56 protein-coding genes and 1 pseudogene (1 of these 57 running past the window's edge) are annotated in these 57,671 nt (G+C 66.2%); 25 read left to right on the top strand and 32 right to left on the bottom strand.

What is annotated here, in order from left to right; all coding sequences use genetic code 11:
* The 13 genes from AU188_RS17355 to AU188_RS17290 all read left to right on the top strand — a co-directional run.
* On the top strand, positions 1-67 hold the final stretch of the coding sequence (locus AU188_RS17355) for a hypothetical protein (RefSeq protein WP_059164922.1). 149 nt of this gene lie to the left of the window's left edge; the window shows 67 of its 216 coding nt (coding positions 150-216); its start codon lies off the left edge, out of view; the stop codon is at positions 65-67.
* A 6-nt stretch (positions 68-73) separates the two neighbouring features.
* Positions 74-1,042, top strand: a complete 969-nt coding sequence (locus tag AU188_RS17350; RefSeq protein WP_156426732.1) for a hypothetical protein — start codon at positions 74-76, stop codon at positions 1,040-1,042.
* 77 nt (positions 1,043-1,119) lie between these two features.
* Positions 1,120-2,502 carry an ABC1 kinase family protein gene (locus tag AU188_RS17345; RefSeq protein ID WP_059164920.1) on the top strand — a complete coding sequence of 461 codons (1,383 nt, stop codon included), beginning with the start codon at positions 1,120-1,122 and terminating at the stop codon, positions 2,500-2,502.
* Positions 2,503-3,070: 568 nt separating this feature from the next.
* A complete protein-coding gene (locus tag AU188_RS17335) occupies positions 3,071-3,889 on the top strand; it encodes an MlaE family ABC transporter permease (RefSeq protein ID WP_286137550.1) in 819 nt (272 codons plus the stop codon).
* Entirely contained in the window at positions 3,889-4,755 is an 867-nt protein-coding gene (locus tag AU188_RS17330; protein ID WP_059099159.1) for an MlaE family ABC transporter permease, read from the top strand. The genes AU188_RS17335 and AU188_RS17330 overlap by 1 nt, the downstream gene beginning before the upstream one ends.
* Before the next feature lie 3 nt (positions 4,756-4,758).
* The gene (locus tag AU188_RS17325; protein ID WP_059164918.1) at positions 4,759-5,811 is read left to right on the top strand and encodes an MlaD family protein; all 1,053 of its coding nucleotides are present in this window, start codon (positions 4,759-4,761) and stop codon (positions 5,809-5,811) included.
* Positions 5,812-5,813: 2 nt separating this feature from the next.
* Entirely contained in the window at positions 5,814-6,824 is a 1,011-nt protein-coding gene (locus tag AU188_RS17320) for an MlaD family protein (RefSeq protein ID WP_059099161.1), read from the top strand.
* Complete coding sequence (locus AU188_RS17315) at positions 6,821-7,834, top strand: MlaD family protein (RefSeq protein ID WP_059165025.1); 1,014 nt, start codon at positions 6,821-6,823, stop codon at positions 7,832-7,834. Before AU188_RS17320 ends, AU188_RS17315 begins: the two co-directional genes overlap by 4 nt.
* A gap of 1 nt (position 7,835) precedes the next feature.
* Positions 7,836-9,002, top strand: a complete 1,167-nt coding sequence (locus AU188_RS17310; RefSeq protein ID WP_059164917.1) for an MlaD family protein — start codon at positions 7,836-7,838, stop codon at positions 9,000-9,002.
* Complete coding sequence (locus AU188_RS17305; protein WP_059164916.1) at positions 8,999-10,042, top strand: MlaD family protein; 1,044 nt, start codon at positions 8,999-9,001, stop codon at positions 10,040-10,042. Before AU188_RS17310 ends, AU188_RS17305 begins: the two co-directional genes overlap by 4 nt.
* The gene (locus AU188_RS17300) at positions 10,039-11,007 is read left to right on the top strand and encodes an MlaD family protein (protein WP_059164915.1); all 969 of its coding nucleotides are present in this window, start codon (positions 10,039-10,041) and stop codon (positions 11,005-11,007) included. Before AU188_RS17305 ends, AU188_RS17300 begins: the two co-directional genes overlap by 4 nt.
* Before the next feature lie 39 nt (positions 11,008-11,046).
* Entirely contained in the window at positions 11,047-11,781 is a 735-nt protein-coding gene (locus AU188_RS17295; RefSeq protein WP_082686677.1) for a PsbP-related protein, read from the top strand.
* A gap of 4 nt (positions 11,782-11,785) precedes the next feature.
* Positions 11,786-12,562 (top strand): hypothetical protein, encoded by a 777-nt coding sequence (locus tag AU188_RS17290; protein WP_059164913.1) that lies wholly within the window; start codon positions 11,786-11,788, stop codon positions 12,560-12,562.
* A gap of 9 nt (positions 12,563-12,571) precedes the next feature.
* Here the strand turns inward: AU188_RS17290 and AU188_RS17285 are convergent, their stop codons facing one another.
* The 8 genes from AU188_RS17285 to AU188_RS17250 all read right to left on the bottom strand — a co-directional run bounded on the left by AU188_RS17285 (position 12,572) and on the right by AU188_RS17250 (position 21,491).
* Positions 12,572-14,377, bottom strand: a complete 1,806-nt coding sequence (locus AU188_RS17285) for an SDR family oxidoreductase (RefSeq protein WP_059164912.1) — start codon at positions 14,375-14,377, stop codon at positions 12,572-12,574.
* Between the two features lie 9 nt (positions 14,378-14,386).
* Positions 14,387-15,343: an SAM-dependent methyltransferase gene (locus tag AU188_RS17280; protein WP_059164911.1), complete on the bottom strand. Its 957-nt coding sequence runs from the start codon at positions 15,341-15,343 to the stop codon at positions 14,387-14,389.
* A 129-nt stretch (positions 15,344-15,472) separates the two neighbouring features.
* A complete protein-coding gene (gene regX, locus AU188_RS17275; protein ID WP_059099169.1) occupies positions 15,473-16,159 on the bottom strand; it encodes a two-component sensory transduction protein RegX in 687 nt (228 codons plus the stop codon).
* Complete coding sequence (locus AU188_RS17270) at positions 16,156-17,340, bottom strand: sensor histidine kinase (RefSeq protein ID WP_059164910.1); 1,185 nt, start codon at positions 17,338-17,340, stop codon at positions 16,156-16,158. Before AU188_RS17270 ends, regX begins: the two co-directional genes overlap by 4 nt.
* 130 nt (positions 17,341-17,470) lie before the next feature.
* Entirely contained in the window at positions 17,471-18,220 is a 750-nt protein-coding gene (locus AU188_RS17265) for a phosphoglyceromutase (protein ID WP_059164909.1), read from the bottom strand.
* Between the two features lie 108 nt (positions 18,221-18,328).
* On the bottom strand, positions 18,329-18,841 hold the full coding sequence (locus tag AU188_RS17260; RefSeq protein ID WP_059164908.1) for a type III secretion system chaperone family protein: 513 nt from the start codon (positions 18,839-18,841) through the stop codon (positions 18,329-18,331).
* On the bottom strand, positions 18,838-20,166 hold the full coding sequence (gene mshA, locus AU188_RS17255) for a D-inositol-3-phosphate glycosyltransferase (protein ID WP_059164907.1): 1,329 nt from the start codon (positions 20,164-20,166) through the stop codon (positions 18,838-18,840). The genes AU188_RS17260 and mshA overlap by 4 nt, the downstream gene beginning before the upstream one ends.
* Positions 20,167-20,201: 35 nt before the next feature.
* The gene (locus tag AU188_RS17250) at positions 20,202-21,491 is read right to left on the bottom strand and encodes an ROK family protein (RefSeq protein WP_059164906.1); all 1,290 of its coding nucleotides are present in this window, start codon (positions 21,489-21,491) and stop codon (positions 20,202-20,204) included.
* Positions 21,492-21,672: 181 nt separating this feature from the next.
* On the opposite strand from AU188_RS17250, the gene AU188_RS17245 reads away from it, so the two are divergent.
* Entirely contained in the window at positions 21,673-22,440 is a 768-nt protein-coding gene (locus tag AU188_RS17245; RefSeq protein WP_059164905.1) for an SDR family oxidoreductase, read from the top strand.
* 81 nt (positions 22,441-22,521) lie between these two features.
* Here the strand turns inward: AU188_RS17245 and AU188_RS17240 are convergent, their stop codons facing one another.
* Both AU188_RS17240 and AU188_RS17235 read right to left on the bottom strand, forming a co-directional pair.
* Complete coding sequence (locus AU188_RS17240; RefSeq protein WP_059164904.1) at positions 22,522-23,802, bottom strand: L,D-transpeptidase; 1,281 nt, start codon at positions 23,800-23,802, stop codon at positions 22,522-22,524.
* Positions 23,803-23,817: 15 nt separating this feature from the next.
* Positions 23,818-24,885 (bottom strand): UDP-N-acetylmuramate dehydrogenase, encoded by a 1,068-nt coding sequence (locus tag AU188_RS17235; RefSeq protein ID WP_059164903.1) that lies wholly within the window; start codon positions 24,883-24,885, stop codon positions 23,818-23,820.
* 26 nt (positions 24,886-24,911) lie between these two features.
* Here AU188_RS17235 and AU188_RS17230 point away from each other — a divergent pair, with 26 nt between their 5' ends.
* The 4 genes from AU188_RS17230 to AU188_RS17215 are packed head-to-tail and all read left to right on the top strand — an operon-like array spanning position 24,912 to position 28,044.
* Entirely contained in the window at positions 24,912-25,418 is a 507-nt protein-coding gene (locus AU188_RS17230) for a DUF2505 domain-containing protein (protein WP_059164902.1), read from the top strand.
* Between the two features lie 55 nt (positions 25,419-25,473).
* A complete protein-coding gene (locus AU188_RS17225) occupies positions 25,474-26,256 on the top strand; it encodes a class I SAM-dependent methyltransferase (protein ID WP_059164901.1) in 783 nt (260 codons plus the stop codon).
* Between the two features lie 49 nt (positions 26,257-26,305).
* The gene (locus AU188_RS17220; protein ID WP_059164900.1) at positions 26,306-27,133 is read left to right on the top strand and encodes a carbon-nitrogen hydrolase family protein; all 828 of its coding nucleotides are present in this window, start codon (positions 26,306-26,308) and stop codon (positions 27,131-27,133) included.
* Entirely contained in the window at positions 27,130-28,044 is a 915-nt protein-coding gene (locus AU188_RS17215; RefSeq protein ID WP_059164899.1) for an LmeA family phospholipid-binding protein, read from the top strand. Before AU188_RS17220 ends, AU188_RS17215 begins: the two co-directional genes overlap by 4 nt.
* A 3-nt stretch (positions 28,045-28,047) precedes the next feature.
* Here the strand turns inward: AU188_RS17215 and AU188_RS17210 are convergent, their stop codons facing one another.
* The 8 genes and pseudogenes from AU188_RS17210 to AU188_RS17170 all read right to left on the bottom strand — a co-directional run bounded on the left by AU188_RS17210 (position 28,048) and on the right by AU188_RS17170 (position 35,564).
* Positions 28,048-29,565 (bottom strand): zinc ribbon domain-containing protein, encoded by a 1,518-nt coding sequence (locus AU188_RS17210; protein WP_286137534.1) that lies wholly within the window; start codon positions 29,563-29,565, stop codon positions 28,048-28,050.
* Complete coding sequence (locus AU188_RS17205) at positions 29,562-31,190, bottom strand: S53 family peptidase (RefSeq protein ID WP_059164897.1); 1,629 nt, start codon at positions 31,188-31,190, stop codon at positions 29,562-29,564. Before AU188_RS17205 ends, AU188_RS17210 begins: the two co-directional genes overlap by 4 nt.
* A gap of 348 nt (positions 31,191-31,538) precedes the next feature.
* Positions 31,539-32,231 (bottom strand): deoxyribose-phosphate aldolase, encoded by a 693-nt coding sequence (gene deoC / locus AU188_RS17195; RefSeq protein ID WP_059164895.1) that lies wholly within the window; start codon positions 32,229-32,231, stop codon positions 31,539-31,541.
* The gene (locus AU188_RS17190) at positions 32,231-32,659 is read right to left on the bottom strand and encodes a DUF2599 domain-containing protein (RefSeq protein WP_082686675.1); all 429 of its coding nucleotides are present in this window, start codon (positions 32,657-32,659) and stop codon (positions 32,231-32,233) included. Before AU188_RS17190 ends, deoC begins: the two co-directional genes overlap by 1 nt.
* Positions 32,659-32,943 (bottom strand): DUF2516 family protein, encoded by a 285-nt coding sequence (locus AU188_RS17185; RefSeq protein WP_059164894.1) that lies wholly within the window; start codon positions 32,941-32,943, stop codon positions 32,659-32,661. The genes AU188_RS17190 and AU188_RS17185 overlap by 1 nt, the downstream gene beginning before the upstream one ends.
* A gap of 93 nt (positions 32,944-33,036) precedes the next feature.
* Positions 33,037-33,123, bottom strand: a pseudogene (locus tag AU188_RS26060) (heparin-binding hemagglutinin); the annotation flags it as partial.
* A gap of 584 nt (positions 33,124-33,707) precedes the next feature.
* Positions 33,708-34,136, bottom strand: a complete 429-nt coding sequence (locus tag AU188_RS17175) for a helix-turn-helix domain-containing protein (RefSeq protein WP_059164893.1) — start codon at positions 34,134-34,136, stop codon at positions 33,708-33,710.
* Between the two features lie 90 nt (positions 34,137-34,226).
* The gene (locus AU188_RS17170) at positions 34,227-35,564 is read right to left on the bottom strand and encodes a DUF445 domain-containing protein (RefSeq protein ID WP_082686674.1); all 1,338 of its coding nucleotides are present in this window, start codon (positions 35,562-35,564) and stop codon (positions 34,227-34,229) included.
* Between the two features lie 103 nt (positions 35,565-35,667).
* Between AU188_RS17170 and AU188_RS17165 the strand changes: the two genes are divergently transcribed.
* Both AU188_RS17165 and AU188_RS17160 read left to right on the top strand, forming a co-directional pair.
* Positions 35,668-36,375 carry a TetR/AcrR family transcriptional regulator gene (locus AU188_RS17165; protein WP_059164892.1) on the top strand — a complete coding sequence of 236 codons (708 nt, stop codon included), beginning with the start codon at positions 35,668-35,670 and terminating at the stop codon, positions 36,373-36,375.
* Positions 36,372-37,217, top strand: coding sequence for a polyphosphate kinase 2 family protein (locus AU188_RS17160; RefSeq protein WP_059164891.1), 846 nt, complete (start codon positions 36,372-36,374; stop codon positions 37,215-37,217). The genes AU188_RS17165 and AU188_RS17160 overlap by 4 nt, the downstream gene beginning before the upstream one ends.
* Before the next feature lie 511 nt (positions 37,218-37,728).
* Here AU188_RS17160 and AU188_RS17155 read toward each other — a convergent pair.
* The 3 genes from AU188_RS17155 to AU188_RS17145 all read right to left on the bottom strand — a co-directional run bounded on the left by AU188_RS17155 (position 37,729) and on the right by AU188_RS17145 (position 40,981).
* Positions 37,729-38,583: a 3-hydroxybutyryl-CoA dehydrogenase gene (locus tag AU188_RS17155; RefSeq protein ID WP_059164890.1), complete on the bottom strand. Its 855-nt coding sequence runs from the start codon at positions 38,581-38,583 to the stop codon at positions 37,729-37,731.
* Between the two features lie 67 nt (positions 38,584-38,650).
* Positions 38,651-39,937, bottom strand: coding sequence for an isocitrate lyase (aceA, locus tag AU188_RS17150; protein ID WP_059164889.1), 1,287 nt, complete (start codon positions 39,935-39,937; stop codon positions 38,651-38,653).
* A gap of 267 nt (positions 39,938-40,204) precedes the next feature.
* Positions 40,205-40,981 (bottom strand): acyl-[acyl-carrier-protein] thioesterase, encoded by a 777-nt coding sequence (locus tag AU188_RS17145; protein ID WP_059165022.1) that lies wholly within the window; start codon positions 40,979-40,981, stop codon positions 40,205-40,207.
* 125 nt (positions 40,982-41,106) lie between these two features.
* Between AU188_RS17145 and ramB the strand changes: the two genes are divergently transcribed.
* Positions 41,107-42,534, top strand: a complete 1,428-nt coding sequence (ramB, locus tag AU188_RS17140) for an acetate metabolism transcriptional regulator RamB (RefSeq protein WP_059164888.1) — start codon at positions 41,107-41,109, stop codon at positions 42,532-42,534.
* A 10-nt stretch (positions 42,535-42,544) separates the two neighbouring features.
* The gene (locus AU188_RS17135; protein ID WP_059165021.1) at positions 42,545-43,096 is read left to right on the top strand and encodes a carboxymuconolactone decarboxylase family protein; all 552 of its coding nucleotides are present in this window, start codon (positions 42,545-42,547) and stop codon (positions 43,094-43,096) included.
* A gap of 36 nt (positions 43,097-43,132) precedes the next feature.
* Here AU188_RS17135 and AU188_RS17130 read toward each other — a convergent pair whose 3' ends face one another.
* The 4 genes from AU188_RS17130 to AU188_RS17115 are packed head-to-tail and all read right to left on the bottom strand — an operon-like array spanning position 43,133 to position 48,119.
* Positions 43,133-43,402 (bottom strand): hypothetical protein, encoded by a 270-nt coding sequence (locus AU188_RS17130; protein ID WP_059164887.1) that lies wholly within the window; start codon positions 43,400-43,402, stop codon positions 43,133-43,135.
* On the bottom strand, positions 43,399-44,793 hold the full coding sequence (gene lpdA, locus AU188_RS17125; RefSeq protein ID WP_059164886.1) for a dihydrolipoyl dehydrogenase: 1,395 nt from the start codon (positions 44,791-44,793) through the stop codon (positions 43,399-43,401). The genes AU188_RS17130 and lpdA overlap by 4 nt, the downstream gene beginning before the upstream one ends.
* Positions 44,794-44,802: 9 nt before the next feature.
* A complete protein-coding gene (locus AU188_RS17120; RefSeq protein ID WP_059164885.1) occupies positions 44,803-47,715 on the bottom strand; it encodes an MMPL/RND family transporter in 2,913 nt (970 codons plus the stop codon).
* Positions 47,712-48,119 (bottom strand): MmpS family transport accessory protein, encoded by a 408-nt coding sequence (locus AU188_RS17115; RefSeq protein ID WP_502687622.1) that lies wholly within the window; start codon positions 48,117-48,119, stop codon positions 47,712-47,714. The genes AU188_RS17120 and AU188_RS17115 overlap by 4 nt, the downstream gene beginning before the upstream one ends.
* Before the next feature lie 200 nt (positions 48,120-48,319).
* On the opposite strand from AU188_RS17115, the gene AU188_RS17110 reads away from it, so the two are divergent.
* Positions 48,320-48,994, top strand: coding sequence for a TetR/AcrR family transcriptional regulator (locus AU188_RS17110; RefSeq protein WP_059164884.1), 675 nt, complete (start codon positions 48,320-48,322; stop codon positions 48,992-48,994).
* An 18-nt stretch (positions 48,995-49,012) separates the two neighbouring features.
* Here AU188_RS17110 and AU188_RS17105 read toward each other — a convergent pair whose 3' ends face one another.
* The 4 genes from AU188_RS17105 to adh are packed head-to-tail and all read right to left on the bottom strand — an operon-like array spanning position 49,013 to position 51,886.
* Positions 49,013-49,492 (bottom strand): hypothetical protein, encoded by a 480-nt coding sequence (locus tag AU188_RS17105; protein WP_059164883.1) that lies wholly within the window; start codon positions 49,490-49,492, stop codon positions 49,013-49,015.
* Positions 49,485-49,763 carry a putative holin gene (locus AU188_RS17100; RefSeq protein ID WP_059165019.1) on the bottom strand — a complete coding sequence of 93 codons (279 nt, stop codon included), beginning with the start codon at positions 49,761-49,763 and terminating at the stop codon, positions 49,485-49,487. The genes AU188_RS17105 and AU188_RS17100 overlap by 8 nt, the downstream gene beginning before the upstream one ends.
* A 36-nt stretch (positions 49,764-49,799) precedes the next feature.
* Positions 49,800-50,363, bottom strand: a complete 564-nt coding sequence (locus tag AU188_RS17095) for a DUF779 domain-containing protein (protein ID WP_082686673.1) — start codon at positions 50,361-50,363, stop codon at positions 49,800-49,802.
* A complete protein-coding gene (gene adh / locus AU188_RS17090) occupies positions 50,363-51,886 on the bottom strand; it encodes an aldehyde dehydrogenase (RefSeq protein WP_059165017.1) in 1,524 nt (507 codons plus the stop codon). The genes AU188_RS17095 and adh overlap by 1 nt, the downstream gene beginning before the upstream one ends.
* A 115-nt stretch (positions 51,887-52,001) precedes the next feature.
* Between adh and AU188_RS17085 the strand changes: the two genes are divergently transcribed.
* Together AU188_RS17085 and AU188_RS17080 are read left to right on the top strand one after the other, a co-directional pair.
* Positions 52,002-52,844, top strand: a complete 843-nt coding sequence (locus AU188_RS17085; protein WP_082686672.1) for a class I SAM-dependent methyltransferase — start codon at positions 52,002-52,004, stop codon at positions 52,842-52,844.
* A complete protein-coding gene (locus AU188_RS17080) occupies positions 52,841-54,838 on the top strand; it encodes a prolyl oligopeptidase family serine peptidase (RefSeq protein ID WP_172799535.1) in 1,998 nt (665 codons plus the stop codon). The genes AU188_RS17085 and AU188_RS17080 overlap by 4 nt, the downstream gene beginning before the upstream one ends.
* On the opposite strand, the gene AU188_RS17075 is transcribed toward AU188_RS17080, so the two are convergent.
* The 3 genes from AU188_RS17075 to AU188_RS17065 all read right to left on the bottom strand — a co-directional run.
* Positions 54,831-56,084: a Dyp-type peroxidase gene (locus AU188_RS17075; protein WP_059164880.1), complete on the bottom strand. Its 1,254-nt coding sequence runs from the start codon at positions 56,082-56,084 to the stop codon at positions 54,831-54,833. The two genes, AU188_RS17080 and AU188_RS17075, sit on opposite strands and share 8 nt — an antisense overlap.
* Positions 56,081-57,007, bottom strand: coding sequence for an EfeM/EfeO family lipoprotein (locus tag AU188_RS17070; RefSeq protein ID WP_059164879.1), 927 nt, complete (start codon positions 57,005-57,007; stop codon positions 56,081-56,083). The genes AU188_RS17075 and AU188_RS17070 overlap by 4 nt, the downstream gene beginning before the upstream one ends.
* A 181-nt stretch (positions 57,008-57,188) precedes the next feature.
* The coding region (locus AU188_RS17065) for an HNH endonuclease signature motif containing protein (protein WP_156426731.1) at positions 57,189-57,671 on the bottom strand (483 nt) is incomplete at its 5' end.

Genomic DNA, 57,671 nt, shown 5'->3' with positions numbered 1-57,671 from the left:
CGATGTTCTCAACGGTCTTCCTCGACTCATCCGCCCCGCAGCCCGCAAGATTCTGTTCGGGAAGTGAGACATCGTGGCCGACTTGGTGACTCGAGCACAAATCGCGCTTCTTGCAGATCTACTGGAGGCTGACCCCGCGGCGTTGGCCAGCCTGGAGCACCTCGGAGCCGACGGCGTCCGCGCCTTGAGGTGTGCGATGTCCGATGCGCTTTTCGACTCGCTGGCTTCAGTTTTCGCACGGGTGAGCAAGCTGGCGCCACTTGTTCCAAATGCCGTCGTCATTGCCGTCGCTCACAAGGCCGTACCTCCGGAAGTCGCCGGCCGCGCCGGTGGGGCCCTCGGTTTGGCACACGAAGACCGGGCTGTCGGTGTGCTGTCCGGGATGAAGCCGGCATACCTGGCCGACGCCGCCCCCTACGTCGACCCGCGGATCATCCCCCACTTCGCGCCCAAGTTACCGTCGCGGCTCCTGATTCCCGCCGCGAAGGAGTTGCTCCGTCGTCGCGAGTACCTCACGGCATCGCGGTTCGTCGAGTATGCCACCGAACAGCACATCGTCGACTTCGAGAAGGCCATCGACGATGACGAGGGGTTGGTCCGGACGGGCGCGCTGGTATGGGACACGGATGTGCTCAATGCCATTGTGCGCGTGGCTGGTCCCACCCGACTCGTCCGGATGACGAAGGCAGCGAGAGCCGGTTCGACGCAGTTCGCCCTGACGATGCTCTCGGTGCTGGCCCGCATCCAGCCCGAACTCGCTTCTCCCGCCGTCGAAGAATTCCTTGGCAATCCCGACATCGAGGCCGTGTCACGATTGGTCAGCATCGCCGAGGGGGAAGGCGCACTGGCCGAACTGCTCGACCTGGCCGCCGTCCTCACCGATGACGGGCTGCGCAACCTCGCGTCCGCGCCGATCCTTGAAGACGAATCCTTCGCAGGGCGTTTCAGCGATGCGGCGGACACAGCCGATCGTCGAAAGACGTGGAAGCGAATCGAACACGCCCTCGAAGCTGTGCGGGAACCGGTGAAGGTCGTCGATTGACACCACGGTCATCGGCCCCCCAAGATCGTCACAGGCGGCAAAGAGGCCGTCCGACGACTCCGACGGAAGCGGGTGCCGTGACTGGTGCCGTCCCCAAGGCCCGAATATCCCGAGGCGGAAAGCTCGGGCGACTCGCCGCCGAACAGGCGGTGCGAAGCGCGGGCACGCGGCTGTCGATGATCGGCCGCTCCCAACGAGCCAAGAGCATTCTCGCCGAGCGGGCGACAATTGAGTCGGCGGATCAATTGGTCACCGTGCTCGGTGGCATGAAGGGCGCAGCGATGAAGCTGGGCCAGATGCTGTCAGTCCTCGATCTCGATCTGGTCCCTGAATCGCATCGCGAGCGGTTTCGCGAGAAGCTCGCCGCGCTCCGTGATCACGCGCCGATCGTCCCGTTCGCATCGATGCGGAAAGTCATCGAGACGGATATCGGCCCGCTGAGGCGGATATTCGCCGATTTCAACGACGAGGCCATCGCCGCCGCGTCCGTCGGACAGGTCTATCGTGCCAAGCTGCGCGATGGCCGCGACGTCGCGGTCAAAGTGCAGTACCCCGGCATTGACACGGCCATCAAGGCCGATATGCGAAACCTCGCGCTGTTCGCCAAAATCGGCAAGACAGTGTGGCCGACGTTGGGCGCCAACGGCTTCCTCGAAGAGATCTCGCGAAATCTGGTGAACGAGCTGGATTACCTCCAAGAGGCCCGCACCCAGCACTACGTCGCCCAGAAGTATCGCGGCCATCCGCTCATCCATATCCCCGACAGTGTTCTCGAATTCAGCAGAGAACGCGTCCTGATCACCGAGTACGTCGACGGGACATCGTTCGAGGATCTGCGAAAACTTCCCGCCGAGGAACGCAACGACGTGGGCGAGCTGCTTTACCGCTTCTACATCGGTTCGCTGTTCCAGCACAACGAGTTCTGCGGCGATCCACACCCGGGAAACGTCATGCAGACGGCCGACGGAAAGGTCGTGTTCATCGACTTCGGGCTCTTCAATCGGATGGACCCCACCAACGTCGACTTCGAGCGCGTACTCCTGCGCGCCGCGGTGGAAGGACGAGCCAACGACATCTATCACCTGCTGATCGGCCGGGGCATCGTCGACGCCGATGCGGACATCACCCCACAGGAGTGCCTCGACTATCTGTGGGCGGCCGGTGAGTGGCACCTCGTCGACGACGAGATCACGGTGACGCCCGAGTTGGCCACCGGAGCGCTGGTAGTCGCGATCGACCCACGGGGGTCCGACCACTTCACCGGCATCAAGCGACAGTTGCTGCCGCCGGAGCACATCTTCTCGCGACGAGCCGACTTCTTCACCTTCGGCGCCCTCGGTCAGCTCGTCGCGACCAACAACTGGCATCGCATCGCGCGCGAGTGGATCTACGACGACCCGCCGGCGACCGACATCGGGCGGGCGATCGCCGACTGGGAGAACCGCCCCGGCAAGGAGTAAGCCTGTCGCGCGCTCTATTGACGTCACCGACAGCAAACATGAATGTCCGCGGATCTTTCCGACAATTTCGGTAGCGTTGCTATTTGGATAGTTGTATTATTCAGAATCTCATGGACTGCCGACCGCCGATTTCCCACCCGCACCGGAGTGCAGACTCGCACCACGGACGGCGCAGCGCCGCCAACCCGCCAGGCCGGCATCTGTCCAGGAAAACGAGCGCTTTTCCTAGCGGGAGGCGCGCCCAGGACCGGTGGATTGGAGCGGATCCGCCGGCTGAATTCCTGAGAGTGCTCCGGAATCCCTTGACCGAGCCGATTGTGACCGAGCACACTGATCGCCGGATTCTAGATAGCGAGGCTATCCGGAAAAGCCAGGGGCACGTAGACATCTTCGACACTCTGCGAGCAAGCGTGGCAGCTGTCATCGTCGTCGACGGGGACCGGTTGACGGGGCATGTGAACGAGGGGGTGAGCACGTGACGCAGATCGACGTCGCGCCACCGCCTTCCGCCGAGTCAACCGACGTCGATGCGAGTGGCGAGGACGGCGGCCCTAAGGTCGGCCGCCAACTGTCGACGGCTTTGGCCACGCCAGTGCGTTACGGGACGAGCCAGATCGACAAGTCGCTCAAGACTCTGGGGCGCTTTCTCGAACTCGGCGCGCAGGCCTTCTATTACCTCATCACCGACCTGATCCGATTGCGCCACCCGTGGCGCGAGACCATCGGTCAGGCCTGGTTCATTGTCAGCGTCACGGCGATACCCGCACTCCTGGTGTCGATCCCGTTCGGCGTCATCGTCGCCGTTCAGGTCGGGAGCATCATCCAGCAAGTCGGTGCGACCGCCATCTCGGGCGCCGCCGGAGGTCTGGGCGTGATCCGCCAGGGCGCGCCGATCGTCGCGGCACTGCTGCTGGGCGGTGCTGCGGGCTCGGCGGTGACCACCGACCTCGGCGCGCGCACCATCCGCGACGAGGTCGACGCGTTGCGGGTGATGGGTATCGACCCGGTTCGCCGGCTGATCACGCCGCGGTTGGCCGCAATACTGCTCGTGGCGCCGTTCCTGTGTGTCTTCATCATCTTCATGGGTCTTGGCGCCGGCTACTTCATCAACGTCGCGTTCCAATCAGGAACGCCCGGAAGCTATCTGGCATCATTCGCCGCATTCGCCAACGTGGCCGATGTCGTGGTCGCGCTGATCAAGACCTGGATCTTCGGCGCGGTGACGATCCTCGTCGCGTGTCAGCGGGGGCTCGAGACCAGAGGCGGAGCTCGCGGAGTGGCCGATGCGGTCAACGCCGCCGTGGTCGTCGGCGTCGTCGCCGTCTTCGTGATGAACCTGGTCATCACGCAGCTGGTGACCATGATCCTGCCGACGAGGGTGGGCTGATGGCCACCCCGTCGAAATTCCTTCCCTTCGGGGCGGCGGCCCGCCTACCCCTGCGAATCGGGGGCGGGACGATGTCGCTGGCCGAACGACTCGGCCATCAGGCCACGTTCCTCGGCCTCGTCCTTGGCGCCGTGCCGAGGACGCTGAAGAACTATCGTCGCCAAACCGGCGCACTGCTTGTCGACATGACGTGGGGCAACGGCTCGATCATCGTCGGCGGCGGCACGATCGGTGTGCTGGTGTTCATGGGTGTCGCGATCGGGGCTTCGGTCGGCATCGAAGGGTTCGCCGCGCTCGACATGGTCGGCATGGGCCCGTTGACGGGCTTCGTCTCCGCCTACGCCAACACCCGCGAAATGGCACCGATGATCGCCGCGATCGGATTCGCCGCGCAGGCGGGGTGCCGGATGACCGCCGAGATCGGCTCGATGCGGATCTCTGAGGAGATCGATGCGTTGGAAGCCCAAGGCATCCGGTCGATTCCGTTTGTGGTGACAACCCGCGTCATTGCGGGCTTCATCACCATCGTTCCGCTTTACGTGGTCACGCTCTTGCTCAGCTACCTGTCCTGCGCACTGGTGGTCAACGTCCTGCACGGCCAGTCGTCGGGCACCTATTACCACTACTTCAACTCATTCATTCAACCGTCGGACGTCTTGTTCTCGGTCCTCAAGGCCATCATCTTCGTCACCGTCATCATCGCCATTCACGGGTATCAGGGCTACTACGCCACCGGTGGGCCGGAAGGCGTCGGCGCCTCGTCGGGCCGTGCCATCCGCGCCAGCCTCATCTCCATCGTCATTCTCGACATGATCCTCACCCTCATCTTCTGGGGGCGCGACCCTGGCGTTCGGATCTCGGGGTAGCCCATGCCGATCTTCCACGACGAGTCCGGACGAGCAGCCAGCCCAACGAAACTGCGGCTGCGGGGCCTGGTCGTGTTCGCCGCCCTGGCCGTGGCCACCACGCTGCTGGTCCAGCTCGCCTCTGGGAAGTACGAGCCCGCGTTCAACCTCACCGTTGTCGCCAACTCGATCGGTGAGGGCCTCACGCCCGGCGCAGAGGTGAAATTCCGGGGCCTCACAATCGGTTCGGTGAAGAAGCTGGAGGCGATCGGCTACAACAGGCAGAAGCTGACCCTCGTGCTCGACCCACGACAGGCCGCCGCGTTGAAATCGGATACCGGAGCCCAATTCACCTCATCGAACGTATTCGGCACGGCCGCAGTCGAACTCGTGAGTAGCGGACGCGGTGGTCGGCTCGCACCCGGTCGGACCTTGATGATCGGCGACAACGCGCGGTCCTCGTCGATCACCGGGCTGCTGCGCGAGGGGACCAAGCTCACATCGGTGCTGGATTCACCCGCGGTCGACCGGATCATCGAGACGCTGCGCAAGCACGCCGACCTCGTCGAACCTTCCGCTCGGTCCGTTTTCGACACCGCCAAGATCCTCGTCGACGCACAGACCGTACCGATCTCACAGTCGCTGTCGGTCATCGCGTCGTTCGTCAACGGCGTCAACGACTTGGTTCCGCTCGCCGGGCTGCTGAACCAGCTCCTGGACGAGTTGACGTTCCTTGTCCAGCCGGGGGGCACCGACCGGACGAACACGATCCTCGTTCAGGTCAGTGGCCTGTTGAACTTCGTCGCCGATCTGTTCAACAAGAACAATCACTGGGTCGTACCGATGGCCAACGGCATCGTCAACGTCGCCGCACCTACCACCTACGCGCTGGGCAGCCTGGCACCGGCCTACGATCGCCTATCGGGGCTGATCGACCGGACCAGTGCAGCTTTCCCCATCATCGACGGCAAGGTCCGGCTGCGCATCGATGTGCTCCTGGACGCGATGCCCGGCCTGGCCGCTGCCCTGCCCGCCGAGCAGCCAGCACCACCGACACCTGTGGCGCCGGGGGGCTGACGGTGAACAAGACCGCACGATCCGCGCTCGCGTTGACAGTGTTTGCCGCGATCGCCTTGGTGTGCGCGCTCATCGTCGTCACCGCGCTGCGCAACCCCGTCGAGGGCGCGGAGTCCACCTACACCGCGACATTCAGCGACGTATCCGGCCTCTACGTCGGCGACGACGTCCGGATCTCCGGCGTCCAGGTCGGCAAGGTCAAGACCATCCGACTGAACGGCCGCAACGCCGACGTGGAGTTCACTGTGGTGGCCAGTCAACCCGTGTACAGCGAGACCGTAGCTGCCGTCCGCTACCAGAACCTCGTCGGGCAGCGGTATCTGGAACTGGCCCAACCCGATGCCCCGGGCGCCCTGCTACCGGCGGGCTCCACCATCCCGATCGGCTCGACAATCCCGTCGTTCGATGTGGCCAAGCTGTTCAACGGTTTTCGGCCCATCTTCCGTACCTTGGACCCGGCAGAGTTCAACCAGCTCGGTGAGAACCTGCTGCGGCTCATCCAAGGCGACGAATCCGGTATCGGGCCCGTACTGCGCGACCTCGATGAGGTCTCCAAATTCGCCGCCGATCGCCAAGCGGTCTTCATCACCCTGATCCGCAATCTCGGAGAAATCTCGGTCGACCTCGGCGGCAAATCGAAGCAACTGTTCGACCTGATCACGACGCTCAACGGTGTTCTGATCCGACTGACGGCCAAGGCCGAGGGATTCCGTCAAGGCATCGACGAAGCGGTGCCGACACTGCGCAACGTGATCCAGATTCTGCAATACACCGAGCGCACGTTCGACGGTATGACCGTCCCGTTCTACGACCTGACCGCTCGGATGTTCCCCCAGACGCCGACCATCATCGCCGGGCTGTCGCTGGTGCCGTCCCTGATTCAGGGCCTGCGCAACCAACTCATCGAAGACAGGCCCGCTGTACCGCGTTTCACGTGTTCCAACGGCGAGGTGACCTTGCCAGGCATCGGCATCGTCTCCTTCGCCGAACAAAACCTGGTGGTGTGCCGATGAGGCTCTTCCGCCGCAACCGCCCCGCCCTGCTCGACGAGCACGCCGCCGGCGCCCGCAGCCGTCGGATCGGTGTCATCGGCAGCCTCCTCATCGCGGTGTCGCTGGTCGCAGCCGGTGCGCTCTATGTCAACCCCCTCGGGCAGCGCAGCTATACCGCGCACTTTGAAAGCTCGGGTGGGGCGCGGCCCGGCGACGAGATCCGCATCGCGGGAATACCCGTCGGCAAGGTCACCTCAATCGGTCTGGACGGCACCGTGGTCAAGATGACCTTCGAAGTGACGAAGTCACTCGTGATCGGCTCGGACTCCACGCTGGAGGTCAAGCTACTCACTCCGCTGGGCGGGCATTACGTGGCGCTCGACCCCAAGGGTATTCATCCGTTGGGCGACAAGGTGATTCCTCCGCAACAGACGGCGACCCCGTTCGAGATCAACGACATCATCCAGGAGGCGACACCCCTGATTCAGGAGGTCGACGGTGACGTCATCCACGACACGTTCAGCGAGGTCGCCAACGCGGCGAACAAGTACCCCGACGCGTTGCGGGATGTCCTCCAGACCGCGAACACCCTGACGACGTCGCTGAGCCAGGTCACCGCGGATTACCACCGCGGACTCGACTTCCTCAACGAGTACTCCAGCGCTTTCGTCGCCGGCCGACAACAACTGGTCGTCATGGCGCAGCAGTTCGCGCTCGTGGGCGCCCGACTCACCACGAAGTCCGTAGAGATCGTCGAATTCTTCAGCCTGCTATCCGAACTCGCGCGCCTCGTCGACCGGTTGATGGTGTTCTACCACGATGAGGTCGCGCCGGTGGCCCACGGCATCGACGACATTTTCGACACGCTGTTCAGCCATCCCGAACGGATCGGCGAAGCCGCCGACGGCCTGGGCCAGATTCTGCGGATCGTGGTTCCGATGCTCAGCGGCAACGGCGTCGTGATCGACGAGAGCGACCGGCTCATGCCTGGCGAGGACGTGTGCATTCCCAACATCACCAGGCAGTGCTGAGATGAGGCCCCTACACTTTCTCCGCGACAGGTTCCGTGCCAAGTTCGTGGGCGTTGCGACCACCGCGATCGTGTTGACGGTGGTCGCCGCCGCGGTCGTCGGCGCGAAGACGTTGCTGCCGAAGATCGATGGCGTCCGTGCGATGTGCGCCGAGTTCACCGACGCGGCGGGTCTGTACACCGGCAACAAGGTGCAATTGCTCGGGATTGAAGTCGGCGAGGTCACGGCGATCACCAACGAGCCCGACCACGTCCGGGTCGACTTCACCGTCCGCAAGGATCTCGACCTGCCCGCCGACGTCGGGGCAGTCACCTACGGCGACTCGATCGTGACCGACCGCCACGTCGAGCTGACCAAGCCCTACGCCGGTGGACCCAAGTTCACCGGGCCGCAATGTATTGCGATCAAGTCCACGAAGACCCCGATCGGGATCAGCGAATCCTTCGCAGCGATCGGCGATCTCGCCGATGCCATCCTGGGCCGCGAGGCAGGCCAAGATCCGTTCAGCGCGCCTGGCGTGGCCGCGATCAACGACAGCCTGGCCGCGGCCAGCCGATCCTTGGACGGCACAGGTGTCACCATCAAGCAGACGCTGCAGAATCTCGTCGCGATGGTCGGTGATCCCTACAAGGCCGACGCCGACTACCGGCAGTTGCTGGAGAACAGCGAGATCTTCACCTCGGGTTGGCTGCGGCACTGGGACACATTCGCGGTCGTGATCAAGACACTGCCTGATACGGCCCTGTTGATAGAGAACCTCTCCGACCACTTCGCAACGGCGTTGAGCAGGCTCGTGCATCTGCTCCCGATATTGAAGGACACCCTCGACCGGTTCGCTCCGCGGGTCTACCACAACATCTCAGACAAGCTAATCCCCTGGGTCACTGACCTCCTCAACGCCTACACCCCTCACATACTCGGGTTCCTCAACTCGCTTCCGCAGTTCACCAATTGGCTTTCCGACATCTACGAGCCCACATGGGGCACCCACAACGTCACGTATTACCCACCGCGCGTCGCGATCTCACCGACTCAGGCAAGCGCCATCTGCACCGAACTGCGGGCCCGCAACACACCGGGAGCCAATTCCGCATGCGCACCCGGGACGGCGTCGGACCCCGTCACTCTCGGTCTCACCAACCTCATCCTGGGCGGAGCCCTCGGATGACCGCCGCACGCCTTTGTGTCCCGGTGATCACCGCGCTGGCTCTGGCGCTGACACCCGCGTGCTCACTCGATCCGACCGACCTGCCCGTGCCGGGCTCGTACGTGCCGGGTGACGCGTACCGGATCAAGATTGAGTTCTCCAGCGTGCTGAATCTGCCTGCGAAGGCGAAGGTGGATTCGGGCGGAGTGCAGGTCGGCGTGCTCGATCACGTGGCGCTTGACGGCAGCACCGCGGTGGCCAGCGTCGACATCTCATCGGATGTCCGGCTGCCTCAGAACACCCGCGCTGAACTGCGCCAAGCGACGGTGCTCGGAGACATCTACATCGCGCTGCTGACACCGGACCATCCATCGCCGACCACGCTTCACGATGGCGACGCGATCCCGTTGAGCAACACCGCCCCCGCTGACAACGTCGAGGATGTCCTGCGGTCCGTGTCCGACCTCGCGTCCGGTGGCGGACTGAACACCTTGCAGGACACGGTGATCAAGCTCAACAACGCCTTCCCGAGCGACCCCGCCGAGATCACCGAAGTTCAGCAGAAGGTTGCGGGAACGCTGAACGACCTCGCGGCAAATCGGGACACCATCAACGAGATCCTGGCAAGCGCCAGGAACATCAGCAACAGCTTGGTGGAAAATACCCACACCTTCGACCGACTCGTTACCGAAGGCCCCGACAAGCTCATCGGACTCGGCAGCGTCACGCTGAACATCGTGCAGCTTGTGATAGACGCAGGCAAGCTGGCCCGCAACATCTCTCCGGCAATCGATCCGAACACCGCCGAGATACTTCAGGTGATCTCGCATGCAACACCTTTCATCGGCACGGTCGCCACTGCCGACACCACGATTCCGACGATCATGGACAAGACGGTCGACCTCATCCGCGACAAGCTCATCGGCTTCTTCCGTAAGGGCGGGCCGCGTTACACCGTGACCGGACTGCACAATCCGGACGGGTCGATCGGCCTGGATCCGGCGGCCCGCGCCGACGAGGTGATCACCAGGATGCAGACGATGGGGCTACTCGCGCCATGAAGTTCAACGCAGGAGCGACGCTGGTGATCCTCGCAATCATCACGTTGATCGGCGCCGGCTACATGTCCCTCGGGGTGCTCGATATGGGTCCGACGAAGCAGGTCACCCGGATACAGTTGATGCTCGAAGCTTCCGGCGGCCTGCTCTCGACATCCGATGTCACGATGCGCGGCATCAAGGTCGGACGGGTCACCGGCATCCAGGCCACCCCTGCCGGTTTGGCGGTGGCTATTGATCTCGACAGCGAACATCCGGTCCCCGTCGACAGCCCGATCAGCGTCGAAGCCCTCTCCGTGGCCGGTGAACAGTACATCGACTTCAAACCGGAAGTCATTGCGCCGCCCTACTTGTCGGACGGTGCGGTGATACCTGCCGACCGGGTGACAAGCGCCGTCACGGTGAGCGACATCCTCGCCCGCGGTAACGCGTTGTTCTCGGCGCTGAATCATGAGGACTTGCGCACCGTGGTGACCAATCTCGCGGAGGCGATCACCGGCAACGACGAGACCCTCGATTCGTTGGCGACGACGGCAGGTCTCTACGCCCGAATGGTGCAGGAGAACAAGCAACTGCTCAACACGCTCTTCGGCAACCTGTCCACACTTACCACCGGGATGGGCGACCTGAAGGTGGGCGCGGTCTTCTCCGAGACCGGCCATATCCTGCCCAGCGCGGTTCCCGAATTCGTCCGTCTGATCCGCGAATTCGACAGCCTGTCGCAGCTGGGCACCGACATGTTCGGCGACGACGGAGCCATCGAATCCCTCGTCGACAAGATCAGCCAATACATCGAACTGCTCGCCGGGCCCTTGAGTACCTTCGCCACCGTTCTCGAACCGGCGACGGCACCCATCCGCGATGTCGAAATCGACGCCGGACATTGGCTCGACTTCTGGAAGTCCACGTTCAACGACGAAGGCGCCATGCGTCTTCAACTTCTCGTTCCAGAATGGCCACAGCCGTAAGGGGGCATCATGACAATCAGAACAACGAGTGAGGCGGACATGGCAGACAGCTCCGAAGACGACGTCGACGAAGGCGCCACGGTCGAGGAGGAGAGCACCGCCAAGGAGACGCACGACAAGGTAGACAAGGTCGCCGAGAAGCCCGCGCCCGTCGACGAAGGTCACAAGCCGGCGTCCTCCCGCCGGAATCCCTGGCAATGGGTTGCCGCTGTGTTGCTCATCGTTCTCATCGGCGTCGGTGTGTTCGGTTATCTCCAGTACAAGAACGCCGCGGACCAGCTCTCGGCGATGCGTCAGGAAGAGGCCAACCGCGCGGCCGCCGCACAGCTGGCGAAGGACTACGCGCTCAAATCGTTGACGTATTCGTTCAAAGACCCCGACGCGTTCTTCCGATCGGTCGAGGAGGGCGTGTCCGACGCGCTGAAGGACAAGTACATCAATGCCGAAGACTTGCTGAAGGGCGTGATGCTTCAGGCGCAGGTCACCTCGACCGGTGAAGTGCTGGCGACGGAGGTGACCCCACAGCCCGGGGATGTCTACCAAGTGGTGGTGTCGGCCAGCCAGACCACCAGGAATTTGCAGAATCCGGAGCCTCGGGTGTCGATAGTTCTCTTGCAGATCACCGTCAACAAGGCGGGTGACACGTGGCAGGTTTCCGACATCGGCCCCAAGACCGGGAGCAAGGCCGCCAACGCCGATCAGGTGCTGCCCAGTCAACCGGGTCCTCCAGCTGAGCCCGGCCCGACTCCCGGCCGACCGACTCCCCCGCGGTAGCACGATGTTTCGCGCGCTGGTCGGAACGACGGCGGTAACCGCGGCGGTGATCGTCTGCTGCCCGCCGGTTAGCGCGGACGACACCTTGCCTCGTTGCGCTCACCACAAGACGATGATCAACCCCGCCGAACCGATGGGGCACGAGGACTGCCGGCTCATTTCCACGGATCGGAGGGGTTTGGCGTTCGACGTGACCTACTGGAGTACCGGCGGCCCCTCGGCGCCACCGTTGGCGGTGAAGATCGAGGTCACCGACGGGTCCGGCACCGTCACTCAGACCATCAACGAGGTCACCGAGCCCTCCGACCCGGCGCCGGTCGGCCTGGAGGATCTCGACGGCGACGGCCGCGAGGAAATTATAGTGCCCATCGCTCGCCGGTCGTACAACAGTGGCTCGAACACCCGGTTTTCCGTGTGGCGCGCAGAGGGGGACCGGGCGTATTTCGAACGAACTCAGATGGAGGGGCAAGCCGTCTACCCCAGCGGCGACGGCTACGTCGTCACCAATTGGGGCGCATTGACCAGCCGCGATCTCACCTTCTACGTGCCTACCGGCGCCGGGTTCACCGTCGCGGTCACGTTGACCCTTCAGGCCGAGGACATCGACCTCCACACCGGGGAGGTGCGCACGGTGAGCTGCCGTACGCACCAACAAGAGGGTCTGGGCATGATCCGTATGGACATCGAGAGAGCCCAGGACGTCTTCTGCGCGTCACCGGCAGCGATGGCGATATGGCCGGACGCGCAACGGGTTTCGGCCGCCCCTTGGCGCCCGCAGTAGCACACGTCACTACCCTAGGGCGACCTTCCTGGCGGCGATCCGACCGATACCCGGGGCCAGCCTGTGCGCCAGGTACTGTAGCCGCGCTTCGGGCGTCACCGGGACGACGGACTTGTTCTTGCGCACCGCCGCGACGATCTGTTTGGCGACCTTGTCGGGACCGTAGCGGCGGAGTCGATACGCGCGATCGACCGTCGCAAGCTTCTTTTCGGCCTCCGGCTCGGAGAGGCCCGACACCACTGAACTGCGAACGATGTTGGTGTGCACGATGCCTGGGCAAATCGCGCTGACGCCGATACCTGCGGACGCCAACTCGGCGCGTAGGCAGTCGGAGAACATGAATACCGCGGACTTACTGGTCGAGTAAGCGGTGAAGCCCTGCTGCGGTGTGTAGGCGGCCATGCTGGACAGGTTCACGATGTGCCCGCCGAGACCGCGGCTGACCATCTTCGGCCCGAACGCGCGGCAGCCGTTGACAACGCCATACAGGTTGACGTCGAGCACGCGCTTGAACTCGTCGGACGTCGTCGCCAAGAACCGACCGGCCTGGCCCACGCCGGCGTTGTTGACCAGCACGTCGGGTACTCCGTGCGCGGCCACTACCTGCTCGGCATGAGCGACGACCGCCGCCTCGTCGGAGACGTCCAGTTGATAGGCGTGGGCGTCAGCGCCGAGCTCGCCGATCAGCGCGGCCGTCTCCTTCGCCGATGCCAGGTTGACGTCCGAGACGACGACCTCGGCACCGTCGCGGGCGAAGGCAATGGCGGTCTCTCGGCCGATGCCACTGCCTGCACCGGTGATCACCACGAGTTGGTCATCGAACGGCCTTCGCTTCCTGCCCATCTCGGCTCGGCGCAGCCCCCGCGTCGGAGGCAGCCCGGAGACCGCGTCGATCAATTCGGTCGTCGCGGTCGCCAACAGCTCGGGGTGCGAAAACGGCAACCAGTGCCCGCCGCGCACCACCCGCTGCCAAACCGCGGGAGCCCACTTGAGTTCGTCGGAGTAACTGGCCGCGCGGACTGCGGGATCATTCGTCCCGACGATCACCTGCACCGGAACTTGGGTGAACTGCTCCCGCGGTTTGAGGGCGGACAAGATGTTGGCCCGGTAAATGCGCAACCCGTTGCCGATGTCCCGGTCGAAGGTGGGGCCTAGCGAGATCTGGTTTGCGTCGGCCCCCTCGACGCGGGAAAGCCCTGTGCGCCAACGCTCGGCGGTCATTGTCATCCGGAAGAACGCATTCGGGACGAGCGGCAATGCGAAGTACGCCATGTAGAGAAGCGAAGCCACCTGAGCTAGCACATGTGCGACATTCTTTGGCGTCGGCCGAGACAGTCGGTGCCGCGCCCACATCGTCAGGTGCGCGGCGTTGGGGCCCGCAACCGACGTGAAAGAGGCGATCTTGTGCTGCGCGGTCGGATCGCACACGGCCTCCCACATCGCGACGCTGCCCCAGTCGTGGGCGAGCACGTGGACCGGTTTGCCGTCGCCGACTGCATCGATGACGGCGAGGTAGTCGCTGGCGAGGGCTGCCAGCTTGAACTCTCGATAGCTCTTCGGGTTCGACGACTGCCCATGTCCGCGGTTGTCGACGGTCACCACGTGGAACCGATCGATCAGATGTGGCGTGACGGAGTTCCACATGTCGTGCGAGTCCGGCCATCCGTGCAATAACAGCACTGTCTCGCCGGCCCGATTGCCTTGCTCGTAAACGGCGATGTCGATGTCGCCGTTGCGCACCACGCGGTAGGTGACCCGTGGTCCCACGGAGGCCTCTTTCTCGTGACCGCCCACAAGATCCGATACCGATTCCATCGCGATCCCCTATGCCTTGGCCGCCACGGCCACAATGTAATCCGAGAAGTGTGCGCTCAGCCGAAAACCCAAGGGCGTGAACGAATAACGGACGACAGGGTTCACATGCCGCATGTCGGCGTCGCGCAATCTCTTCGTCAGGAACCTGCCCAGCGGGGCATAGACGTCATCGGTGATGGGTCGTGTCTGCACATCCACAAAACCCATGCACTGCAGGAGATCGCAATACCCGGCAAGGTCGGCCGCCGCCGCGACCGCCCATCGGGGCGCACCCCGCCAGCCGCGACGCGCAACCTCGCGGCGGGCCGGCGCTGTCAGTGGTGTGCGCGTGGGCACGATGTCGGCCGTCACCAGAAGGCCGCCGGGCTGTAGCACCCGCAGCGCCTCGGCGAAGAAATCCACTCGCGACGGGAAGTGGAAGGCGGATTCCAGCGCCACCACCTTGGTGCTCGATTCGTCCTCGAACGGCAGATCGGTCGCGGAGGCGTTGACGTAGCCGATCCTGTCCGCCAACCCCGCTTCGGCCACCCGCCGCGTCGCGATTGCGACCTGTTCGGCAGCGACGTTTACTCCGGTGATGTGTTCGGGGCCGAACTCGTTGATCCACAACATGTCTTGGTCGCCGTAACCGCAGCCGCAGTCCACGATCGTGTCAGATGGGTTGAAGTTGGCGTCGCGCGCGAGCAACCGAGCCAAGTCGCGACTCGCTTCGTCCAGGGTCGCCGGACCGTTCTTCCAATAGCCGAAGTTGATGAACAGCGATTCCTCGCCGTACAGATTCTGAGTGCCGACGATGTCGTAGATCTGACCGGCCTTCGGGCCGCCCGACGACGACAAAGAAACGGCCGCCATCTGTCGCCATTCGTCGGCCCATCGCCCGAGCCGAGCGCCGAGGGATTCATCCCGGGTGTTGCGCGGAATCGTCGTCACGTGCTGTTTCCCATCTGCGAGCGGGCCAACATGCATTACCCATACAGATAGTACTAGATACCTGAGGTACCGGATACCCCTCGTCTAGATCCACTTTTGCGCACGCGAGATCCGGTGTAGTTGGTCGCGCTCACCGCTGCCAACTACACCGAAATCCGAGGGCGGCTAGCCCTCGAGCTTGTAGCCGAGGCCGCGGACGGTGACCAGGTGCACCGGGTTCGCGGGGTCCGCCTCGATCTTCGACCGCAACCTCTTGACATGCACATCAAGGGTTTTGGTGTCGCCGACGTAGTCGGCGCCCCACACCCGGTCGATGAGCTGGCCGCGGGTCAGCACCCGGCCGCTGTTGCGCATCAGATATTCGAGCAGATCGAACTCCTTGAGCGGCAACGTGATCGGCTCCCCGTTCACCGACACCACGTGACGCTCGACGTCCATCCGGACGGGCCCGGCCTCTAGGACGCTGTCGCTGAGGCCGATGTCGTCGTTGTCGGCGCCGCGCCGCAGCACCGCACGGATACGGGCGATGAGCTCGCGCGCCGAGTAGGGCTTGGTGACATAGTCGTCGGCGCCGAGCTCCAGTCCGACCACCTTGTCTATCTCGCTGTCGCGGGCGGTCACCATGATCACCGGAACACTTGAGCGCGAACGTAATTGCTTACACACGTCCGTCCCGCTCATACCGGGCAGCATCAAGTCGAGCAGCACGATGTCGGCGCCGGCGCGTTCGAACTCGGCGAGGGCGGTCGGCCCGTCGGTGACGACGGTGGCCTCGAACCCCTCCTTGCGAAGCAGAAAGGCCAGGGGATCGGCCAAGGACTCCTCGTCCTCCACGATCAGCACACTGGTCATTGGTCTCGCTGGTCCTCTCGTTCGTCCGATTCATGATCGGGGTAGGCCGGAATCGACAGTGTGAACGTCGATCCCGTACCCGGCTGACTCCACAGCCGGATGCTTCCGTTGTGGTTGGCCGCGACATGCTTGACGATCGCCAACCCCAACCCGGTGCCGCCGGTGGCCCGGGAGCGCGCCTTGTCGACGCGGAAGAATCGCTCGAACACCCGCTCCTGGTCCTCTCGGGCGATGCCGATACCGCGGTCGGTGACCGCGATCTCGATGGTGTCTCCGCGCCGCCTGCGGCTGATCGAGACCGACGACCCGTGCGGCGAGTAGGCGATCGCATTGGACACCAGGTTCGCGATCGCGGTCACCAGCAGCGACTGGTCGCCCAGCGCGCGGAAACCGGTCGGCGCGTCGGTGGTGATCCTGATGTCGGCGTTGTCGGCGGGCACCTTGTGGCGGGACAACGCCTCGGCAACCACGGTGTCGACGTCGACGGCGTCCAGGGCCGGCAGGGCCTCGGCACCCTGCAGACGGGACAGCTCGATCAACTCGCCGACCATGTTGGCCAGCCGGTTGGACTCGGCGACCATCTTCTCGGCGAACCGGCGCACGGTCGCGGGGTCGTCGGCCGACGCGAGCAGCGCCTCGGCCAGCACGCCCATCGCGCCGACCGGGGTCTTGAGCTCGTGGCTGACGTTGGCCACGAAGTCGCGGCGGGTGGCTTCCATCCGGGCGTGCTCGGACTGGTCGTCGACGTAGACGACCGCGAACCGGCGATCCTGTTCGGTCAGCAGCCGAACGTGGCCACGCACCGAGAGCCCGGACCGGCCGGGGTTGGCCCGCTTGTTCCCCGCGAGGTCGACTTCGGTGGGCTCGCCGGTGGACAGCGTGCGTTCAGCCGCGCGCCAGGCCCGCTCGTCGAGCAGCCGGTCTCGGACCAGGCCCAGCTCCCGGGCTCGGTCGTTGGCGTACACGACGTCACGGAAGTGGTCGACCACCACGATTCCCGTGGGTGACCGCGAAGCGATGTGGGAGAGCATCTGCGAGACGGTGATGCCGGCCTGCGCGCTGGCCCGACGCTGCCGACGTTCCCTCAGGCGGGGCGCCAGCCCCGCTCCGAGGGCCACACCGGTCACCAGAGCGAGCAGTGCGACCACCGCTGCGAGCAGCAGTGCCGAAACGACACTCACGCGGAAATCGTACGCACCCGGTGAACGTCATCCCAGCAGCGTGCGGCCGAATCGGGACAAGTCACACAAGGAAAGAAGGAAATTCGGGCCCCGGCCTTCGTCTGTTAACCCGTTGTTCGCCCTATCCGCCCTATTTCGCGCCCTGGGACGCGACGGCGGCGGCGCCCGCGGCTGCGGCTTCGGGATCGAGGTAGGTGCCGCCGATGACGGTCGGCTTGAGATCGGAGTCCAGGTCGTAGCGCAGCGGGATGCCGGTCGGGATGTTGAGCCCCACGACATCCTCGTCGGACATGCCGTCGAGGTACTTGACCAGCGCACGCAGCGAATTGCCGTGCGCGGCGATCAGCACCGTCTTACCCGCCCGCAGGTCCGGTTCGATCGTCTCGGTGTAGTACGGCACGAACCGTTCGACCACGTCCTTGAGGCACTCGGTACGCGGCGGGCCGCCGGGCACGTCGGCGTAGCGCGGGTCGCCGTCCTGGCTGTAGGTGCTGCCGGGCTCGATCGGCGGCGGTGGGGTGTCATAGCTGCGCCGCCACGCCATGAACTGCTCTTCGCCGTATTTGCCTTTGGTCTCGGCCTTGTTCAGCCCCTGCAGCGCGCCGTAGTGCCGCTCATTGAGCCGCCAGTCGCGGTGCACGGGGATCCAGTGCCGGTCGGCCTTGTCCAAGGCCAGGTTGGCGGTGGTGATCGCGCGGCGCAGCAACGAGGTGTAGACCACGTCGGGTTGCCGGTCGAGCTCCTTGATCAGCTCACCGGCCCGCACTGCTTCGGCGCGACCCTTCTCGGTGAGGTCGACGTCGACCCAGCCGGTGAACAAGTTCTTCTCGTTCCAGTCGCTCTCGCCGTGGCGAAGCAGAATCAGCGTGCAGTCACCCATGCCGAAATCTTCTCACGGCAGACGGATCGACTTCTGCCCGTACCGAGACCGACGAAATGGCGGGATTCTGTCGAGAAAAGCCGCCAAAACGTAGGTTTGGGCGAAGGGTCAGTCCGCGTCGTCGTCGTCGATCAGGTGGGCGAACGCCTGCAGGTTCTTCAACGACTCGCCGCGCGACACCCGCCACTCCCACTCCTTCTGGATCGACGAGCGAAAACCCAACTCCAGCAACGTGTTGAAGTCGTTGTCGACGGCTTCGAGCACTTGGCCGAGCACGCGGTCGACCTCTTCGGAGGTGACCGATTCCAACGACATCCGGCCGACGAGATAGATGTCGCCGACGTTGTCGAGCGTGTAGGCCACCCCGTAGAGCCGGCGGTTGCGCTTGAGCAGGAACCGGTACACACCCTCGTGGTTCTCGTCGGGTTTACGGCAGACGAACGCCTCGATGCGCACCGAGTGTTCGCCGATGGACAGGATCGTGTTGGTCTTCAGCCGTCTTTCGCCGGGCAGTTCGACGATGATGCCGGGCAATCCGCCGTGCGCGCCCTCGTGGTGCGTGCAGACCAGGCCGTTCTCCTTGCACGCATCCTCGATGACCTTCGCGGCGTGGGTGCTCATGCCCGCACGCCCCGCCGCCGCGAGAACCGCCGGCCGGTGCGGCGCGCGCCGCCGTCGCGTGACCGGTGGCGTGCCCGGTAATCGCCGATCGCACGGCCGTAGCTGGCCAGCAGCGCATCGACGGTGCGGGACCACGAGAACGTGGCGGCGTGGGCGATCGCGGCGGGTCTCATGCCGTCGGCACGCTGCAGCAGATCGCCGATGGCGTGCGCCCAGTCGCCGTCGTCGTGGCCGTCGACCAGGATCCCGGTGACGCCGTCGCGCACCGCGACCGGCAACCCACCGACCGCCGCGGCCACCACCGGCGTGCCGCACGCCTGCGCTTCGACGGCGACCAGGCCGAAGGACTCCGAATAGCTGGGCACCGCCACCAGATCAGCGGCCCGGTACACGTTGACCAGCTGTTCGCGCGACTGCGGCGGCAGGAACGTCACCCGGTCCGAAATACCCAGATCGTCGGCCAGCCGAACCAACCCGTCGGGCATCGAGAGGCCGCCCGTGCCGGGGCGCGCAGACAAGCCCGAGCCCGACGGACCGCCCGCCACCAGCACGCGCACCCCGGGCAGCTTGGCGGCCGCGCGCAATGCCACGTCGGGCGCCTTCAGCGGCTGGATGCGGCCCACGAACGCGACGATCCGGTCGTCGGCGGCCAGCCCCAGCGCGGCACGCGCGGCTTTCCGATCCCCCGGCGTGAACACCTCCAGGTCGACACCCGGGTGCACGACGTCGATCCGCGCCGGATCCGCGTTGTGCATCGAGATCAGTTGCTGCGCTTCATGTTCGGTGTTGACGATCAACCGGTCCGCTTCGTCGACGACCTGCTGCTCACCGACCGCGCGCAGCGGCGGTTCGGGCGAGTCGCCGTCGGCCAGCGCGGCGTTCTTGACCGCGGCCAGGGTGTGCGCGGTGTGCACCAGCGGGACGGCCCAGCGGTCGCGGGCCAGCCAGCCGACCTGACCGGACAGCCAGTAGTGCGAGTGCACGATGTCGTAGTAGCCGGGTTCGTGCGTCGCCTCGGCGCGCAGCACCCCCGCGGTGAAGGCGCACAACTGCGTGGGCAGGTCGTATTTGTCCAGCCCCTCGAACGGCCCGGCGACCACATTGCGCACCAGCACACCGGGCGCCACCCGCACGGTCGGCGGGTCAGACGACGACGTCGCGCGGGTGAAGATCTCGACCTCGACACCGCGGCGAGCCATCTGCAGCGCACTCTGCAGCACGTAGACGTTCATGCCGCCGGCATCGCCGGTGCCGGGCTGGGCCAGCGGCGACGTGTGCACCGACAGCACGGCTACGCGTCGGGGCAGTTCCGTTGCTAGGCGCACACAGTCATGTCTACACCGCGCCCGCAGCCGCCCCGTCACGCACTGGCTTCGGTGGCCTCCCGGCGCTGCGCCCGCCGCATGGCGCCGATCGGGTCGGCGTACAGGCCGCCGAGCGACACCACACCCGCGCCGGCCTCTTGAACGCGGTTACCGAAGACGGTCAGCCGGATCTCGCGGGCAGCCATCACCGATCGCTGCGCGAACGCGGTCTCCACGACGCTCATGCCCTCGGGATATTCGGTGAACGCCTGACCGCCGACGACCAGATCGTCGGGGTTGAGCATGTCGCGCAGCAACGCGACGGCCTCCCCCAGCACCCGCGCGCGTTCGGCCAGCAGTTCCTGCGCGGGCCGGTTTCCTTGGCGAGCGATCTTGAACAGCACCTGCATCGTCGAGCCAGGCCCATCGGCGGCGATGATGCGCGCCCTGCGAGCGGCGATCAGCACCTCTTCGTCACTGACCGTGGACTCCAGTTTCCCTGTGCCGCCGAGCAATTCGGAGTGCGCGGGCAGCGCGGCGATGGTGCCGGGTCCGCTGGCCGGCGAGTGCACCCGGCCGCCGATCGACAGCGCGTAGCCGACGGTCTCGCGGGCGTAGACGTACAGGCTCGTCGACGTGTCCGACGCCTGCCTGCGTCCCCCGAGCAGCAGTTCGGCCCCGGCCATCGCGTCCACGTGCGAGGCGACCGACACCGGTAGACCGAGGGTCTCGGCGAGTACAGGCCCGACCGGCGCGTCGGACCAGCCGAGCCGCGGATGGTCGAGGTAACCGGTCGTGCTGTCGACGACGCCGCCGGCCGCCACGCCCACCCAGAGCGGGCGGCGGCGATGCCAGCGGCCCAGGTAACGGCGGGCGCTGTCGGCCAGCGACGCCAGCGCGGCGGCCTGCGGGGCCCGCGGAGTAGGCGTTTCGACGACGTCGAGGGTGCGACCGAGGAGGTCGGCGGCCACGATGCTGGTGCTGCGGGCGCCGATGTGGATCCCCAGCGTGAGGAACGGTTCGTGCTTCACCTCCACGGGCACGCGAGGCCTGCCGATCGCGCCGGAAACCGCGAGGTCGGCGCGTTCCCGCAGCACACCGGCTTCGAGCAGGGCGGTGACCTGGCGGTTGACGGTCGCGATGCTCAGGCCGGTGACCTGGGCGATGACGTCACGGGCGATGGGCCCGCGCACGCGGGCCGCACTGAACACCGACGCGGCGGCGGCGTCGGCCACCTTCAGCGCCGGCGCGACGACGTGCCGACGGGCCAACAGCGCGCGCTTGGCGTGCTGGGCGCTGCGGACCGACGGCTTCGCGGGAAGAGTGGTGGTGACGGAAGTGCGCATCTGCTTGTCCTTCGGAGAGGTCGGCCGGTGGGTTCTCGGGCCACACCCGGCGACTCAGCAGGACAGCGGTTGTCCGGGGTCAGTCAGGCGCGGCGAAGTGCGCGACAACAACACGCACGCCGGGAACAGGCCTGACTGGACAGCACACGGTGAACTTAGCACGCCAACTAAAGTTGGGCAGATGACGACACCCCGGACCGACAGTCGAGTCGCGGTGGTCACCGGCGCCAGCGCAGGCATCGGCGCGGCCACCGCGAGAACCCTTGCCGCACAAGGTTTTCACGTCGTCTGCGTAGCCCGTCGCCAGCAGCCCATCGACGCCCTCGCCGAAGAGATCGGCGGCACCGCGATCGTGGCGGACGTCACGTCCACCGAGGCGGTGTCGGCGCTGGCTGAGGCGCTGGACCGGGTACCCGGGCAGGTTTCGGTGCTGGTCAACAACGCCGGAGGCGCGCGAGGACTGGATCCGGTGGCCGAGGCCGACATCGAGCACTGGCGCTGGATGTGGGAGGCCAACGTCCTCGGCACCCTGCTGGTGACCCGCGCGCTGTTGCCGAGGCTGATCGACTCCGGCGACGGGTTGATCGTCACGGTCACCTCGATCGCCGCGGTGGAGATCTACGACAACGGCGGCGGGTACACCTCCGCCAAGCATGCCCAAGGCGTGCTGCATCGGACGTTGCGCAGTGAGCTGCTCGGAAAACCCGTGCGGCTCACCGAAGTTGCGCCCGGCATGGTGAAGACCGACTTCTCGCTGAACCGGTTCGAGGGCGACCAGGAACGCGCCGCCAAGGTCTACGAGGGCGTCACCCCGCTGCTGGCCGAAGACATCGCGGAGATCATCGGGTTCGTCGCCAGCCGACCGTCGCACGTCGACCTGGATCTGATCGTCGTGCGGCCGCGCGATCAGGTCAGCGGCGCCAGTGGATCCCGCTTCAACCGGCGCTAGCCGATCGCAATGTCAGCCTGACAGCGACACCGCGCATATATAGCCGCGGCGGCGTTCTCAGCGCGACATTGCGTCAATGAACTAGCGGCCGGGGCGGCCGTTGACCGGTTGCGGCGCGCCCGAGGGCGTCGCGGGCGCGGTGCTCGGAATATCCGGTCCGTTCTGCTCCGACAGCGCCGACATCGCCTTCCACTCGTCCCACGGCACCACCCAGTCCCAGATGTCGCCGTCGGAGTACGACAACTCGATGCGGGTCCCGGTGACCTCGACGGGATCGCCGTAGACGGCGGTGTGGAAGTACTGCTCGGCGTCGGACTCCGAGAGGTTGATACAGCCGTTGGTGACGTTGCTGCTGCCCTGCGAACCGAGGCTGGCCGGGTTGGCGTGGATGAACTCGCCGTTGTTGGAGATCCGCACCGCCCATCGCTCGTGGATGTTGGCGTAACCGGCTGCGGGGTTGGTCATCCAGAAGTCTTCGTACTTCTCCGTGACGACGTGGATGCCGCTGCGGGTGACGTTGCGGTCCAGGTCACCCTCGCCGTAGCTGCACGGAAAGTCCATGATCACCGCGCCGTTGCCGTCGAGCACTTGGATGCGGTGCGACGACGCCTCGGCCCTGACGACCTGGCGACGGCCGATCTCGAAGGTCAGCGTCGCGTCTTGCGCGCCGTAGGCGTCGTCGCCGAACGGCACGCCGTAGAGCTTGGCGTCGACGTGCACCTTGGTACCGGCCGGGTAGTACTCGCGGGTGCGCCAGTGCACACGGGACCCGCCGACCTCGTCGGGCAGCCACGCCCAGCTGCCTTCGACGGGCGGCTCGGTGGTCACCTTGAGCGCCTTCTCCACCGCCGCCTTGTCGCTGATCGAGGCGTCGAACTGGATGATGACCGGGGCGGCCACCCCGACGACCTGACCGTCGGCGAGCTGGAACTGACCGCTTACCTGGGTGCTGGGGTCGATCGTGGAGAACGATCCGTCGACCGGCACCGCCTTGCCGTCGCGGCCGACCACCGAACCCGTCCAGGTGTACTCGGCGCCGTAGCCCAGCGGTTCGGTGATCGTGAACTCGGTGCGGTCGCGGTTGAGCGCGCCGGCGACGACCTTGCCGTCGGGGTTGGTCAGGGTGATCCGCTGGAACCAGCCGTTGCTGACCTCGACGCCGGCGCGCTCGGTCGGCGAAATGTCGGTGGCGCCGTCGGCAGGCTTGAAGTTCAGCGTGGGCGCTGCGGGGGCGTCCTGCGCGGACGGTTCGTCGCCGTTGGCCATGCAGGCGGCCAGGGCCCCGGGCGCGACGACACCGACCGCCAGTGCGGTCAGGGCGCGGCGTCGGTTGAACGACGGCAGGGGTTCCCCGGTACTCACGTGAACCCAGCGTACCTACAGCGAACAGCCGATCAGATCAGGCTCGGCTGTGAGTTCGATCCCGAATCTTGTTAGAACACCGTCGCGTACCGTCCTGGCCAGCGCGATCACCTCGGCGGTGGTGGCGCCGCCGCGATTGGTGAGCGCCAGCGCGTGCTTGGTCGACAGCCGCACGGAGGCACCCTCGCCCGGGTACCCCTTGCCGAAGCCGGCGTGCTCGACGAGCCAACCCGCGGCGAGCTTGACACCGTCGGGCGCCGGATAGTTCGGCACCGGCCCGTCGTGCTGGGCGCGGATCCGCTCGAACTCGGCGGGCGTGACGACGGGGTTGGTGAAGAACGACCCGACGCTCCAGGTGTCGTGATCCGGGTTTTCCGAGCCGATGTCGATGACCATGCCCTTGCTCGAGCGCAGGGTCAGCACCGCCTCACGCACAGCGAGCGGATCGGCGCGCGATCCCTGCTCGACGCCCAGCGCGGTGGCCAGTTCGCGGTAGCGCAGCGGCGCGCTGTGCCCGTCGGGGTCCAGGGCGAACTCCACTTCGAGCACGATCGCGTCGTGCGCGCGTTTGAGGACGCTGGTGCGGTAGCCGAACCGCAGCGCGTCGGGGGTGACCCAACGGTCTTTCCCGGTGCGACGGTCCAGTAGCCGCACCCGTCGGATGGTGTCGGCCACCTCCGCGCCGTACGCGCCGACGTTCTGCACCGGTGTCGCGCCGGCGGATCCCGGGATCCCGGACAGGCACTCCAGCCCGCCCAGCCCGTGCGCCAGCGAGGTCACCACGACGTCGTCCCACACCGCGCCGGCCTCGACGCGAACCAGGTTGCCATCGACGGTGATCTCGGTGTTCGCGAGGTAGATGACGGACAGGTCGGTCAGCTGGTCACAGATCACCACGTTCGAGCCGCCCGCCAGCACCAGCGCGTCGTCATCCGGGCCGAGATCGCGGACCACGTCAATCACTTTCTGGGTGGTGTCGCACGCGATCAGTCGCCGCGCAACGGGGCCGACGCGCAGCGTGGTCAGCGGTGCGAGCGGCACCGCCTCCTCGACCAAGGCGCCCCCGGGTTGCGAACTCACCACGGGCGGTAACGGTAGCCTGACCAGCTATGCCGCGTTCATTCGACATGGCCGCCGAGTACGGGGGCAGCGTCGAACAGGTCCACCGGGCTTTCAGCGACGAACGCTACTGGCTGGCGCGGCTGACCGATTCCGGCGCCGACGACTACTCGCTGGACTCCATGGTGGTCGACGAGCACGGCGGCATCGACGTGGTCACGACCCAAACGCTGCGGGCGGACCGGTTGCCCGGTGTGGTGACCCAGTTCCATCGCGGCGACCTGAGCTTCGTGCGCGAAGAGACCTGGAGCCCGGTCCGCGACGGGAAGGCCGGCGCGACGGTCAAGGGGTCGATTCCCGGCGCACCAGCCGGCTTGACCGGCACCGCGGCACTGGCACCGGCGGGCCCCGGTTCACGGCTGGAGTTCACCGTCGAGGTGGAGGTTCGGGTGCCGCTCGTCGGCGGCAAGATCGAGAACTTCATCGGCAGTCAACTGGTGGATCTGCTGATCGCCGAGCAGCGCTTCACGACGGTGTGGATCGCCGAGAACGCCTGACGGTCAAGACGGCGTGGGTCGCGGAGTCGCCGTCGTCGCTCCCTAGAATCGGGTCATGAGCGGGCCAATCGGTCAGCTGACGCGGGGCACCACCGGCTACAACCGGTTGCGTCGCAGCGATCGTTGGCTCGTCCACGCGCCGCGGGTCCGCGCGACGTTGCTCTCCGCCGAGGATCCGCTCGTCGTCGATCTCGGCTATGGCGCGCTGCCGGTCACGACGCTGGAGCTGGCGGCGCGGCTTCGCTTGGTGCGCAACGACATTCGCGTGATCGGCCTGGAGATCGATCCCGAGCGGGTGCATACGGCGCGCACCGCGGTCACCGACTCGGTCGAATTCGGCCTCGGCGGTTTCGAGTTGGCGGGCATGCATCCGGTCCTGGTGCGGGCGTTCAACGTGCTGCGACAGTACCCGGTCGACGCAGTCGCGCAGGCCTGGTCGACGATGCAGCGGCAACTGGCGCCCGGCGGGCTCATCGTCGATGGCACCTGCGACGAGCTGGGCAGGCGCTGCTGCTGGGTGCTGCTCGACGCCGATGGGCCGACAAGCCTGACCCTGGCCTGCGACCCGTTCGCGATCGAGCGCCCCTCTGACCTCGCCGAGCGGCTGCCCAAAGTGCTGATCCACCACAACGTCGACGGTCAACCCGTGCACGCGCTGCTGACCGCCGCCGACCGGGCGTGGGCCAGCGTGGCGGGCCACGGCGTGTTCGGCCCGCGGGTGCGGTGGCGCGCGATGCTGGAGACGTTGCGCGACAACGGCTTTCCCGTCACGCCCGCGCGTCGCCGGATGCGCGACGGGGTGCTGACCGTGCCATGGTCGACGGTGGCACCGACCTGACGAACCGTCCTGACGCGGGGATCAACGACCGAAACCGTAGGCTGGGCACATGCGGATTGCCCTCGCGCAGATCCTCAGCGGCACCGAGCCTTCGGACAACCTCGCGCTCGTCGAGGAGTACACCCGGCGCGCCGCGGACGCCGGCGCCCGGATGGTGCTGTTCCCGGAGGCGACGATGTGCCGGTTCGGGGTGCCACTCGCTCCCATCGCCGAGCCGCTGGACGGACGGTGGGCGTCGCAGGTGCGAACGATCGCCGAGCGGGCCGGAACCGTCGTCGTGGCGGGCATGTTCGTGCCGTCCGGCGACGGGCGGGTCTTCAACACGTTGATCGCGACCGGGCCCGGCTCCGACGGACCCATCGATGCGCACTACGAGAAGATCCACCTGTACGACGCGTTCGGCTTCCAAGAGTCCAAGACCGTCGCGCCGGGGCGCGAACCGGTCGTGATCGACGTCGACGGCGTGCGCGTCGGCCTGACGCTGTGCTACGACGTCCGCTTCCCCGAGTTGTACGTCGAGCTGGCCCGACGCGGTGCGCAACTGATCACCGTCCACGCGTCCTGGGGCAGCGGGCCGGGAAAGCTCGAGCAATGGACGCTGCTGGCCCGGGCCCGCGCCATCGACACGACCGGCTACGTCGCGGCGGTCGACCAGGGGTACCCGGACGCCGACATCGCGGCTCGGGGCCCCACCGGCGTCGGGGGCAGCCTGATCGCGTCCCCGACCGGTGAGGTGATGTCGGCGGCGGGCGCCGACCCGCAGTTACTGGTGGCCGACATCGACCTGGACGCCGGACGCAAGGTCCGCGAGACGATCGCGGTGATGCGCAACCGCGCAGACTTCCCCCGCATCGATAGGGCAGAATCGCGGTCGTGACCGACCCCTGGGCTCGCCCGAACCAACCACCGCCGCCACCGACGGGGCCGCCACAAGGTCCGCCCGGGCCACCGCCGCCGCCACCGCCGGGGCCGCCACAAGGTCCGCCCGGGCCACCACAAGGTCCTCAAGGGCAGCCAGAACCGCAGGAACGGCCGTCGTCCGGGTCGAAGGTCAAGGACCTGTTGCGCGATCCGCTGTCGATCGTGCTGGTCGTCGTCATCGTGATCGGGCTGACGCTGGCCGGCCTGCTGGCCGGTGAGCTCTACGCCCGCAATCGCGCCGACAACGTCGTCGCCGACGTCACGTCGTGCGTCGTCGAGGACGATGCCACCGCGTCGTTCGGCGTCATGCCGCCCTTTCTGGTCCAGCACATGTCGGGCCACTACACGAACATCCACATCGAGACCGCCGGCAACCAGGTCCGCGACGCCAAAGGCATGAAGGTCGAGCTGGCGATCCAGGACGTCCGCCTCGAGGACACGGCCACCTCGAGTGGATCGGTCGGCTCGCTGGTCGCAGACATCACGTGGTCTTCGGAGGGCATCCACCAGACCATCACCGACTCGATCCCCCTGATCGGCTCCTTCGTCACCGGCGTCACGACCAACCCGTCCGAAGGCACCATCGAGCTGGAGGGCGCGCTGGGCAACATCGTCACCAAGCCCACGGTGGCCGACGGCGGGATCTCGTTGCAGGTTCTCGAGCTGACCGGGCTCGGCTTCACGCTGCCGCGTGAAACCGTCCAGCCGGCGCTGGACGCCTTCACCTCCGAGCTCACGCAGAATTACCCGCTGGGAGTCAAGGCCGACTCGGTCGATGTCACCGAAGACGGTGTGGTGAGCCGCTTCTCGACGCAGGATGCTGACATCCCCAAGGACGAACAGGACCCCTGTTTCGCGGCGCTGTGACCGTCAGTCGGTGACTCCGCCCCACCGGAAACTGTTGACGTATCTGCCCATATCCATCGCCAGCTGTAGATTCGCACCGGAGGGATGGCCGGGGCCGAAGTCGGGGCTGAACTCGCGGTACGGGCCGATCGCGGACGCCACCAGTGCGTAGTCGTCCTTCACCGCGACCATCACGATCAGCCGAAGCCGGCTGAAGCTACTGTTCGCGTCCTGCGAATAGTCGTCGGCGACGACGCCGTAGCCCAGCCGGTAGCCGACCATCGCGTTCGGGATCTCGTAATCCGTTGTGGCGTCCGGGTAATACTTGTCAATCAGATCCTCGGCGATTTGTTTTGGCGACCGGTTGCCGGCAGGCAGCCCGAACAACTCCAGTGTGCCGGTGTCGCCGCCGGTGAACTCCAGGACGACACCGTCGGAATCGAACGTCACCTCGTATGCGCTACCGGGGCCGGGATACTGGACGGAGAACGCTTCGCCGTCGGCGAAGAACCGCGGGTTCGATTGCACGGGCTCGCCGATCGGTGGCCGCCCACAGTCCGGGGGGCAGACGACCTTGGCCACCGCCGGAGTGGTCAGTACCGCCGCGACGACACCCGCGACGATCGCCACAGCGACACCGGCAGCCAGTGAGCCCAGCACCCGCGGCGGGCCCGCCCGGCCGTCGCAGGGCGGTCGATCCGGCTCCACAGCGGCCTGTTGTCCGATGCGAAGCGCAGACAATGCCAGCACGGCGATCGCGGCGTGCACGGCCAAGTGCAGGCCGTTCGGCACCGGCGCGAATTCCACCACCCCAATGATCGCGTAAAGAGCAAGCGCCACAGTCACACTCGCGATCACCGCGCGCGCCCGACCCGTCCACAGCGCGATCCCGACCAGACCGCCGAGCGCGGCGGCCGTCACCGGCAGTGCGACGCCTTGGATCCCTGCTTGCACCAGAAGCGAACCAGCCGACCGGTCATCGGCCCTCACGCCGGTCGCGAACTGCGGAAGCAGACGGACCAGCGTCGCCGCGGACGTGAACACGACAGCGCTCAACGCGCCGACGGCGTAGCCGTCCAGTGGCCTCGCCGGACACCGGAACCGCACGACCAACGCCGGGATCAACATGAGAACCGCGCTGCCCAGCGGTATTCCGACGCCTACGAATGCCTTGGCCAAATTCGGTCCACTCGCAGCGAGCGCGACATCCTGAGATTCGGCGACCACCGTTCCCGTCGCCAATGCCCAGCCGATGCCGAGCACCGCCGCCAGCAGTGCGGTTGACGCCAGCAGTCGAACCGGCACATCGTCGTGCACACCCGCCTCATGGATGTAGACCGCGAAAACCAGCGCCCCGCCGACTGCCGCGACGGCGATCATCGGCGCCTGCCATCGCAACAGTGCGAACCCGACCAGCATCGCCGCCAGCACCGCCAGCGCCACTCCCAACGGCACCCGCGAGGGCGGAGCCAGGTGCGGAAACAGCGTGCCGGTCAACGGATCTCGCCACCCTCGGCGGCTGCGAGCCGAGGCCTTCGTCACCGTGACGTCCTCTGCAGGTCCAGAAGGTTGCGGGCGAGGTTGAAGGTGTCCGGTGTACCCAGACCGGTCACCAGGTCATAGCCCGGCAGGGACAGGTCGACGGCGTTGCCGCCTCGACGCACGTCGCGGAAGCCGGGCCGACTCGAGCCCTCGGCCACCCGGTAGAGCAACGGATTGAGATTGCCCAGCGGCTGTCCACCGTTGGCGACCACGTACTGATTCATCAGCACGGTCAGCGCCGCCCAGATCGGGGCCGCTTGCGACGTGCCGCCGCCGATCACCTCGCGCTGACCGAAGACGAACCGCACGCCGGTGAACGGATCGGCAACCGCAGAAACGTCGGGCATCAGGCGCCGCCGCTCGGTATCGCGCTCCACCGACAACCGGTTCTGCCACTGCGGGCGGTCGAACAACTTCGACACCCCGCCGCTACTGCCTTGCGACAGCGGAGAATCCACCCACGCATCTTCGCCCAGCCACTGTCCGCCGGTGCCCGTCGACAGCGTGGTGCCACCGACCGACGTCATCGTCGGCAAGGAGGCGACCGCGTCGACGCCGACGTCGTCCGGTCCTGGCGGGGCCGACCACCGTTCGCCGCCTTTACATTCCAGCCCCGCCGTGTCGCCGCTGGCGTCGAACGCCGAGGTGCCGCGCCGCTGCGCAGCAGCCAATGCCGCCGCCACCGGCGCGAGATCGGCTGCGCTGACGAACGCCTCGCATCCCCATCCGATCGACAGGCTCCACACCGCGCCGGGATAGTCCCGGTCCACCGACTCGAACAATTCGCCGAGCTTCTCGTACGCGCCGTCGCCCGCCACCGTCGGCAGGGCGTTGACCACGACCAACCGCGCGTCGGGCGCAATGGCATGCGCCACTTGCAAATCCATCGCGGTCTCCCCGCGCATCTCGGAGGGCTTCCCTCCGACGATCTCGGGGGTGAACCGGGGCAGACCGAAGGTGTCGGCGAACCGGTCGAGATCGTCCTGCGCGGCGCTGTCGAACGTGAAGATCACGATCGTCGCGCCTTCACCGGTGAACCCGGCGTCGACAAGGGGCGTCGCGTTGTACGCCGACAGCAGCCCCGCCGGCGTCAATCCACCTGCGGGCACATCCAATGGAAGGAAGCCGGGGGCCTTGGTGTGGTGCGGGGTGTAGCTCATGATCCGACCGACCGCCGTCACGACGCCGTGCAACACCGACGGCACCGCGGGTTGCGCCGGCGATGCGTAGAACACCTTTCCCGCCGGGGCGCGGTAATCGTGCACCGGCACTCCGAACGCCCGCCCGAGATCCGCGGCGGCGCCCTCGACGATCGCCCATTCGTCGCCCGGCCGCCATCGCACCGACAGGTTCCGCGCCTCGCTCCAGTCGATCAGGGCATGGGGACGGTCTGTCCCGTCCAGCGTGACGGTGAGCTGCGCGTCAGCGCTGCGCGAGGGACCCAGGTCGGTCGAGCTGGCCAGCAGCGCCGCATATGGACCGGCGATCAGCGCCGGCGTGTGCGCCGAACACGCCGCTGAAGCGGCGATCAGCAGCGCGGCTGCAAGAAGCGCTGAAGCGCGCCGCTTACTGGCCGTGTGGACCGCGATGGCGACCGGGCGTCGGGCCGGGAGCCGGGGGCGCATGGACCGTGGGCGAGAAGGGGTTCGGCTGATCCGGATCGATGCGCGGAGCTTTCTCCGTCGGCGTCGCGGGGGGCGGCGCCGTGGTCGGCGTCGGGGTCGTTGGCGTGGTGGTCGTCGTGGTGGTCGTCGTCTCCGGCGCCTGTTCCTCTTCCTGGGCGCAGCCGGCGGTGAACGCACCCGTCACGAGGACCGCGGCCAAACACGACACGGCCGGAACTCGACGAAGCAAACCGTTATGAGCGATCATGATCGGATCCTATCCGGGGGTTCACGTGCGCAAGCGTACTGACAACACACCCGCGCGAAGACGACCGTCAGACTACAGCAAATTAGCCAATCGGTCGTAAATTAGCTCTCGCGGTCAGTTCCGGGCAGCCCGTCCAGGACCGCCCTGGTGCCGGAGATGCCCAACCGGCTGGCGCCGGCGTCGAGCATCGCGATCGCGTCGGCTGCCGTCCGGATCCCGCCGCTGGCCTTCACCTGCGGCCCCACACCGGCCATCAGTTCGACGGCCCGCACCGATGCGCCGCCGGCGGGGTGGAAGCCGGTGGAGGTCTTGACGAAATCGGCTCCCGCGTCCGCCGCGGCCCGGCACGTCGTCAGCAACGTCTGCGCATCCCCGAGCAGCAGCAGCGCGGCGGATTCGACGATCACCTTCAGCCGCGCGCGGTCACCGATCGCCGACCGCACCGCGCCGACGTCGGCGCGCACCGCCTCGAAGTCGCCGTGCAACGCGGCGCCCACGTCGATCACCATGTCGATCTCGCCGGCTCCGTCGTCGACGGCGAGCCGCGCCTCGTCGGCCTTGATCACCGATCGATGCTTACCGGATGGAAACCCCACGACGGCGCAGACCACCTGCGCCGACGATGCAGCCCTGCTGGCGACCGAAGTCATCGACGGAGACACACAGATCGCGTACGTCCCGAGGGCCGCGGCCTCCTCGGCGAGCGCGAGGATGTCGGCCTCGGTCGCCTCGGGTTTGAGCAGCGTGTGGTCGACGAGCGCGGCGACCTCGTCCCGGCGGTAGCTCCCGGCCACTAGAACGGTTCTTCGGTGCCGCCGGGGTTGCAGCCGGCCCGCACCATGTCCTCATAGGGGACCTCGGGTCGCCATGGCTCAAGGTTCCAACTGGTCTTGCCGGGACTGTAGCGCTCGGCGAATTCCCAGTGGCAGATGAACTGCGGCTTCATCCCGGGGATGTCCGCGTCGGGGGAAAGGGCCAGCACCTGGGCCCACGCCGCTTCGCCCTGCTCCGGCGTGGCCAGTCCGGACGCCTGGCGGGCGGCCGGGGTCGGATACACCCTCAGACTGGACAGGTCACCCCACTTGGCCCATTCGACATGGTCGACATACGGGGGCGCGGGGGGAACGGGGTTGGCCGACACGACCGCAGCGGTGAGTAGGGGTGCGAGGACGCCGGCACTCACCGCGGCCGCCCGTAAGGTGACCGCGACGACGCCGCGCACTACCGCGACTTTCCTTGGATCTCCAGGAGTTTGGGCCGCACGTCGACCAGATACACACCGGCCGCGACGGCCGCGATGGCGGGGCCCAGTACGGAGCCGAGCACCAAGGCCAGCAACCCGGCGACCCCGAGGATCACCAGCCAGACCGGCTTGGTCAGTTTGTCGGCGGCCGTGTAGGCGTCCGGCCGCTGGAGCGCCGCGTGGACGAACGCGTACACGGTCGTCACGAGCACGGCGATCTGCAGAATGAAGAGGACGTAACCCACCAAGCCTTGGAGCTGCACGCTCTCAAGACTAAGCGGGTTACGTCCCCTCGGTCGACTTTGGGCCCTCAGACCCGCTGCCGAGTGCTACTTCTGGGTGACCTTCTTGGCCGCAGCCTTCTTGGCCGGCGCCTTCTTGGCCGGGGCCTTCTTCGCCGGAGCCTTCTTGGCCGGGGCCTTCTTGGCGGCGCTCTTCGCCGGCGCGGCGCCCTTTTCCGCCTTCTTCGGCAGCTCGACGCCGACCAGCTTGGCGGCGCGCTCACCCACGGCGCGGGTCTGCGCGGCCACGTTGCCCAGCGCCTCCTGCGTCAGCTCGACGGCCTGGTCGGTGTAGCCCTCGACGCGGCCGGCGGCCTCGCTGAAACCGGGCTGGCTGCGCAGCCGCTCGATGGCGGCCTCGCCACGCTCGATGAGCCGGTTGTACGTGCTCTGCGCGGCGTCGGCGTAGCTCTCGGCGAACTTGCGCAGTTCCTCGGCGCTCAACCGCTCGCGCAGCTCACCGAACTGCGTCGGCAGGTCCTCCTGCAACCGGTCGATCCGCGCACGGGTCTCCTCCACGCGGGTGCGGGAGTCGGAGCGGGCGTCGTCGGCGCGCTCACGGAGCGTCGCGACGATCTCGTTGACCCGCTCGAGTGCCAGATCGGCCGCGCCGACCGCCGCAAGCAGCGGGGCCTTCAGGTCCTCAACGGTCGGCTGGTTCTTGGCCGGGGTGTTCTTTGCCATGGTGCTCTTTTCCTTTCGAGGTATGTCGATCGTGTCTGTCGTGTGGTCAGTCGAAGAAGTCTCTAGTCAGTCGCCGACTCCTCTTCTGTTTCGTTGCCGATGGCGGCAACTTCGGACTCGTTCTGCTGACGAAACGATGTGTAGATGTCGAGCAGCACCTGCTTCTGCCGCTCGGTGATCGCGGTGTCGTTGACGATGGCGTCGCGGACCTCGCTCGTCTCGCTGGGCTCGAGAATCCCGGCCCTCACATACAGCACCTCCGCGGACACTCGCAGCGCCTTGGCGATCTGATTGAGCACATCCGCGGAGGGTTTGCGCAATCCCCGCTCGATCTGGCTGAGGTAGGGATTGCTGACGCCGGCCTTCTCGGCCAACTGTCGTACGGATACCTGAGCGGCCTCACGTTGCGTGCGGATGAACGTGCCGATGTCCTGTGCAGCGGTCTGCGCAGCGTTGGACACGACGACGGCAAGTTTGTCATCCTGCGACATACGTGGCCCCCTCGTGCAACGGGTATCCAAAAAGCGACACCATTACCGTACGACGGGGTGCTAACTTTTGCAAGCACTAGTTAGCGCAGGTCAGAATAGTAGTTGGGCTATCGAATAGATGACAAGCCCCGCCAATGAGCCCACCACGGTGCCGTTGATCCGGATGAATTGCAAGTCACGGCCGACGTGGAGTTCTATGCGCCTGCTGGCCTCCTCGGCGTCCCACCGCTCGATGGTCTCGGTGATGATCGCGGTGATCTCGACGCCGTACTCGGCGACCAGGTGCTGGGCCGCACGGATGATCCAGTTGTCGACCTTGTCGCGCAGATCGGCGTCGTCGCGCAGCGACTCCCCGATGTGGATGACGGAGTCCGCGATGCGGGTGCGCAGCGCCGACGACGGGTCGTCGACCGACTCGAGGATGATGCGCTTGGCCGCCGTCCACGCGGTCTCGGCGGCCCTGGCGACCTCGTCGCGGCCCATGATCTGTTCCTTGACGTTCTCGGCGCGCTGGATCGTGGCGTCGTCGTGCTGCAGATCGTCGGCGAACTCGAACAGGAACCGGGTGGCCGAGCGGCGCAGTTCGTGGTCGGGATTGCGGCGCACCTTGTCGGTGAAGTCCATCAGCTCGCGGTGGATGCGGTCGCCGACGAGGTGGTCGACCCAACGCGGCGACCAGGTCGGCGAATCGCGTTCGATCACCCGCTCGATGACGGGCCCGGCATTCAGCGACCACTGGAAAGCGCGGTCGGCGAGCAACTGCAGCAGGGCTTCCTGACGACGTTCCTCGAGCAGCGTGGCCAGCACGCGTCCGACGGGCGGACCCCACTGCGGTTCGGCGAGACGCTTGACGATCATCCGGTCGAGCACGTGCTGCACGTCCTCGTCGCGCAGCATCTCCACGAGGACCCGCAGCACGGTGGCGGTCTCCGCCGCGACCCGCTCGGCGTGCGCGCGATCGGAGAGCCATTTCCCGAGCCGGCCCGCCACCTCGGCGTCGCGCAGTTTCGTCGAGACGACCTCCGGGGACAGGAAGTTCTCTCGGACGAAGGTGCCCAGGCCCTCGCCGAGCTGGTCCTTCTTGCGCTTGATGATCGCCGTGTGCGGGATCGGGATGCCCAGCGGGTGCTTGAACAGTGCGGTCACCGCGAACCAGTCCGCCAGCGCGCCGACCATGCCGGCCTCGGCGGCGGCGCGTACGTAGCCCACCCAGCCGGGCGCGCCCATCGACTGCGCCCATGTGCAGAGCAGGAAGATGACGGTGGCCCCGACGAGGAAGCTCAGCGCGACGACCTTCATCCGCCGCAGCCCGCGGCGCCGCTCGGCGTCTGCGGCGGCGTCGGCCCCGGCTAACGACTCGGCGAAGCTGGCCCGCGGCGCGGGCGGAGCCGCCACGGCGCGTCCGCCGGCGCTGGGTCTGTGTGCCACTCCTCCATCATCCGCTACGACGCGGGTGAGGCTCCGGACCGACAACCCGCGGTGTCAAGATCGGCCGTACTATCGGAGAGACGACGAACGGATCACGAGGAAAGTGGCACAGCAGACCGAAGCGATCGCGGTCAAGACGGACGGCCGCAAGCGACGATGGCACCAGCACAAAGTGGAACGCCGCAACGAGCTGGTGGATGGCACGCTGGAGGCTATCCGGCGCCGCGGCAGCAATGTCAGCATGGACGAGATCGCCGCCGAGATCGGCGTCTCGAAAACGGTGCTGTACCGCTATTTCGTCGACAAGAACGACCTCACGACCGCGGTGATGATGCGGTTCGCGCAGACCACGCTGATCCCGAACATGGCCGCCGCGCTGTCGTCGAACCTGGACGGTTTCGCGCTGACTCGCGAGATCATCCGCGTCTACGTCGAGACGGTGGCCGCCGAACCGGAGCCCTACCAGTTCGTGATGGCGAACAACTCGGCGAGCAAGAACCACGCGGTCGCGACATCCGAGAACATCATCGCGCGCATGCTGGCGGTCATGCTGCGGCGCCGGATGGTGGAGGCGGGCATGGAGACCGGCGGCATCGAGCCCTGGGCCTACCACACGGTCGGCGGCGTGCAGCTGGCCACGCACTCGTGGATGTCGAACCCGCGGATGAGTTCCGACGAACTGATCGACTACCTCACCATGCTGTCGTGGAATGCGTTGTGCGGCATCGTCGAAGTCGGCGGATCGCTGGAGCGCTTCCGCCAGCAGCCACACCCGTCGCCGGTGTTGCCGCCCCCGCGGGCCAATCAGTGACCTCCACTTCCGAGATCGCCGAAGCGCTGAGGTTTCGCGCAGGCGACAAGGTGGCCGACATCGACCCCGAGGCCACGCCGGGGTTCAGCGGGTCGAAAAGCGATGGGGCCGCGATGCAGTCCGATCGCAGCGCTCGGTTGGCTGAGCTGCAGGAGATGCTCTACGCGAACTGGAAGGCCGCCGACGACTCCCGCTCGGTGTTGCTGGTGCTACAGGGCATGGACGCCGCGGGCAAGGGCGGAATCGTCAAACACGTTGTCGGCGCGGTGAATCCGATGGGTGTGCGCTACACCGCGTTCGGCAAGCCGACACCGGAAGAGCTCGAGCATGACTTCCTGTGGCGCATCCGGCGTGCGCTGCCGCCACCCGGCCACATCGGCGTGTTCGACCGGTCGCACTACGAGGACGTGCTCATCGTGCGCGTGCACGATCTTGTGCCGCCCGAAGTGTGGGGTGCGCGCTACGACGCGATCAACGCGTTCGAGCGTGAACTCGTCGACGGCGGAACGACTCTGGTGAAGGTCGCGATGTTCATCTCGCTCGACGAGCAGAAGAAGCAGTTGCTCGAGCGCCTCGACGACCCGACGAAATACTGGAAGTACAACCCCGGCGATGTCGACGAGCGCGGCAAGTGGCCCCAGTACCAGGAGGCCTACCAGGCGGTGCTCGATCGTACGTCGACGGATTACGCGCCATGGCACGTCGTGCCGTGCAACCGCAGGTGGTACAGCCGCCTCGCCGTCACCGAATTGCTGATTCGGGCCCTCGAAGGCCTCGACTTGTCTTATCCGGCTGCGGATTTCGACATCAGGGCGGAGCGTAAGCGGCTGCTCGACTCTTAGCCCTCGCCGAGTGCACGCCCCAGGTACGGAAAAGCGCCGAAGACGTACGTGGGCAGTGCGCTCGGCGACAGAGAGTTGGTGCGCTCGAGGCGCTCTGCGAGGCACGACGATTGACAGGTGCGCTGCGACGTCTTCCTCGGCTCAGAAGCGCTGGCGTCGGGTGCGGTGACGCGGCGCGGGCTTGCCCGTCGATACATGAGGTTGCACCGCGACGTGTACGCGCCCACGGGCCTGACGCTGACCCCACGTGATCGGGCCTACGCAGCGTGGCTCTGGTCGGGGCGACGGGCCATACTCGTCGGGCATTCGATATCGGACGCCTCGAATTCCTGGCGAGCCAGCGCTGGTCGATCGTGCGGGTGAGCTCACGACAATTCCGCTACGAGCAAGACCGCATCGTTGCACGGGTCAAACGGGCACGGGAGCGGGCCGGCTGTGGCTAACCCTCGCCTAGTGCACGCTCCAGGTACGGAAAGGCGCAAAAGACGTACCTGGGCCGTGCGCTCGGCGCTCAGTACGTGTAGAAGCCGCGGCCGGATTTCTTACCGAGTTGGCCCGCCTCGACCATCCGCAGCAGCAGCGGCGGCGGCGCGTAGTGCGGATCCTTGTACTCGTCGTACATCGAGTCGGCGATCAGCTTCATCGTGTCGAGCCCGATGAGGTCCGACAGCCGCAGCGGGCCCATCGGGTGCGACAGGCCGGCCACGATCGCGGTGTCGACATCCTCGACCGTCGCGACACCCGCCTCGACCATCCGGATCGCCGACAGCAGGTAAGGCACCAGCAGCGCGTTGACCACGAAACCCGAACGGTCAGAACACCGCACGACCTTTTTGCCCAGCGTCTCGCTCGCGAACGCGGCCGTCCGCTGCAGCGCACCATCCGAGGTGACCAGGGTGTTGACCAGTTCGACCAGCGGCAGCACCGGCACCGGGTTGAAGAAGTGCAGCCCCAGCACGCGGCTCGGATTCTTCGTCGCCGCAGCGATTTTCATGATCGGGATGCTCGACGTGTTCGACGCCAGCACCGCGTCCGGATCGGTGACGATCTCGTCGAGTTGAGCGAAGATCTTGCCCTTGACCGCCTCGTCCTCGACGACGGCCTCGATCACCAGCTGACGGTCCGCCATGTCGGCAAGCAAGGTGCTGAACTTCAACCGCGCCAGCGCCGCGTCCCGGTCGCTTTCAGACAGCTTGCCCTTGCTGGCCGCCCGCTCCAGCGATCCGGTGATGCGCTTGCGGCCGGCCTCCACCAGTTCCTCGGAAGGCTCATAGACGACGACGTCGGCGCCCGCCTTCGCGCACACCTCGGCGATGCCGCCGCCCATCTGACCGGCGCCGACGACGCCCACTCGTTCAATGCTCACAACTTCTCCTCACAGCATCAGGCCCCGCCCAATATAAGGACGGGGCCTGATGGCACGAACCATGGGCTTAGTGGAACTGACCCTCTTCGGTCGAACCCGCCAGCGCGGTCGTCGACGAGTTCGGGTCGACGGTCGTGGCGATCCGGTCGAAGTAGCCGGCACCGACCTCACGCTGGTGCTTGGTGGCGGTGTAACCCCGCTCCTCGGCGGCGAATTCGCGCTCCTGCAGCTCGACGTACGCGGTCATCTGGTTGCGGGCGTAGCCGTAGGCCAGATCGAACATCGAGTAGTTCAGGGCGTGGAAGCCGGCCAGCGTGATGAACTGGAACTTGAAGCCCATCGCGCCGAGCTCCTTCTGGAACTTCGCGATCGTCGCGTCGTCGAGGTGCTTCTTCCAGTTGAACGACGGCGAGCAGTTGTAGGCCAGCATCTGGTCGGGGAACTCGGCCTGGACGCCCTCGGCGAACTTCTTGGCAAGCTCCAGATCCGGGGTGCCGGTCTCCATCCAGATCAGGTCGGCGTACGGCGCGTAGGCCTTGGCGCGCGCGATGCACGGCTCGATGCCGTTCTTCACGCGGTAGAAGCCTTCCTTGGTGCGCTCACCGGTGATGAACGGCTGGTCGCGCTCGTCGACATCGGAGGTGATCAAGGTCGCCGCCTCGGCGTCGGTCCGCGCGATGACGACGGTCGGCACGTCGGCCACGTCGGCGGCCAGGCGAGCCGAGGTCAGGGTGCGGATGTGCTGCTGGGTCGGGATCAGCACCTTGCCACCGAGGTGACCGCACTTCTTCTCCGACGCAAGCTGGTCCTCCCAGTGCGAGCCCGCGACACCGGCGGCGATCATCGCCTTCTGCAGCTCGTAGACGTTGAGCGCACCACCGAAGCCGGCCTCGCCGTCGGCGACGATCGGCACCAGCCAGTTCTCGACCGAGGTGTCGCCCTCGACCTTGGCGATCTCGTCGGCGCGCAGCAGCGCGTTGTTGATGCGACGCACCACCTGCGGCACCGAGTTCGCCGGGTAGAGGCTCTGGTCCGGATAGGTGTGCCCGGACAGGTTCGCGTCTCCGGCGACCTGCCAACCCGACAGGTAGATGGCCTTCAGGCCGGCACGCACCTGCTGGACGGCCATGTTGCCGGTCAGCGCGCCGAGCGCGTTGACGAACTCCATGTCGTGCAGCTGGTTCCACAGCACCTCGGCACCGCGGCGGGCCAGCGTGGCCTCCTCGACGACGCTGCCCTGCAGCGCGACGACGTCCGCAGCGGAGTACTCGCGGGTGACGTTCTTCCAGCGCGGGTTGGTGTCCCAATCCTTCTGGATCTCCTCGGCGCTCTTCGGCTTGCCAACGCTTGACATGGTGCTCCTTCGAATCTGTTCACTTCGCTGCGGCGCCGCCGGAGTACCCGGCTTGTTAACGCCTAAACGGTCTTGCCGTTCCGCTGTTATGAGGATGCCTCACGCTGTTAGCGCAGGTCCAGCCAATTCCCCTGCCAAGTTTCGCCAACGGCTGCCGCAATCTTGCAAAGTTTGCAAAGGCAGTCGTTGCCTTAACCGGTTCAGAAGTTACCGGCGAGTAGTGGATTTCCGCAGGTCAGTACGCCCGTACTGTTAACCCATTGCTTGTCAGAGAGTGAAGATGCAGGCAACCGCTTTGGCCTCTTCGCCGACCGCGTATGTGAGCGTTGTAACAGTGCGGTCGGCCAGCTCCGGACCGAATTGATCCGTCGACCCGGGTGGGTGGACGTGGCTGAGGATCTCCATCTTGTCGCCCAGCGCGACGGCCGCATCGTGCTCGATCGTCACCCGCAGCGGATAACCCGTGCGCTCGGGGTGATGGTGAAGGTAGTCCTCGACGACCGACCAGTAGACCGAGTTGTTCATGTGGTCGAAGATGTCGATGTCGCTGACCCGGATCGGGTAGTCGCTGATCTCGTCGGCGTCCTCGCGGCTGCCCGCCGACAGGTACGCCTTCCACCGCAGCCGGTCGACGTCCGTCGTGCGCCGCAGGCCCTCGAGGAAGTCATCGGAGATGCGCGCCGGCCCCTGCGTCTCTCGGTTGATGTTGATCCAGAACGCCTCGGATTCGATGAGCCCGCCTTTGCGCCCATCGATGCGGACCCTCATCTCGCACCACCGGTTCGACGTGCCCGAACACCAGCGGCGCAGCCGGAGCATGTCTTGGAACTCGATCGGGCGGATCATGTCGATCATCGTGCGGCGCACGATCCACAACGGGTGGGTCTCCTGAAAGCCCATCTCACGCAACTGGTCCGAACCGATGTCCTGGATGTGACGCGTGGCGGCGTCGAACTTGAGCCGGCCCTGCCGATCCACGTCGGCGACCCGCAGCGGCCATTCGATGTCGAACACATCGGGGTGCGGGTCAGGGACGGGCATCATGGCCTTCGCCAGGCCCTGCCCAACCCCGGGGCCAAGCTTGGTGCTCACGAAGGCCGATCCTGCCACAGCACCCGATCTGCCAACAATGCGAAGACCACCTTTGCACCGTTGCTACGCTGGTTGACGTGGCGAAAACGTTCGTCGGCGCCCGCGTTCGACAACTTCGCAGCGAGCGCGGATTCAGTCAGGCCGCCCTGGCGCAGATGCTGGACATCTCGCCGAGCTACCTCAACCAGATCGAGCACGACGTGCGGCCGCTGACCGTGGCGGTGCTGCTGCGCATCACCGAGGTGTTCGGCGTCGACGCCACGTTCTTCGCCTCACAGGACGACACCCGGCTGGTCGCGGAGTTGCGCGAGGTCACGCTGGACCGGGACCTCGACATCGACGTCGACCTGGGCGAGATCGCAGATTTGGTGGCCGCACACCCCAACGTGGCCCGCGCGATCGTCGCCCTGCACCGCCGCTATCAGTTGGCGACCACGCAGTTGGCGGCGGCCACCGAGGACCGGTTCTCCGTCGGCAGCGGTTTCAGCTCGGGGTCGGGGTCGATCACGATGCCGCATGAGGAAGTGCGCGACTACTTCTACGAGCGGCAGAACTACCTGCACGAGCTCGACACCGCCGCCGAGGACCTCACCATCCGGATGCGGATGCAGCGCTCCGAGCTGGCCCGCCAGCTGTCGGACCGGCTGACGATGGTGCACGGCGTCCGCATCTCGCGCCGCACCGACCTCGGCGAGACGGTCCTGCACCGATACGACCCGGCGACGAAGACGCTGGAGATCAACAACCACCTGTCGTCGGGGCAGACGGTGTTCAAGATGGCCACCGAGTTGGGGTATCTCGAATTCGGCGACCTCATCGACAAGCTCGTCGAGGAAGGGAAGTTCACCAGCGAGGAGTCGACGCGGTTGGCGCGACTGGGCTTGGCCAACTACTTCGCAGCCGCAATGGTGTTGCCCTACGCGCAGTTTCACGACGTCGCCGAGAACTTCCGCTACGACGTCGAGCGGCTCTCGGCGTTCTACTCGGTCAGCTATGAGACCATCGCGCATCGGCTTTCGACGCTGCAGCGGCCTTCGATGCGCGGGGTGCCGCTGTCATTCGTCCGCGTCGACCGTGCGGGCAACATGTCGAAACGTCAGTCCGCCACCGGTTTTCACTTCTCGTCCAGCGGTGGCACCTGTCCGCTGTGGAACGTCTACGAGACGTTCGCCTACCCCGGCAAGATCCTGGTGCAGGTGGCACAGATGCCCGACGGCCGCAACTACATGTGGGTGGCGCGCACGGTCGAACGCCGCGCGCAGCGCTACGGTCAGCCGAGTAAGACGTTCGCGATCGGGCTGGGCTGCGAGCTGCGGCATGCGCACCGGCTGGTCTATTCGGAGGGACTCGACCTCTCCGGCGAGGTTGCGACGCCGATCGGCGCGGGCTGCCGGGTCTGCGAGCGAGACAACTGCCCGCAACGCGCCTTCCCCGCACTCGGGCGCGCACTCGACATCGACGAGCACCGCAGCACGGTCTCGCCCTATCTGGTCAAGCAGCCCTAAACTCGCTGTGGTGAGCGAACTCGAGTCGGCACGCATCGCGCCCGGTGGTATCAAAGAACTCGGCCCCCTCAACTGGGCAATCGCCAAGCTCGGCGCGCGCGCCATTCGTGCGCCCCGGTTCAGCCTGTTCAATGTGCTTGGCCAGCACCGGCTTCTGTTCCTGGCGTGGCTGCCCTACAGCGGGATGCTGCTGGGCCTGTTGAGCAAGCTGCCGGTGCGCGACGCCGAGACCGTGATCCTGCGCGTCGGGCATCTGCGCGACTGCGAATACGAACTGCAGCAGCATCGCCGGCTGGCCCGCACCCGCGGCATCGGCCCGGACCTGCAGAAGAAGATCTTCGAGGGGCCCGACGCCGAGGGGCTGACCGACCGTCAGCGTGCGTTGATCACCGCCACCGACGAGTTCGTCGTCACCCGGGGCGTCTCGGCAGAGACTTGGGCGGTGCTCGCCAGACACCTCACCAGAGCACAGCTGATCGAGTTCTGCATGCTCGCCGCCCAGTACGACGGGCTGGCCGCCACCATCACCACTTTGAAAGTGCCGCTGGACTTTCCGGACTGACCGCCGCGCTGCATCCACGCTCGTGCGGAAAATCCGCTAGAGGTAGGTGATGCCGAGCACGATCAGCGACAGCAGCACCGGTGAGACGGGCAGCCCCCACAGGAACGCAGCCCACACTTCGCTCTTGCGCTCATAGGATCGCCGCCCCAGCCACGCGGCCACCGCGCCGCCGACGAACGACACCGCGGCCACGACGAGCACCCACGTGCTGACGTCCGACGTGGCGGTGGCAAGCGAAATACCGGCCAGCCACAGGACGTGGCCGACCACCAGTCCGCCGATGCCGGCGACCCAAATCGCTCTCAAAAGTTGATCATGTGGCCGAGCAGCCCGTGGAAGCACTCCTGCAGGGCCTCGGACATGGTCGGGTGCGTGTGCACGTTGCGGGCCAACTCGGTCGCGGTCAGGTCCCACTTCTGCGCCAGGGTCAGCTCCGGCAGCAGTTCGGAGACGTCGTGGCCGATCAGATGGCCGCCGATCAACTCGCCGTACTTGCCGTCCGCGATCAGCTTGACGAAGCCGCTGGGGTCGCCGGCGCCGTGCGCCTTGGCGTTCGCGGTGAACGGGAACTTCGCGACCTTGACGTCGTATCCCTCGTCGCGGGCCTGCTCCTCGGTGAGGCCGAAGCTGGCGACCTGCGGTTGACAGAACGTCGCACGCGGCAGCATCCGGTAGTCCCCCAGCGGCAGGGTTTCGGCCCCGGCGATGGTTTCGGCGGCGACGACGCCCTGGGCCTCGGCGACGTGCGCCAGCTGCAGTTTGCCGGTGACGTCACCGATCGCGTAGATGTGCGGCACGTTGGTGCGCATGTAGTCGTCGATACCGATGGCCTTGCGCTCAGTCACGGTGACGCCGGTGTTGTCCAACCCGTAGCCCTCGATGTTCGGCGCGAAACCGATTGCCTGCAGCACCTTTTCGGCCTTGATCTCTTGCGAGTCGCCGTCCTTGCTGACCGTGACGGTGACGTCACCGCCGCTGTCGTCGATCGACTCCACCTTGGTGCCGGTGAGGACTTTGACCCCGAGCTTCTTGAACTGCTTCTCGATCTCCTTGGAAACCTCGGCGTCCTCGTTGGGCAGCGCGCGGGGCAGGAACTCGACGACCGTCACGTCGACGCCGTAGTTCTTCAGCACGTAGCCGAACTCCATGCCGATCGCGCCGGCGCCGGCGATGACGATCGACTTCGGCAGCTCGCGCGTCATGATGAGCTCTTCGTAGGTGACCACGTTCTCCGACAGCGACGTGCCGGGCACCAGGCGGGTGCTGCTGCCGGTGGCGATGATGATGTTGTCGAACTCGACGATCTCGGTGTCGCCCTCGTTCAGGTCGACTTCGAGCGTGTGGTCGTCCTTGAACTTGCCGTACCCGTGGATCTCGGTGATCTTGTTCTTCTTCATCAGGTAGTGCACACCTGCGACCCGGCCCTCGGCGACCTTGCGGCTGCGATCGAATGCCACGCCATAGTCGAACGTCGCCTCCCCGCTGATGCCGAACTGCTTGGCCTCCTTGGTGAAGATGTGCGCGAGTTCGGCGTTGCGCAGCAGCGCCTTCGACGGAATGCAGCCGACGTTTAGGCAGACGCCGCCCCAGTACTTGGGTTCGACGATGGCGGTGTTCAGTCCGAGCTGGGCGGCGCGAATGGCCGCGACGTATCCGCCGGGGCCTGCTCCGAGAACGACGACGTCATAGTGGGTCACGCCCCCACACTAATGGGCGTCGACGATCAGCCCAGCAGTGTCCTGCGGATCGCGCTGGATCGGCTTGGGCCACGGCGCCGGGCGCGGGCGTTGACGCACCTGCAGGGGCCACCAGAACCATCGTCCGAGCAGGGTGGCCACCGCCGGTGTCATCAGTCCCCTGATCACGAAGGTGTCGAAGATCAAGCCCAACGCGATCGTGGTGCCTACCTGCCCGATGACGATCAGATCGCTGACTGCCATCGTCGCCATGGTGAAGGCGAACACCAGGCCGGCGGCGGTGACCACGGGGCCGCTACCGGCCATGGCCCGGATGGTGCCGGTGCGCAGTCCGGCGCGGACTTCCTCTTTCATTCTCGACACCAGAAGCAGGTTGTAATCCGCGCCTACTGCCACCAGCACGATGATCCCCATCGGAAGCACCATCCAGTGCAACGGAATTCCGATGATGTGTTGCCAGAGCACCACCGACATCCCGAAAGCGGTGCCCAGGCTCAACGCCACGGTTCCGACGATGACCAGGGCCGCGACCAACGCTCGGGTGATGACCATCATGATGACGAGGATCAACAGCAGCGCCGCTGTGACCGCGATGAGCAAGTCGTAATCGGCACCCTGCTGCATATCGTCGAACATCGCCGCGGCGCCGCCGACGTAGACCAACGAACCTTCCAGCGGTGTGCCCTTGATCGCCGCAGCCGCAGCCTTTTTCAGTGGTTCGATGCGGGAGATGCCCTCCTCGGTCAGCGGATCACCCTGGTGAATGATGGTGAACCGGACGGCATGCCCGTCGGGCGACATCATCAAGTCCATGCCGCGGATGAAGTCGGCGTTGGTGAACGCTTCCGGCGGAACGTAGAAAGAGTCATCGTTGAGGGCTTCATCGAACGCCTCGCCCATCGCCGCGCTGTCTTCCTGCTGTTCCATGGTCTGGTCCTGCTGCGCCTTCTGAACCTGATACTGGTTCAGCATCATCTGGCGCTGGTTCTTCATCGACTGGATCATCCCCGGCATCACCGCGGTCATCTCCAGCGTCAGATCAGCCATCCGGTTGATGTCAGGAACCATGTCCTGGAAATCGTCGGACATGGTCGACATGCCGTCGAGGGTGTCGAAGATCGAACGCAGCGACCAGCAGACCGGGATATTGAAACAGTGTGGCTCCCAATAGAAGTAGTTCCGCATGGGCCGGAAGAAGTCATCGAAGTTGGCCAGGTTGTCGCGCACTTCCTGCAGGGTCAGGGAAGTGTCGCCCATCTTGTCGGCCATACTCCGCGACACCACCGACAACTCCCGGGTGATCGAGTTCATCTTCTCCATCGAGTCGATGGTGTGCTGCATCTCGTCGGCCTGGGCCATGATGTTGTCGATGACGCCCTGTTGATAGTCGTTGGACATGAGCTGGCCGACGCCTTGCTGGCCGATCATGTACGGGATCGTCGTGTGTTCGATCGGCTTGCCGTCGGGCCGAGTGATCGCCTGCACCTGGGCGATTCCCTCGACCCTCGACAAGGCCTTCGCGATTTTGTCGATCACCAGGAACCCCGCGGGATTTCGCAGATCACGGTCGGTTTCGACCATCAGCACATCGGGGTTCATCCTGGCCTCGGAGAAATGCCGGGTCGCGGCCGCGTAACCGACATTGGCCGAGATGTCGTCGGGCAGAAACAGCCGGTCGTTGTAGGTCGTGTGGTAGCCGGGCAAAGCCAGCAGGCCGACCAGACATGCCGCGAGGGCGATCACCACGCACGCACCCGGCCAGCGAACGGTCGAGGTGCCGATCCGACGCCACGCCCGGGTTGACGACTTGGCCCTGGGCTCCAGCACGTTGCCGAACCGACTGACCACCGAGATCAGCGCCGGACCGAACGTCAAGGCCACCACGATGCCGAACACCATCGCCACGGCCATCGGGGAGCCCATGCTCTCGAAGTACGGCAACCGGGTGAAGTTCAAGCAGAAGGTAGCTCCCGCGATGGTCAACCCGGACGCCGCCACGACGTGGGCGGTCCCGTGAAACATCGTGTAGTACGCCGATTCTCGGTCCTCACCGGACCGGCGCGCCTCCTGGTATCGGCCGACCAGAAAGATTCCGTAGTCGACGGCCGTGGCGATGGTCAAGGTGACCACCAGGTTGGTCGCGAAGGTCGTCAGGCCGAAGACGCTGTGGTAGCCCAAAAAAGAGATCAACCCGCGTGCGCCGAGCAATCCCATTGCGAGCATGCTGAGCAGCACCAGCGTCGTGGCGATGGACCGGTAGATCACCAACAGCATGACGACGATGACGCCGAAGGTGAGCAATTCGATCGTCCGCATGCTCTTGTCGCCGACGGCGTTCTGATCCGTCGTCGTGGCTGCCGCACCGGTCACGTACACCTCGACACCCGGCGGCGTCGGGTGTCTCACGACGATGTCGCGAACGGCGCGCACCGACTCGTTGGCCAAGGTCTCGCCCTGGTCCCCGGCGATGTACACCTGGGTGTAGGCGGCCTTTCCGTCGACGCTCTGCGCGCCGGCTGCGGTGAACGAGTCAGACCAGAGGTCCTGCACGTACTGCACGTGGTCGGTGTCAGCGCGCAGATCGCGGACCATCTGTTCGTAGAACTCGAGCGCTTCGGCGCCCAGCTTGTCCTCGCCCTCGAGCACGACCATCACCGAGCTGCTGGTGTCGTACTCCTCGAACGTGGTGCCGACGCGCTTCATCGCGATCATCGACGGCGCGTCCTGGGGACTCATCGAGACCGCGCGCTGCTTGCCCACCACTTCCAGCTGGGGCACCGCGGTGTTGAGGAAGCCGATGATGACTACCCAGGCCACGATGATCGGCAGCGCGAAGAGCCGGATCAACCGCGGAAGCCATGGCCGCTTCGGCCGGGCGATCGGGTTGGCGTCCGTCGGCGCGTCGTCGACTGGGGCGCTCACGCGGACTTCACCAAACAGAAGGTCTGGGCGTTCACGCCCGAAGCCGTCTTTTCATCCTTGACCTCGTCGTCCACGGTGATCCGGCAGGAAATCGACTGGCCGTCGGTTTGGGCGATGACGTTCGGCGCCACCGATGGCGCCGTGGTTTCCAACGTCAGGGTCCACGGCAGATTCACGGTTCCGGCGCGCACCGGCTTGCCGTCAAGATCCAGGTAGTTGACCACGGCGGTTCCCGAACCGAAGACCTCATAGGTCACCACCTTGGGAATGAACTTCTCCGCGGTGTCCGCGCCGATCGGCGTCACCAGGACGGGCTCGGCACCGAACACCGTCCGCAGCTGCGACACCGCGAGATAACCCGCCGACACCGCAGCCACGATCATGACGGGGAGCCAAAAGCGCATGATCACCTTCAACACCGACGTGCCCCCGGCTTCATACCAGCCGGCACGGGCAAGGCGCGGAATCGATCGACGGCAGTCAAAGTGCTGGCCTTTCGGCATTGTGACGACCCCGATCTTGAAGGGGTGCTAGTCAGACAAGCTAACGAACGAAGCGGACAAGGTCAATCCGCTTTACTGTGCTGCGCATTACACTCGGCCGGATGAACGCGGGTGAGACCGAGTCGCGGCCGGGCCCCCGGCCGCTGCGTAAGGACGCCGAACGCAACCGCAATCGCGTCCTGCAAGCCGCCCGGGAGTTGTTCGCGGCCAAGGGATTGGAGCCCAATCTCAATGACGTCGCGCACCACGCCGGCGTGGGTGTGGGCACGGTGTACCGGCGGTTCGCCACCAAAGACGAACTCGTCGAGGCGGTGTTCGTCGACGGTTTGGACCAGCTCACTGCATTGGCCGAAGCCGGGCTGCGACATGAGGACGCGTGGGAGGGCTTCGTGTGGTTCGTCGAGCACATGTGCGAGATGACCGCGACCGATCGAGGTCTGCGCGAAATCGCCTTCAGCAAGACCTATGGCGGCGACCGAGTGATAGCGGCACAAGATCGCCTTCACCCGGTGGCCACGAGACTCGTCGAGCGAGCGCAGATCGACGGCCGCCTCCGTTCGGACATCTCCCCCACGGACATGCCGATCATCAGCCTGTTGGCCGGAATGGTCAGTGAGTTCGCCGGCCACGTCGACACCAATCTGTGGCGTCGCTACGTCGGTATCCTGTTGGACGGCATGCGTTCTCACGCTGAGAACGAGCCGCTGCCGGTGAGGGCGCTGGACGACGAAGGCTTCGACGCGGCGATGCGGACATGGGAGCCCGCCGGCCGCTAGGGCACTACGGGGCGAGGCTCAGTAAGGGATCAGCCCCACGAAACAGCGGCTGGCCCATTCGCAGTAGTAGAGACCGTGCAGTACCGCCGCGCCGGCCACCGCCCCCAACGGCGCCGACATGACCGCAATCGCCAGTGCCGTCACAACCGGTCTGTTCGGCGCCATGGCGAGGAGCAGGCCACCCACCGTCGACGTGATGACGAATACCAGCACGACGAATACCGGCGCCGTCTTGTCGATCGAGTGGTACCACCAGTGGTAGAGGCCCCAGCCGGCCGCTGCGGAGAGCGCCCAGACGCCCGCCACGACGAGCACGAACTGCCACCGCTTGAGGTACTGATAGTTGCCCGGGACCACGACCGGATGCGCCGGAACGGGTAACGGCTCCGAGGGAACCTGTTCGACGACGGCGCTCAGCGCTTCGAACTCGTCTGTCTGGAACGTCGGCGTATACGGCTGCGTCGGATCGCCGGGCAGTGTGTCGGTTCGTTCAGGCACCGTGCACCGCCTGGATCGCCACCAGCACACCGAACCAGCCGGGCGCGATCGCGAGGACGAACGCGCCGACCGTCGTCACCCAGCGCCGACCGGACAACAGAATGGCCAGCATGCCGAGCACAACTGGCACGCCGACGACGAGCGCAACGACGACGTCGGGCCGGATGGCCGCGTCGACCACCAGCGTCGAGGCGATCCCGAGGATCAGCCCCACCGCTGTGCCGACGAGGAGGGCACTGGTCAGCAACCACGCCCGAGGCAGCGGGATCACGAACACGAGGTTACGCGGATAGTCCCCGCCGGCCCGTCAGCCGCTCGGCGCGTCAGGTATCGGACACGCATCAATTGCGTCAACGTCAATCACGATGTGGGTGTCCGACGGCGGCGGCCGCTCACCGCGCGCGAAAGCCGCACCCGTGATCGTCTGTTGCTCGGCCAGCAATCGGTTCTCGGCGTCGGTGAACGCCCGGCCGCGGGACAGGAACCGCACGCCCTCCGGCGCCTCGACGCTGAAGCCGCCGCCCCTTCCGGGTACGACGTCGATCACCAGCTGGGTGTGCTTCCAAGCGTCGAACTGCGGTCCGGAGATCCACACCGGCACGCCTTCTGGTTGGACGGGCAAGCCCACGTCGAGCACCGCGAGAAGCACGTCGCGGTCGCCGACGACGAACTCGCCGTCGGGGTAGCACATCGGCGACGAGCCGTCACAACACCCGCCGGACTGATGGAACATCAGCGCGCCGTGGCGGTCCTGAAGGCGACGCAGCAGGTCGGCGGCGGCCCGGGTGATCAGCGCCCGCGGCGGTGCCCCCGCGCGATTCAGGTGTCCGAACAGTCGCTCACCGACTGTTTCGACACCGAAATCGTTCATCAGAAGAAGCCCTGCGCCTTGTTGCTGTAGGACACCAGCAGGTTCTTCGTCTGCTGATAGTGGTCGAGCATCATCCTGTGGTTCTCGCGGCCGATGCCGGACTGCTTGTAGCCGCCGAACGCCGCGTGCGCGGGATACACGTGATAGCAGTTCGTCCAGACGCGGCCCGCCTTGATGTCGCGACCGGCCCGGTAGGCGGTGTTGCCGTCGCGGGACCAGACACCGGCGCCCAGCCCGTAGAGGGTGTCGTTCGCGATGGCGATCGCGTCGTCGTAGTCGGTGAACGACGTGACGGCGACGACGGGCCCGAAGATCTCCTCCTGGAAGATCCGCATCTTGTTGTCGCCCGCGAAGATCGTCGGCTGAATGTAGTAGCCGCCGTTGAGATCACCGCCGAGTTCGGCGCGCTCGCCTCCGGTGACGATCGTGGCGCCCTCGGACTTGCCGATCTCGATGTAGGACAACACCTTTTCCAGCTGATCGTTGGACGCCTGCGAACCGATCATCGTCTCGGTGTCCAGCGGATCGCCCTGCCGGACGGCCTTGGTGCGGATCGCGGCGAGCTCGAGGAACTCGTCGTAGATGTCGGCTTGAATCAGGCTGCGCGACGGGCACGTGCACACCTCGCCCTGGTTGAGGGCGAACATCGTGAAACCCTCCAACGCCTTGTCCTGATAGTCGTCGGCGGCCGCCAGCACGTCGGAGAAGAAGATGTTCGGGCTCTTGCCGCCGAGCTCCAGCGTGACGGGTATCAGGTTCTGCGACGCGTACTGCATGATCAGCCGGCCGGTGGTGGTCTCGCCGGTGAACGCGATCTTGGCGATCCGGTTGCTCGACGCCAGCGGCTTGCCCGCCTCGAACCCGAAGCCGTTGACGATGTTGACCACACCCGCGGGCAGCAGGTCGCCGATCAAGGACATCAGATAGAGCATCGACGCCGGCGTCTGCTCGGCGGGCTTGAGGACGACCGCGTTGCCCGCCGCCAGCGCAGGTGCGAGCTTCCACGTCGCCATTAGAATCGGGAAGTTCCACGGAATGATCTGGCCGACGACGCCGAGGGGTTCGTGGAAGTGGTAGGCGACGGTGTCGTCGTCGATCTGGCTCAGCGAGCCCTCCTGCGCGCGGATGGCCCCGGCGAAATACCGGAAGTGATCGACGGCCAGTGGGATGTCGGCATTGAGCGTCTCGCGGATCGGCTTGCCGTTGTCCCAGGACTCGGCCAGCGCCAGCGACTCGAGGTTCTCCTCGATGCGGTCGGCGATCTTGTTGAGGATGTTGGCGCGCTCGGCGGGGGCCGTCTTACCCCACGCGGTCGCGGCGCCGTGCGCGGCGTCGAGGGCCTTGTCGATGTCGGCTTCGGTGGAGCGCGGCACCTCGCAGAACGGCTGTCCCGTCACCGGCGTCGGGTTCTCGAAGTACTCCCCCGAGGCCGGTGGAACCCATTCACCGCCGATGAAATTGCCGTACCGAGACTCGTATGACATCAGGGCATCTGCCGCGCCGGGGCGGGCGTAAGCGGTCATCAGAATCTTCTCCTCTTCGCGCAATCGCTCATCAGTGACTCCCAAGTCGGCGAGATACAGCTCACACTACCGCCGTACAGTCAGCGTCGGACGGCCTCGACCCGAGGAGGAAACGATGTCTGAGGTGGACCCAGCCCGGGAGGCGCTGCGTCACTGGAGCGCGGTGGCGCGAGCTTGGGACGCATACCGTGACCGCGTCTTCGAAAGCGTGCGGCCGGTGTCGAATTGGCTGATCGAGCACGTCGACCCGCAGCCCGGTCAGACGCTGTTGGAGCTGACCGCGGGCCCGGGCGAAACCGGCTTCCTTGCCGCGCCCCGGCTCGGTTCTGGTGGGCGCCTGATCTCGAGCGACTTCGTGCCCGCAATGGTGGAGGCCGCCCAACGCGGGGCGGCTCGGCGAGGTCTGGACAACGTCGACTGTCGCGTCATCGATGCAACGCAGATCGATCTGCCCGACGACAGCGTCGACGGCGTCCTGTCGCGGTTCGGGCTCATGCTGATTCCCCAGCAGGAGCTGGCGATGCGTGAGATCCGACGGGTGCTGCGCCCCGGCGGGCGGTGTGCGTTCGCCACCTGGGGCCCGCTAGACCGCAACCCGTGGATCATGCTGATCGTGACGGCGCTGCTGCAGAACGGCCACGCGCCGCCGAGCGACGCGTTCGCCCCGGGCGGGATGTTCTCGCTCAGTACCTCCGAGACGGCCTCCGCGCTTGCGGCCTCCGGAGGCTTCACGGAGGTGATCGTCGATGAGCTCACCGGGATCATGCGATTCGAAAACCCCGATGACTACTGGGCTTACAACACGTCGCTTGCGGGCCCGATCGCGGAGTTGGTCGGCTCGCTGACCGACGAGCAAGTCCGCGCCGTCCGCGACGCTGTCGGACCGGCTCTGGCTGGTTTCGAGCGTGACGGTGGTTTGGAGCTGTCCTGGCACGCCGTCGTCACGAGCGTCGCGTGACGCACGACCCGTATCTCTGGCTCGAAGAGATCACCGGCGACGCAGCGCTCGACTGGGTCCGCAAGCACAACGCGCCGACCCTCGCTCGCTTCGGCGGTGACCGCTTCGAGCAGATGCGCGCCGAGGCTTTGGAGGTGCTCGACACCGACGCACGCATCCCGTACGTCCGCAGGCGTGGCGACCACCTCTACAACTTCTGGCGCGACGCGGACAACCCGCGCGGCCTGTGGCGGCGCACGACGCTGGAGAGCTACCGCACCGAGCAGCCGCAGTGGGACGTCCTGATCGACGTCGATCAGATCGCGGCCGCGGACGGCGAGAATTGGGTGTGGGCCGGCGCGGAAGTGCTCGAGCCGGACTTCTCGCTCGCGCTGGTCGAACTGTCCCGCGGCGGCGCCGACGCCACCGTGGTTCGCGAATTCGACATGACCACATGGCAGTTCGTCACCGACGGTTTCGAACTGCCGGAGGCCAAATCGAGTGTGACGTGGCAGGACCGCGATACCGTGCTGGTCGGAACGGACTTCGGGCCCGGCTCGTTGACCGACTCCGGTTATCCGCGGATCGTCAAGCGCTGGCGACGCGGCCAGCCGCTGTCCGACGCGCAGACACTGTTCGAGGGCGAGGCGACCGACGTCAGCGTCGGATGCGGTTACGACGCGACACCGGGCTTCGAGCGGTTGCTGATCACGCGGTCGTTCGACTTCTTCAACCGGCACCGCTACGAGTTGCGCGGCGACACGCTGATCGAGATCGACGTCCCCACAGATGCCGGCATTTCCTGGCACCGCGAGTGGTTGCTGATTCGGCCCCGCACCGATTGGACGGTCGGGTCGACGACGTACCGTGCGGGTTCCCTACTGGCCGCGAACTACGCCGAATACCTCGACGGCGCAGGCGAACTGCATGTGGTGTTCGAGCCCGACGAGCACTCCAGCCTGGACAACTACGCGTGGACCCGTGACCGCCTCGTGCTCGTCACGCTCGTCGATGTGATCAGCCAGGTGACGGTCGTGACACCAGGGACCTGGGAGCGAGCCGAGATCCCCGGAATTCCGCCGAACACCAACACCGTCCTGGTCGACGTGGACGAGTACGGCGACGAAATGTTCCTCGACGCCAGCGGTTTCGACACACCGTCGCGGTTGCTGTGGGGCCGCGCCGGCGATGCGGTCACCGAGGCCAAGCGCGCCCCGTCGTTCTTCGACGCCGCAGACCTCGAGATCAGCCAGCATTTCGTCGCCTCCGCGGACGGCACCATGATCCCCTATTTCGTTGTGGGGCATCGGCACAATCAGGCGCCTGGACCGACCCTGCTGAGCGGGTACGGTGGCTTCGAGGTGGCCAATACGCCGAGCTATGGCGGCGTACTCGGCAGGCTGTGGCTTAGCCGCGGCGGCACCTTCGTGCTGGCGAACATCCGCGGCGGCGGTGAATACGGACCGACGTGGCACACCCAGGCCATGCGGGAGAACCGGCACCTCGTCTATGAGGACTTCGCCGCTGTCGCAGAGGATCTCGTTGCGCGCGGCATCACCACCGTCGAGCAACTCGGCGCGCAGGGCGGCAGCAACGGCGGGCTGCTGATGGGCGTGATGCTGACGCGGTACCCGGAGCTGTTCGGCGCGCTGGTGTGCAGCGTCCCGCTGCTGGACATGCGACGGTTCCATCTTCTGCTTGCCGGCGCGTCCTGGATGGCCGAGTACGGGGATCCGGACGATCCCGACGACTGGGAGTTCATCTCGAAGTACTCGCCCTACCAGAATATTTCGGTGGACCGGCGGTACCCGCCGGTGTTGATCACGACCTCGACGCGCGATGACCGGGTGCACCCCGGTCACGCCCGCAAGATGACCGCCGCGCTGGAGGATGCCGGTCATCCGGTCCACTACTACGAGAACATCGAGGGCGGGCATGCGGGCGCTGCGGACAACGCCCAGACCGCGTTTCGCTCGGCGTTGATCTACGAGTTCCTGTGGTCGGTGCTCAGCTGAGCAACTGGTCGCCGAGGAACCGGTCGGGGCCGGTGACGCCTGGCAGGATGAAGAAGAACCCGCCGCCGACCGGCATGATGTACTCCTCGAGCGGTTCGCCCTTGAGCCGCTTGGCAACCGTGAGGAAGCCCTTCTCAAGGCTGCGCTGGTAGGCGATGAATGCGAGCCCCTGGTCGAGTCGGCCGGCGCCGTCGAAGCCGCGTGAGTAATTGAAACCCCGCCGCAGAATGAGATTTTCGTCCGTCGCGGGGGTGCGCGGGTTCGCCAGCCGGATGTGAGCGGTGAGCGGTATTCGCTTGCCTTCGGGATCTTCTGGATAGTCAGGGTCGGTGAACTCGCCGGTCAGTCCGAGCGGCGCGCCACTGACCTTGCTGCGCCCGATCAGCGCCTCCTGCTCGACGAGTTGCGTGCGGTCCCAGAATTCGACGAACATCCGGATGATGCGGATGGCCTGGTAGGAGCCGCCGACCGCCCACTCCGGTTCGCCGTCCTGCGGGCCCACCCAGACGTGGCGATCCATGATCGCGTCGTCGTGAACGTCGAGGTTGGCCGTTCCGTCCTTGAAACCCAAAAGGTTTCGCGGCGTTGCGGCCTCGGATGCCTGGCCGGCGCCGATGCCCCTGGCGTAGCCGTCGACCATCCACCGCAACACCAGGTCACTGCGGGTGCGACGCATCAGCTGCCGCAGGGCGAAGATGACGGTGTCGCTGTGACCCGCTTCGATGATGATCGACAGATCACCGTGCGACAGTTTGGGATCCAGCCGGTCGTTGGCGATGAACGGCATGGTGACCAATTCCTTGGGCTTGCGGTCGGCCAGCCCGAAGCGCTCATCGAACAGCGACGCCCCGACACCGACGACTATCGCCAGGTTGTCCGCGGGCGGCTGCTCGCCCAGGATGCCGGAGTCGACGGGCGGGTAGGCCGGATCGCGGGGCTCCGGCGGCTTGCCCGCCATGAGCGCGCGGATCTCTTCGGTGAGGTCCTGCAGGGCGCGTTTCAGGCTGTCGCGGTCCTTCGACTGCACGTTGAACGATGCGACCAGCCCCTGCTCCGGGATGGGCAAGGCGGTGATACCGGTCTGGTGCGGACCGTCGAACGGGACGAAGGCCGCTGCGGGCGCGGTGGGCGTCTCGGGGTCCGAGGAACACCCGGCGAGGACCGATCCCGCTCCCACCACGGCACCGGTGCCCAACGCGCCGGAGATGAATCCTCGCCGCGAGAGTCCCGAGCGACCTTCGGTCACTGCAGCTTCAGCACTCCAGACACCTGCGACAGGTTCTCCGACAGCCCGGCGAGCTCTGCCTTCAGCTTGTCGATCACGTCGGGTGTCACAGTGACCTCGGGGCAGCGCGGTGACGGGTAGGGATCGTTCTCGGTGCAGAACAACACCCAGCCGTCACCACGGCGCAGTGGCGCCAAGGTTTCGAACACCGAGTTGATTCCGGCATCGATCTTGCCCAGCAAGGCCGGATCGGCTTGTACGAGTGCGGGATTGAGCTTGCCGACGGCGTCGCGCGCCCCCTGCAGGTTGGCGTCGAAGTCCCACAGGTCCGTCTTGGAGTAGCGGTCCTCCTCGCCGGTGATCTTGCCCTCGGACACCTCCTCGATCAGCTCCGCGGCGCCGTTGGAGACGTCGACCGGCTTGACCTGAACCGACGGGAATTGCGCCTTCAGTGCGGCGACGTCCTTGTCGAGTTGATCGGCGAACGGTGCGCCGCCCTCGGTGGTGTTCTTTTCGAACAGCAGGTACTCGAGGCGGTGCCAGCCGGTGAACTGGGGGTCGTCGACACCGGCGAAGTCATCCACCCGAGCATCGATCTTGCGGTCGATCTCTTCGACCAGTCCGGCGATCGGCTCGATGCGTTCCCACGGTTGACGTGACGGCGCATACGCGTCCTGGGCGGCCTGGAGGTCTCCGGCCCGGACCGCGTCGGTGAATACCTTGACCACGCGCTGAAGTTCGTCGATGTTGCTCTGCACGTAGGCCTTGTAGTCGGCCGCCGCCTTGTCCAGCACGGCCGGATCGACCGCGGGGGCCGCGCTCGTCGTCGTGGTGGCCGTTCCACCGGCGGACGTCCCGTTGTCAGAGGAGTCGTCACCGGCGCATCCGGACAAGATCAGACCGGCTGCGGTTATCGGAACTGCCCAGGCGAGATAGCGGTTCATGTGCACCTCTGCGTTCGGAGAGGCTGAACATAACACCCAGCGAACGCCCGGAGGATAGCCACACCTAAAAATTCAGCTTCGCGGACCGCGTCGAGAAAGGACATGACGGCCGGTGATGGCCGAGGGGTTCAGGAAGCCGTCAACTGGTTTGGCGTTGACGCGGTGTCGGCCGTTGGGCGACTCAGTTGGGCGGTGGTGGGGGTTGGGGTTCGAAGGGGTTGTACCACCACCAGTCGGCGCGTTCGCCGAGGGGTCCGCGCCAGGGTGGGACTGTGGGTGGGGGTTGGGTCGGGGGCCGGGCCAGTGATGCGTTGGTCAGCTCCCGCCCGGCGTTGTCGGTGACGGTCAGCTGGCGGGCGGGTCCGGTGATGGTGATCTCGCCGCGGTGATGCATCCGGTGGTGATAGGGACACACCAGCACCAGGTTGTCCAACTCGGTCGGCCCGCCGTCTTCCCAATGCCGAAGGTGATGCGCGTGCAGACCGCGGGTCGCTTCGCAGCCGGGCACCACACACGTCGAATCGCGGTGCTCCAGCGCGCGGCGTAGCCGGCGGCTGATCTGGCGCGTGGTGCGCCCGGCGCCGATCAGCTGCCCGCGGCGTTCCAGCCACACCTCACAGCTGGCATCACACAACAGGTATTGGCGGTCGGCATCAGAGAGCAG

Source organism: Mycobacterium sp. IS-3022, from assembly GCF_001500065.1.
Classification (GTDB): domain Bacteria; phylum Actinomycetota; class Actinomycetes; order Mycobacteriales; family Mycobacteriaceae; genus Mycobacterium.
Note: the sequence above shows the minus strand (reverse complement) of the source record. Positions and strands in the feature narration are given on the sequence as shown.

What these genes read in the sequence shown, in the direction of transcription:
- AU188_RS17280 (WP_059164911.1), bottom strand. Translation starts at nt 15,343, where the DNA reads ATGCATGTTGGCCCGCTCGCAGATGGGAAACAGCACGTGACGACGATT.
- AU188_RS17265 (WP_059164909.1), bottom strand. Translation starts at nt 18,220, where the DNA reads ATGGGTGACTGCACGCTGATTCTGCTTCGCCACGGCGAGAGCGACTGG.
- AU188_RS17085 (WP_082686672.1), top strand. Translation starts at nt 52,002, where the DNA reads ATGTCTGAGGTGGACCCAGCCCGGGAGGCGCTGCGTCACTGGAGCGCG.
- aceA (WP_059164889.1), bottom strand. Translation starts at nt 39,937, where the DNA reads ATGTCAAGCGTTGGCAAGCCGAAGAGCGCCGAGGAGATCCAGAAGGAT.
- AU188_RS17310 (WP_059164917.1), top strand. Translation starts at nt 7,836, where the DNA reads ATGAGGCCCCTACACTTTCTCCGCGACAGGTTCCGTGCCAAGTTCGTG.
- AU188_RS17325 (WP_059164918.1), top strand. Translation starts at nt 4,759, where the DNA reads ATGCCGATCTTCCACGACGAGTCCGGACGAGCAGCCAGCCCAACGAAA.
- AU188_RS17175 (WP_059164893.1), bottom strand. Translation starts at nt 34,136, where the DNA reads ATGTCGCAGGATGACAAACTTGCCGTCGTCGTGTCCAACGCTGCGCAG.
- AU188_RS17300 (WP_059164915.1), top strand. Translation starts at nt 10,039, where the DNA reads ATGAAGTTCAACGCAGGAGCGACGCTGGTGATCCTCGCAATCATCACG.
- AU188_RS17290 (WP_059164913.1), top strand. Translation starts at nt 11,786, where the DNA reads ATGTTTCGCGCGCTGGTCGGAACGACGGCGGTAACCGCGGCGGTGATC.
- AU188_RS17250 (WP_059164906.1), bottom strand. Translation starts at nt 21,491, where the DNA reads ATGCGCACTTCCGTCACCACCACTCTTCCCGCGAAGCCGTCGGTCCGC.
- adh (WP_059165017.1), bottom strand. Translation starts at nt 51,886, where the DNA reads ATGACCGCTTACGCCCGCCCCGGCGCGGCAGATGCCCTGATGTCATAC.
- AU188_RS17230 (WP_059164902.1), top strand. Translation starts at nt 24,912, where the DNA reads ATGCCGCGTTCATTCGACATGGCCGCCGAGTACGGGGGCAGCGTCGAA.
- AU188_RS17315 (WP_059165025.1), top strand. Translation starts at nt 6,821, where the DNA reads ATGAGGCTCTTCCGCCGCAACCGCCCCGCCCTGCTCGACGAGCACGCC.
- AU188_RS17225 (WP_059164901.1), top strand. Translation starts at nt 25,474, where the DNA reads ATGAGCGGGCCAATCGGTCAGCTGACGCGGGGCACCACCGGCTACAAC.
- AU188_RS17070 (WP_059164879.1), bottom strand. Translation starts at nt 57,007, where the DNA reads ATGAACCGCTATCTCGCCTGGGCAGTTCCGATAACCGCAGCCGGTCTG.
- AU188_RS17260 (WP_059164908.1), bottom strand. Translation starts at nt 18,841, where the DNA reads ATGAGCACCCACGCCGCGAAGGTCATCGAGGATGCGTGCAAGGAGAAC.
- AU188_RS17295 (WP_082686677.1), top strand. Translation starts at nt 11,047, where the DNA reads ATGGCAGACAGCTCCGAAGACGACGTCGACGAAGGCGCCACGGTCGAG.
- AU188_RS17220 (WP_059164900.1), top strand. Translation starts at nt 26,306, where the DNA reads ATGCGGATTGCCCTCGCGCAGATCCTCAGCGGCACCGAGCCTTCGGAC.
- AU188_RS17330 (WP_059099159.1), top strand. Translation starts at nt 3,889, where the DNA reads ATGGCCACCCCGTCGAAATTCCTTCCCTTCGGGGCGGCGGCCCGCCTA.
- AU188_RS17305 (WP_059164916.1), top strand. Translation starts at nt 8,999, where the DNA reads ATGACCGCCGCACGCCTTTGTGTCCCGGTGATCACCGCGCTGGCTCTG.
- AU188_RS17145 (WP_059165022.1), bottom strand. Translation starts at nt 40,981, where the DNA reads ATGATGCCCGTCCCTGACCCGCACCCCGATGTGTTCGACATCGAATGG.
- regX (WP_059099169.1), bottom strand. Translation starts at nt 16,159, where the DNA reads ATGACCAGTGTGCTGATCGTGGAGGACGAGGAGTCCTTGGCCGATCCC.
- AU188_RS17245 (WP_059164905.1), top strand. Translation starts at nt 21,673, where the DNA reads ATGACGACACCCCGGACCGACAGTCGAGTCGCGGTGGTCACCGGCGCC.
- AU188_RS17205 (WP_059164897.1), bottom strand. Translation starts at nt 31,190, where the DNA reads ATGCGCCCCCGGCTCCCGGCCCGACGCCCGGTCGCCATCGCGGTCCAC.
- AU188_RS17285 (WP_059164912.1), bottom strand. Translation starts at nt 14,377, where the DNA reads ATGGAATCGGTATCGGATCTTGTGGGCGGTCACGAGAAAGAGGCCTCC.
- AU188_RS17115 (WP_502687622.1), bottom strand. Translation starts at nt 48,119, where the DNA reads ATGCGCTTTTGGCTCCCCGTCATGATCGTGGCTGCGGTGTCGGCGGGT.
- AU188_RS17095 (WP_082686673.1), bottom strand. Translation starts at nt 50,363, where the DNA reads ATGAACGATTTCGGTGTCGAAACAGTCGGTGAGCGACTGTTCGGACAC.
- AU188_RS17110 (WP_059164884.1), top strand. Translation starts at nt 48,320, where the DNA reads ATGAACGCGGGTGAGACCGAGTCGCGGCCGGGCCCCCGGCCGCTGCGT.